Source organism: Cobetia sp. cqz5-12 (assembly GCF_016495405.1).
Lineage (GTDB): Bacteria > Pseudomonadota > Gammaproteobacteria > Pseudomonadales > Halomonadaceae > Cobetia.
In genome coordinates this window covers 229,250-286,323 of the sequence record NZ_CP044522.1, presented here as the reverse complement: position 1 = coordinate 286,323, position 57,074 = coordinate 229,250, and the positions used below count along the sequence as shown (strand labels likewise).

Below are 57,074 nucleotides of genomic sequence, written 5' to 3'. Positions count from 1 at the left end.
AGCACGCCTGCATGTCTGGCGATCAGACACGAAAACGCCCGGCGCGATGGCCGGGCGTTGGATATCACCACTATCCGGGGCGTCGCTTATTGCGCGGCGTCCTGGACAGCTTCGCCAGCATGCTCGACATCCTGGCCGGCACCGTCAACGGTGTTGCAGCCGGAAAGCGCGGCCAGAGTGAAGAAAGAGGCGAAGATGAGTGCAATGGTGCGGGACATGGTCATGCTCCTTGCGGTAGTGAATATCGGGAAATCTCATGAAGACGCCAGTTCCTGCGTCCCTACCCTCATACCTTGGGCCGCCCCATGAGCTTTCAAGGGGTGAGATTCATGTTTTGTTCACTCACCGCCCATGTCATGGACAATGCCATCAACTGGCCGATTCCTCGATGGAACCCCCAAGGTGTTCGAGATCTTCCCCGAAACCTTCCACGGTATTGCAGCCACCCAACAGCAGGCCGAACAGCAGCGCGGTGCCAGTCATCATCATGAATCGTCGCATGGGCATTCCTCTCTTTCAGGCAATCAGCTGGCGGCGTTGTCGATCGAACCGCCCAGATGCTCCAGGTCCTTGCCGAAACCGGCCACGGTATTGCAGCCGGCCAGACTCACACAGGCCACCAACAGGGCAGCCACCATCAAACGCGTCATTCTCATCACTTCTCTTCCTGATCAACGGCCAATGACGATAAGACACCCTCATTGGCCGAAGGTGCCAACACTCAGCGATTTACCAGCAGAACCTTGCCCAGCGCCTCGCCGGACTCCAGCAGCTCATGCGCCTTGGCGACGTCACGGAAGCTGAACTGGTGCTCGTCGAGCAGCGGACGTACCGCACCGGCCTCCAGCATTTCGCTCAAGGCATTGAGCAGCTCCGGCTGGTCGTCCATGCCGATACCGGTCAGCAGCGGTACCGAGCGGAAGATGACGTGCAGCGACAGGTTCTTGGCGTGCAGCTGGGTCAGGTCGTGGGTCGAGCGGGTATTGATCGAGCACAGACGGCCGGAGGTCGCGGTGGCCTCGATGGAGCGATCCAGATTGTCGCCACCGACGGTGTCGAAGACCAGATCGAAACCACGCCCGGAGGTCAGGCGCGTCACGTAGTCTGCGACCGCTTCCTCGCGGTAGTTGATGATCTCGTCGGCGCCCAGCTGGCGTGCCAGATCCGCCTTGGCTTCGCTGGACACGGTGGTGGTGACATGCGCGCCGAGATACTTGGCGATCTGTACCGCAACGTGGCCGACGCCGCCGGTACCAGCGTGGATCAGCACGTGCTCACCTTCCTTGATCTGACCGCGCGATACCAGCGCCGTCCAGGCCGTCAGGAACACCAGCGGCAAGGCCGCACACTCTTCCAGCGTCAGCGCCGCCAGGCTCGGGCGCTTCACGATCACCCGGGTGTCGGCGATCATGTAGTCCGCCAGAGCGCCCTGCCAGCCCTTGACGCCACCGGCACACCCCAGCACTTCATCCCCGACGGAAAAGTCCGTCACGCCTTCGCCGACGGCATCGATCACCCCGGAGACATCGCCATTGAGAATGGCCGGGAATTCAGGGTGCGACTTGACCAGCCCGCTGCGCAGCTTGGTCTCGATGGGATTGATGCTGGAAGCCGTCACCTTGATACGCACCTGCCCCCGCGCCGGTGTCGGGGTCTCCAGTTCGCGCTCGACGAACACTTCGGGACCGCCGTACTGCTCGATGACCATGGCTTGCATGAGGAAAGACTCCTGAACGATGAAGAAAGAGACGCCATAGCCGGGCTCGGCGCCATCATGAATAGGGGTGAGCGGCATGCCGGTGTGTCGACAGGACAGGCTGGCATTCCGTTCAGATTACCGCGAGCTTACTCCGTGTCTAACATAAGGTCAGCATCAGGCCAGTATCAGGTCAGCGCCAGCTTGAGCACGATGATGAAGATGACCGCGACCGTCAGCCACTTGACCCACCGCGCGCCCGCGGGACTCATGTTGACCCGCGCGCCGAGGAAGGCGCCGCTCATGTTGCCGACCGCCAGTACCAGCCCGTAGGCCCAGCGCACCTGACCATCGAACACGAACACCGCCAGCGCCGGCAGGGTATACATCAACACGATGAAGACCTTGAAGACGTTGACCTGGGTCAGGTCGATCTTGAGCAGCCGGTAGAGCACCACGATGAACAGCACGCCGACACCGACCTGGATGAAGCCACCATAGATGCCGATGCCGAACATCGCCAGCAACACCACGGGCGTGATGCGCTCCGGCGTCAGTTCACGGGTGTCGATGCGCGGCGTCGGCAGCAGCATCATGATCGAGCACACCACCATCACCACGATCAGGACGCTCTCGAAGGCCTCGGCACTGATGCGGGTCGCCAGCCAGGCGCCCAGCATGGCGCCTGCCACGGCGGGTACGGCCAGCCGCCAGGCCACCCCCATGTTGTGAGCGCCCGCCTTGAGGAAGGTGCTGGTCGCGGTCGCACTCTGCAGCGCGATCGCCACGCGGTTGGTGGCATTGGCCTGGGCCGCCGGCAGGCCGAGAAACATCAGCAATGGCAGCGTCAGCATCGAGCCACCCGCCGACAACACATTGATGAAACCGGCCACGCCACCCAGTGTGATCAGCGCCACTACGCTGATCAGATCAAGGCCGCTGGTCAGCCCTGCAACATCCGACATCATGCCGACATTCCTTGTCCCGCCATCCTGTTGAGTGAAGACGCCCTAGGCAGACATGCCCCAGAGCGCGCGATGCCCGACACACCACCCTCGCATGACTGAGCGGGGGCAAGTGATGCCGGGCATCGTTCATAGCATATCGCGTCACGTCACGCCTGCTTCAGCCACATCGGCTGACGCGTCTGGCGCTCATCCGACACGCCGGGCTCAGTGCGCCAGCGCTTGCTGCCGGCCACTCTGACGCACGCTGTAGGCCAGCACGCCCACGAAGATGACCAGACCCGCGAGGTCGTAGGTCAGCTGACCATGCGGCCACAGCATCAGCGCACCCAGCGGGAACATCGCCAGACGCAGCCACCAGGGCAGCTCGTGCTCCAGGTAGCCTTCCAGGCCCGCGACGATGGCGTAGATCCCGAACAGCGCGAACACGAACACCGTCAGCATCTCGCCGATGTCACCGGAGATCAGCGGGCTCCAGGCGAACAGCAGCGGCACGATGTAGAGGCCCTTGGCGATCTTCCACGCCATCAGGCCAGTCTTCATCGGCGGTGTGCGGGCGATCGCGGCTGCCGCGAAGGCGGTCAGGCAGACCGGCGGGGTGACGTTGGAATCCTGGGACAGCCAGAAGATGATCATGTGGGCACTCACCAGTGCCATGGTCAGCACGTGCGGCGACAGCGCCTGCTCATACAGCTGGCTCTGGAAGGTATCCGGCACCAGCGCCAGCAGTTCGCGGGCGGCGTCCATGCTCATCGGCGCGCCCAGCAGGTCCAGCTTGTCCGGTGCGGCCAGCATGAAGATGGCCTTGGCCTGCTCCGGCAGGTTGCCCGCCGCCAGCAGATCCACCAGCTGGGAATGGGCGATCAGGTTGTAGAGCGCCGGGGCGGACAGCGTGCCCAGCACGATATAGGACGCCGTCACCGGCAGGCCCATGCCCAGAATCAACGAGGCCAGCGCGATCAGGATGATGGTGATCAGCAGGCTGCCACCGGCCCAGTCGGTGATCATCAGCGAGAAGGTGTTGCCGATACCGGTGGTGGAGACGACGTTGACGATCAGGCCGACGGTGATCAGCAGGATCGCCGTGGTGGTCATGTTGCGCACCCCGGCCAGCATCGCCTCGAGGATGTCGCCGAGCTTCATAGGATTCTTCGACAGCCACGAGGCCGCGATGACGGACAGGATCGCGATGCCAGCGGCGTAGGTCGGCGTGAAGCCGTAGATCAGTGCACCGACCAGCACGAACAGCGGTGCCAGATAGTGCCAGCCATCCTTGAGCACGTCCTTGAGGCGCGGGCCCTGCGGGTCATCCAGCGCCGTGGCGTCGGAGCGCTTGGCTTCGATACGCACGAACATGGCGACCGACAGGAAGTAGAGCAGCGCCGGCAAGGCGGCCACGCCGACGATGGTCAGGTACGGCACCTGGGTGTAGGACGCCATGATGAAGGCACCTGCGCCCATCACCGGCGGCATCAGCTGGCCACCGGTCGAGGCGGCGGCCTCGACGCCTGCCGCGAAGCGCGCCGGGAAGCCGGCACGGCGCATCAGCGGAATCGTGATCACGCCGGTGGAGACGGTGTTGGCGACACTCGAGCCGGACACCGAGCCCATCAGGCCGGAGGCGAACACGGCCACGAAGCCCGGACCACCCTTGAAGCGTCCCGCCGCGCAGCGCGCCAGATCGATGATGAAGTCACCCGCACCGGACTTGACCAGAAAGGCCCCGAACAGGATGAACATGAATACGTAGGACCAGGAAATGCGCGCGATGGAGCCCAGCATCCCCTCACCGCCGATGAAGCTTCTGAACAGCACCGTCTCCCAGGTCAGGCCCGGGAAGTTGAACACGCCGCCGACATACTTGCCCCACCAGGCCACGTAGGTCAGCGCGATCAGACACAGCACCGGGATGAACCAGCCAGTGGTGCGACGCGCGAACTCGAGGATCAGACCGACCGCGACGATGGAGACCACCCAGTCCGCGGTGGAGAACACCACGCCACGGTCATAGAGCGCATCCTCGAAGCCGATCAGGTAGAGGCCGCAACCCAGTGCCGCCAGCCCCAGCAAGACATCCACGCCCAAAACCCAGCGCTTGGCACCATCACTGGCCGGCGTCAGCATCGGAATGGTCAGCGCACACAGCAGACCGAACAGGCCGTAGTGCAAGGCGCTCACCCACAGCTCCGACAGGGTCGAGACGGTGTTGAAGTACAGGTGCGCCAGACAGATGACGATGGAAATCACGAAGACGGCACGCCCCAACCAGGGCAGCTCCATGCGCCACGGCGCAGCTTCGGCGGATTCGTCGCGCACACCGGAGAGATCCGGCTCCTGCGCTTCGCTATCAGTGGGACGAGAGGGCTCTGGCGAGCGGGAATCATGCATGGCGTTGCCTCAAGACGGAATCAGACAGCGATGGCGCAGCGGCGACTTGCGTCACCATGCGCCCGGGCTTGCGAGGAGAATACGGGCTTCTACAGCAATCATTCGTGGGCACTGCTCTGGCCTGCGCCTCACCTTGCCCGCACGGGGCAGTGACAAGGCGCCGGACCGGCAGTGGTTTATTGGTCTGGGAAACTGCGCTGCCCTCACCGCCGCCAGAGGCGAGCGATAAGGGCAGCGGGAACATCAGGCGTGAATCACTCGGCGATCAGGCGCGCCGGAATCTCGATGCCCTGCTCCTTGAAATAACGTGCGGCACCCGGGTGCAGCGGCAGCGGCAGGCCCGCGATGGCCTTGTCGAGCGCCATGGCCTTGGTAGCCGGGTGGATGTTGTTCAGGAACGGCAGGTTCTCGTACATGGTCTTGGTGATCTGGTAGACGTCTTCTTCGGAGACGTCGTCACGCACCACCAGGATGTTCGGCTGGGCGATGGTGTTGATCGCCTTGTCCTGACCCGGGTAGGTGCCAGCGGCGATTTCATACGGGGTCCACAGCTCGAACTGGGAGTTGACCTTGGCCAGCTGCTCGTCGGTGAAGTCCAGCGTGGTGATCTCGCCGCCCAGGTTGGCGTAGGCGCGCGTCACGGCGGAGGCCGGTGCGCCTGCCGGGATGTTCATGCCGTCGATGTTGCCGTTCTGCATCGCGTCGGCGCTCGGGCCATAGCCCATGTAGGCCAGATCCATCTTGTCGGCATCGATGCCCAGCTGCTCGAGGATGAAGCGACCCGAGCCTTCGGTGCCGGAATTCTTCTTGCCGATGGAGAAGCTCTTGCCGTAGAAGTTGGTCATGTCCTCGATGGTGCCGGTCTTGACCTCATCGTTGCGGGCCACGAAGTGCTCGACGTTCTGCCACAGCATCGAGATGCTGCGCAGGTTCTTGTGCGCCTTGTTGACCGGTGGAGTGCCATTCCATGCCCAGGCACCGTACAGGCCCTGGATGATGCCGAACTGGGCCTGGTCCTCTTCCATCAGCTTGAGATTCTCACCGGAACCGGCAGAAGAGATCGCGGACACGGAGATGCCGGCGGTCGGCTCGAGCTTGACCTTGATCAGCGTGGAGAGTGCCACGCCGACCGGGTAGAAGGTGCCACCGGTGGTAGCGGTACCCATGATGTACTTGCCTTCCGCCTGAGCCACGGCACTGAGACCAAGAGAGGCTGCGATGGCGAGACCGAGACCGGCCTTGAGGAACTGGCGCTTTTGCATGGAGTAACTCCTTGGCGAACCTGCCGGGCGCAGGTTGAGCGTTCTTGTAATGTGGTTAGGCAGACGGACATTGCGGCTGAGCAGGCTCTGGCCCTGGGCGATGCTGGCCATGTCGCGACCGACAATGCGCAAGGTAGCCCTCTTTTGCGTGGGGCGTTCGTTGCGAGCCTTGGCTTCAGCGTAGGTAGAAGGTTAGCAACTGTCCGCGCGGCGCGGTATTTGGCGATGGGGGCATTGCGCAGCTTCCAGAGCGCGCACGGGCAATCCGCAAAGTGGCAGGATTCTGCCGATCTGGTCACACTGAGGGCATTCGCGAGCGTTCAAGTCAGGGAGTCCGTCACGATTCGGGTTACCCTTTGCCCTCGACACACGCCCGCCCTGCTCCATCCGATCAAGGAGAGACGATGACCCCCTTCAGCCTTCACCCGCAGCTGGATGCCGACACCCACTTCGTGGCCGACCTGCCGCTGTGCACCGTGCGCCTGATGAACGATGCGCGCTATCCGTGGCTGGTACTGATTCCGCGCCGCGATGCCATCCGCGAGATCTATGAGCTGGACAGCAGCGCCCAGCAGCAGCTGTGGCAGGAAACCACCCAACTGGGCGAGCTGCTGATGACGGTGAGCGGCGGCGAGAAGCTCAATATCGGCGCGCTGGGCAACATGGTGCCGCAGCTGCACATGCACGTGATCGCCCGCCGCAGCGATGATGAAGCCTGGCCGGGGCCGGTGTGGGGAGTCGGCACGGCCGAGCCCCACGACAACGAGACACTGACGGTGCTCATCGACACTCTGCGCATGAAGATCGCCGAGCTGCCGAGCTATTCCTACTGACGCCGTCACCTGCGTTTTCACTGACATCTACGCTCTCGCAGACACTGCCATCTACGCTCTCACATCTACGAAAACGGGGCCCGATGGGCCCCGTTTTCGTATCTTGCAGGTAGTCAGCAGCACGCCTGTTTTGGCGCCGCAGACCTCACTCGTCGCCGGATCTCACTTGTCGCCTGAGCTCTGCCCTGACGTCCTCGGGCCCAGCGGGCTCTGGAGGGTGGTGCCGGGCGCCGAGCGATCAAACGGCGAAGCACCGCGACCGGTGGGAGAGTCCAGCGCCTTGAGACTACTGGCGACCAGCAAGGCGCCAAAGACCGTGATGATGATGCCGCCGAGCAGACCAACCAGCGCCGTCCACGGCCACTGACGACGTGCGCGGCCGCCCGAGTGCGTCCCACCCAGGCGCGAGCCAGCCGCTGCCAGGCGTCCGCTGGCCTTCATGATCAAGGTGGCCATCGCCACGCTACCCACCGTCAGCGCGGTGCCCAATGACATTGCCAGCACCGCCAGTACCCCGCTGCCGACCATGTTCAGCGCCAGCGCGGCCAGCAAGACCAGAATCGCGCCGGAACACGGCCGCAGGCCGATCGCCAGCACCGCCATGCCCATGGTGCGCCAGTCGCCACTGGCCTGCTCCGCCGTCACGCCATGCGCATGGCCGCAACCACAGCCATGCCCGTGTGAATGAGCATGGCCGTGAGAGTGAGAATGTGAGTGGACGTGGCCAGGCGACGGCTCGAACGCCAGCCCCTGCATCGCTGGCGCCGGCGGCACTCCCGCGCTTGAGACAGGTTGTGCCCTGACAACACGCCATAACGCGCGCGCGGCGCGCCACAGCAGCAACAGCCCCAGCACCAGTACCCCGAGATGACTGAGCAGGGTGACCTTCTCGACCTGTCCGAGCACATCGCGCCCCGCCCAGTCGAGCAGCCCCGCCCCGAGGCCGACCAGCACCAGCGCACTGACGCCCTGCAGCAAGGCCGCCAGCAACGACAGCCACAGCGCACGGCGCCGAACGATGGGCTGACTGACCAGCAGCGTACTGATGACGACCTTGCCATGGCCGGGGCCCGCGGCATGCAGCACGCCATAGGCGAAGGACAGCCCGATCAGCGCCCAGGGCGTGCCGGGATGCGCGGCAAGCCCATTCATGGCGCGTCCCAGCGAGCGCTGGAAACGCGATTGCTCGGCGAAGATCCAGCCCAGCGCCTCGCCCCAGCCCTGCACCAGGCTCGGCCAGAGCGCAATGCCCAGCACGAGCAGCCCGCAGCCGACCGCCATCCAGCCAGCCAGACGCCGCCCCCGCGACGAGGCCGGCTTCAACAGTCCATCACGCATGCCCTTGAGGCTCTTGATATCGCCAAGCCCGCTGGTGTCCTTCGGTTCACTGCTCATCAGCCACCTCACAGCTGACACTGCCGACCTCGGCGAAGTACTGGCCGAGATCCATCGGTGCGGTGGCGTTGATATCCAGCATCGAGGCCTCGGCGACCTTGGACGGGTCCGGGTCGGCCGGCGTGATGCCCGGCGTGCAGCTGAGCGCCGAGTCCTGCCCTTCCAGCCCGCTCACCACCAGCCCTTGCTGCACGGCGATGGCGTCCGGGTCATGCAGAATCTCGATGTAATAGGTGGGGTCATAGATGCGATAACTGAGGGTATGGCCAGCCATCGCGACCGGCTCGGCCAGCGGCAGCTCCATCTGGAAGGCGACACGCTCACCCTTGAGCCAGGTGGTCTGGCGCGTCGCCTTGCCAAGCGCCACGGGTTCGCCGTCCAGCGTGACATGGGTGTAGTAATCGAACTGCGACAGATTGGCCAGAATCTCGCTGCCCAGCACATCGAGGCGCTGCTCCATGCTGGTATCGTCCTCAAGCGCGGCCAGCTCCTGACGCAGCGTCAGACTGTAGAAGGGGTCAAGCAGCCAATACTGACGCATCGCGACGGCCCGCCCCTGGTCATCGAGGCGCAGCGTCACCCGCAGGTCGACCCAGCCATGCGGGTGGGCTGCGGCAGGCTGACTGGCCACCAGGGTGCCCAGCATCAGTAGCGGCGTCAGCCAGGCTGCAGGGCGCAGGCCATGACGAGACGGGAAACGCGCCAGCGCGGACGACAGCGCCGCCACCAGGCGATGAACAGCAACAGACATCGAGAAACTCCGGCAGAACGTCACGGGGACGACAGGAAGGGGTCGGCAGGATGTTACTTCATAACAAAACGGGAGGCATCCCGACGCAGTCCAAGGATACTTTCGACAGGCTTTGATGACGGTCAGTTCGCCGAATCATCATGGCCATGGCGAAAGTCTTCTCGGCGCAGCCCGTATTTGTGCATCTTGAGATTGAGCGTACGCCGCGGCAATGCCAGTTCCTCCAGCACCTGAGCGATGTTGCCGCGTGCGCGAGTCAAGGCGGCGCGAATCAAGGTCGACTCGAACATCGCCACCTGTGCCGCCAGCCCATGCTCCTCGCTGCTCGCCAGCGCCTCGTCGCTCGCACCACTGGCGGCCTCGCAAGCCTCCTCCTCCGATGAGGCGCTACCCGGCACTGATGACCGTTGCACCGCGGGCAATTCTCCCAGCACCACACGGCGACTGGCGGCCTGACGCAGCTGCCACAGGTTGCCCGGCCAGTCCGCCGCCATCAACGCGGCCAGCTCACCGCGGCCGAAGGGTTGCGCCTCCACCTCATGCACCTCGGCGGCCTGACGGCTGAAATGCGCCATCAGCAACGGGATGTCCTCGCGCCGCTCGCGCAGAGCGGGGGTCGTCAGTTCGATCTCGGCCAGTGCATGCCCGAGGGTGCGAGTCAGCGGCCCGCTCGCCATCACGTCGCCCACGCTGCACAGCGCACTGCACACCAGCCGCGGTGCCTGGCGGGCACCCTCCTCACGCGCGGCGATCCAGCCTTCCAGCCACTGCCATTGCGCGCCACTCAGGTGGTCCACCTCATGCAGTAGCAAGGTATTGGCCGCAGGACATGCCGCGAGCGCATCCTCGATCGCTCTCGCCAGTGCATCCGCGCCCTCTGCCCTGGCTTGCGACAGGGGCGCGCATTCCACGCGTGCCAGCAAGACCGTCGCCGCCGTCGGCATGGCGGTAGATGAGGGCGGCGCGTCAGCAGACGGCGCATGCTCGGCCAGTGCCAGCGCCAGAGTGCTGCGTCCGCTGCCCGCCTCGCCGCTGATCCAGACCCGCGCCGGGTGCCCGCGCAATTCAAGCAGTCGCTCACGCAGCTGGCGAATCTGACGGCTCTCACCCCGCAGCAGACCACTGAGGCCGCGCACGCTCAAGCGCCGGCGCAGGCGTTGGTTTTCATCGCTCAGACGCCGCCCCGCCAGCGCCTGACGCAGCTTCAGCTCCAGTGCTTCGGGGTCAAACGGCTTCTCGATGAAATCGCGCGCGCCGCCCTGCATCGCGGCAACGGCCGTGGCGACATCGCCGTGACCGGTCATCATCAGCACCGGCAGCTCCGGTGCCTGCAGCGCGAGCTGCGCCAGCAGCGTCAGCCCATCCATGCCCGGCATGCGGATATCGCTGATCACCACGCTGACCGGCTCGGCGGCGGCCAGGGCTTCCAGCAAGGCCTCGGCGCGCGAGAAGCAGCGCAGGTGGATCTCGGCCAGCTCCAGCCATTGGGCGAGGGATTCGCGCACTGCCGGGTCGTCATCCACCAGCCATACCGGGGCCTCGCGGGTCAGATCGCTGTCCTGCTGCAGGCGCAGCTCTGCCGGGTCCAGGCCCGTGGCGGCAAACTCCTCTGCGCCCTCGAAGCCATCGCTGTCGTGCGTATAGCCTGTCATTCGTGCGTATACCCCGTCATGTCACGGATTGCTGCCCGCTGCCTTGTTGTTCGGTGCCGTCGGCTGCATGCGTTGCCTCCGGCGCCGGCGTGCGTAGCCACAATTCGAAGCAGGCGCCGCCCAGCGCAGCGCCCTCAGCCAGTGCAGCGCCCTCAGTCAGCGAGGAGCCCTCAGCCGGTTCAGACACTGAAGCGCCATCGGCCAGACGCAGCTGGCCACCGAGGTCGCGCGCCAGGCCATAACTCAGAAACAACCCCATCCCCATGCCCTCGCCGACCTCGCGTGTGGTGGTGAAAGGGTCGAACAGCGTGGCACGCAGCGCAGGGTCGATGCCGGGGCCATTGTCCTCGATGCGCAGACATCCGCCCGGCTGTCCCTCAAGACTGGTCACTGCCGGCCAGGCCTGCCAGCTGAGGCGCAATCGCGGGGCCGCGCGCTCGTCGTCCGGCGCATCGCTCTGCTGACCGGTCTGTTGATCGGCCTGCTGCGCTTTCTGCTCCCCTTCCAGCGCATCGAGTGCATTGCGGATCAGGTTGGTCAGCAACTGCTCGAGACGCACCTGTTCGCCCATCACGATGATGTCCCGGGGCAGCCCGCCCTGCTCCACCGTCAGGTCGAGGGCGGTGATTCGCTCGGCGAGCAGCTCCAGCGCGAAGTCGATGCGCGGTGCCAGCGCCAGGGCGACGGGCGCCTGCTGACTGGCCGGACGCACGAAGACCCGCAGCTGACGGATCATGTCGGCCAGGCGCTCGGACAGCTCACTGATACGCGTGAAGTTGCTGGCGGCGGACTCTGCGGCACGCGCGGTCAACTCGGGGCGCGTAGCGGCGGAGGCGACTCCCCGCGCCAGCAGCTTGCCGCCGCTGGCGGCGTAGGTGCGAATGCCGACCAGCGGCTGATTGAGCTCATGGGCGATACCGGCCGCCATGGTGCCCAGCGCGGCCAGCTTGCCGGCCTGCACCAGCTCGTCACGCGTGGCCTCGAGTTCGCGCGAGCGCTGGGCGACACGCTCCTCGAGGCGCTCGTTGATCTCGCGCATCATCACCGCTTCACGCCGAATCAGTCCCAGGCGTGCCTGACGTTCGCGCATCCACAACGCCATCATCGCCAGCCCCAGGATCACGGCGAGGCCGACCAGCACCACATTGCGCGCCTGGATATAGAGTGGCCGCAACGGCATCAGAAAATGCAGCTGCCAGCCTAGCGGTCCGCTGGCCAGCGACTCATCCAGATAACGCTGGCCCATCGCTGCCGTCGGCAACCGCACGATCTCCGACGCCGCCAGTTCGTGGTGGTCGCCCAGCACCAGGCTGCCGTCCTCCAGCTCCCGCGACAGCGGTGTCAGCGGCGCCCCGCGAAACTGCTGCTGTGCCCGAATGCTGTCCAGTGCCTGAGGTTCGATCGCCTCCAGCGCGCGATACTTCCAGTTACGCCGCGAGGCCAGCAGCACGATGCGATTGGCATCGGCGAGCAGCACCGTTTCTCCCGCCTGGCGCCAGGTATCTTCCAGCGCTTCCAGCGAGACCTTGACCACCATGACGCCCAGCGGCTGCCCCTCGGCCCCCAGCACCGGCGCCGAGACGAAGTAGCCCGGGCGCCCGGTGGTATTGCCGACGGCGAAGAACTCGCCGCGTCCGCGCGCCAGGGCATCGATGAAGTAGGGGCGGTAGTCATAGCGATAGCCGACGAAGCTGTCTGGCTGATCGAAGTTGCTCGCAGCCACGGTCATGCCGTCGCGATCGGTCAGGAAGATAGCCGCCGCGCCGGAGGCACTCGCGACTCGCCGCAGATGCTGATTGAGGTCACTGCTCGAACCGAGGGGAGCGGCGGCACTGGCGGCATCGGGCTGATCTGAGGGCATAACAGGCGCCGTTGCCGCAGTCGAGGTGCCTTGCTCGCCGAGGGCGATGCGCACACGGGCCTGACGCGCCAGCAATTCCGGCAGCCATTGGAAGCGCGACAATTCAGCATTCAGCGTGCTGGCGTAGAAATTCAGGCGAGTCGCGGCGTGCTGGCGGGCATCACGCTCGCCGCGCGCCAGCTCCCAGTGCCAGAGGGCAAACAAGGCCATCAGCCCGGCCAGCAGGCTGGCCGTGAGTGCCAGCCAGGCCAGACGCCGACGGCGCAGCGCACTCAGCGTCATGGGCTATCACACCGCGCTAGCGCGGGCTCGCCCGGGCTTCGGTACTGCCCGCCGGCGAAGTGGCGGGCAAGGCCAGAGAGGCGACGCTGAGGGCCGCCTCGTGGAGTTGCCATGCAGGTGACAGTCACGGCGCGCCGATCACCGGCACGGTGCGCGCATCCAGGGCCACGGCGACTTCCACCAGCAGGTTGTCGAGGCGACCCGGCGCGATATCGGCACCATTGCTGTCACCTGTCACGCTGAGACGAATCTGGCCGTTGACCTCGCTCACCCAGGCTTCCAGTGCCAGCGGCGGCCGGGCAGCGTAGCTGGCATCCAGGCGTTCGAGGTCCGGGTCTGCGCGCTCGATGATGAAGCCACGCTCCGCCAGGGTCGTCAGCAGGGTGACGAAGACCTGCCGGGAGGTCAGAGTGCCGCTGTTGGGGGCGATCACCGCGGTGCGTGAATCCGGCGCATGGGTCGGCTGATTTATGCAGCCCCCCAGCACCAGCAGGCCGGCGAGCAGCGTCGCGAGCCCCAGGCGTTGCCACAGCGAGCGTGGAGATGCCTTGCGCATGTTCATCAGCGAACCTCCCGTGGATCACGACCCGCCAGCACGGCCTGCAGCTGACGCTCGATCTGGCGGCAGCTGTCGCTGTCATTGTGAGGGCGGGCATCGATGACGTAGCCACCCTGGTTGATGACCTGCTCGTCGCGGATCACGCGCACGCGCTCATCCGGCGCGACCAGCGAGATGCGCTCGAAGCTGATCGGGTCATCGCGGAAGGTGTCGTTGCCGACGCCCACGCCGAAATCGTTGCCCGCCGCGACGCCGTAGCCCACCGAAAAGCCGATGCGCGAGCCGAAGGGCCCGTCAATCGCGCCCAGGCCAGGCTGGTCCACCTTGCGCTCACCCGTCACCACGCCCAGCGCCTGCTCGCTCTCGCGGATCTTGTAGCCACGGGCCTCCACGACCTGCGCCGCAGCACGCAACCACTGATTGGCATCGCCCTCACGCGGGAAGATGCAGGCCTCGGGCAGGCCAGCGCTGTCATTGGCGGCCAGCGGGTCCTTGCCGGACAGGGCCGAGCAACCGCTCAGCAGCACCAGCCCCACTGCGAGCAATGTCATGCGCGGCAGTCGCGAGCGCGCTGACGTGTCAGCCAGGTCCGGCCGCGCGGGAAATTCGGAAAGTCGATGGAGCATGCGAACGTCTCCGGTCAGCCACTTGAGCCGGCGCGACATCATGATTTTCACACCATGAGACACGCCAGAGGCACTAGACTGACACATAAGTCTTGTAGGGTTTCTGCATAATTATGGTATCAAGACAGCGGGATACCCTGGATGCAGGAAACCTCATCTTAGCCTCCAGCCATGCCAGCGCCTACCGTATCCAGCACCCGACAATGCATGACAAGGCCGCACTGGCATTGCCATTTCACACGACGATCACGCAACGCCAGCACTGCCGGTACCACTCGTTCGGTGCGCAAATCGCCCCTCAGCGCGCGCAACACTGGTTACATATGGAAACGATATCGCGCGGACAACTCACGACGCTACAGGTTCAATAAGTTACCATTATCGACGAATAGGCAATCAGGGAGAGAAATTTATGTCAGAAAATGCCGACCAGCCCACGGTCGCCAAGATCAATCCGCCAGTCTTCTTCGGCTCCGCCGTCGTGATTCTGGCGTTCGTGATCTTTACGGTCGCCATGCCGGAAACCGCACAGACCGCCTTCGGTCATGTCCAGACCTGGATCATCGACACCGTCGGCTGGTTCTACCTGCTGGCCATGGGCCTGTTCGTGATCTTCACGCTGGGTCTCGCCTTCTCGCGCTATGGCGACATCAAGCTGGGGCCAGACCATTCCGAGCCGGACTTCAGCTACGGCTCCTGGTTCGCGATGCTGTTCTCCGCGGGCATGGGCATCGGCCTGATGTTCTATGGCGTTGCCGAGCCTGTCTTCCACTTCACTGCGCCTCCGGTCGGCGATGCCGGCACCGTCGAGGCCGCCCGTGAGGCCATGAAGACCACTTTCTTCCACTGGGGCATCCACGCCTGGGGCGTCTATGCCGTCGTGGCGCTGGCGCTGGCCTACTTCAGCTTCCGCCACAACCTGCCGCTGCGCATCAGCTCCGCGCTGTATCCGCTGATCGGCAAGCGCATCCATGGCCCGATCGGCCATGCCGTGGATATCTTCGCCGTCTTCGGCACCATGTTCGGGGTCGCGACCTCACTGGGTCTTGGCGTGCTGCAGGTCAGCTCCGGTCTGCATTATCTGTTCGATATCGACAACGATCTGACCACCCAGATCATCCTGATCGCCATCATCACCTGTCTGGCGACCGTCTCCGTGGTCATGGGTCTGGATGGCGGCATCCGTCGTCTCTCCGAGCTGAACCTTGGCCTGGCACTGGCGCTGATGCTGTTCGTGCTGTGCGTGGGTCCGACCATCTTCCTGCTGCAGACGCTGATCCAGAACATCGGTGGCTACCTCAGCGAAGTGGTCGACAAGACCTTCAACATGTTCGCTTACATCCCGGAAGATGGCCCGTCCAAATGGCTGGGTGGCTGGACCCTGTTCTACTGGGGCTGGTGGATCGCGTGGTCCCCGTTCGTGGGCATGTTCATCGCGCGTGTCTCGCGTGGTCGCACCATCCGTGAATTCGTCTACGGCGTGCTGTTCGTACCGATGGGCTTCACCTTCCTGTGGCTGACCTTCTTCGGCGACAGCGCCCTGCACATGCTGCTGACCGATACCGCAGGCAACCTGGCGGAAGCGGTCTCCGCCGATGCGTCCGTGGCACTGTTCAAGTTCCTGGAGCTGTTCCCGTTCGGCAGCATCACCTCCATGCTGGCCACCGTGCTGGTGGTGACCTTCTTCGTCACCTCCTCGGATTCCGGCTCGCTGGTCATCGACATGCTGACCTCCAAGGAAGGTGACGAATCTCCGGTCTGGCAGCGTGTCTTCTGGGCCTTCTCCGAAGGTTTCGTCGCCGTGGCGCTGCTGATGGCGGGTGGCCTGGGCGCGCTGCAGACCGCCTCGCTGGCCTCTGCCCTGCCGTTCGCGATCATCCTGATGTTCGTCTGCTATGGCCTGCTCAAGGCACTGCGTCTCGAGGGCGTCAAGCAACGCTCCATGCAGCACCTGAGCAACACGCCGGGCCACACTGCCGGCGGCGCACGCAGCTGGCAGAAGCGCGTCCAGACCCTGGTCGAGACGCCGCGCCAGAAGAACGTCGAGCAGTACCTGATCAACACCGTCACGCCGGCACTGGCGGATGTCGCGAAGGAATTCGAGGCCCAGGGCCTGGATACTCGCGTCAATGACGAGGAAGACCGCAGTTATCTGCAGGTCAGCCACGGCGAGGAAGTCGACTTCGTCTACGGTGTGCGGGTGCGTGAATACGCAGCACCGGCCTTCGCGCTGCGCAACGTCAAGCGCAAGGGCACCAGCGACGTGGAACGCCAATACCGCGCCGAGGTCTTCCTGCGTGAGGGTGGCCAGACCTATGACGTCATGGGTTACACCAAGGAGCAGGTGATCGGCGACGTGCTGGACCAGTACGAGAAGCACATGCACTTCCTGCACATGGCGCGCAACTGACGCCTGAGCGTTGCAGAAGTGATGACAGCTGATGACATGGCTGTCGCAAAGGCCCCGCCCCGTGCGGGGCCTTTGCGTATGTGGCCGAAATCAGAATGTCCAAGCCGACGACATTGGCTGCAATATCCGTGTGCGACCTTGAAAACCGCATGCGCGCACCACATCTCTTGTCAGGCATTCATCTACGGCTTGAGGGTGGTGCGCCGGCGACGATAGGGGTGGCCGATGAGGGTGATACAGTGAATTCGTTACCCTGCATCCCGCCCAGCCTCTACACTGGTGGCATACTGGCAGCGCGGCTCGCCACCTGCATCTCCACTTTCCCCACAATGCCGTTCACTTCACATTTTTCAGGAGAGTCTTCATGTCCAACGATACCAATGCCATCGGCCTGCACACTGCCAGCGCCACTCAGCTGGCCGAGCACCTCAACATCCTGCTGGCCAACTACCAGACCTTCTACATGAATGCCCGTGGCTACCACTGGAACGTGAAGGGCAACCAGTTCTTCGAGCTGCACGTGAAGTTCGAGGAAACCTACACCGACCTGCTGACCAAGGTCGACGAGATCGCCGAGCGTATCCTGACCCTGGGTCACGAGCCGCTGCACGCCTACAGTGACTACGCGCGTGTCGCCACCATCAAGGAAGACACCCACGTCAGCGACGGCACGGCTTGCATCAAGGGTCTGCTGACCGGTTACAAGTCCCTGATCGAACTGCAGCGCGAAATCATGTCCGTCGCGTCTGACGCCGATGATGAAGGTACCGCCTCACTGGTCGGTGACTACATCCGCGAGCAGGAAAAGACCGTGTGGATGCTGTCCGCCTACCTGGGCGAGTAAGCGCTCAAGCCAGTGCAGTGCCAAGGCATGACAGCGCGGATCTCTGATGCGGCTCCTGCCTGACGCTGTACTTGACTGACACTGGGCCGCGAGGCATTCGCGCAGTGTGAACGCCGCCTTTCGACCCTGCACACGCGGGACTCGAAAGGCGGCGTTGTCATGTGGCCATGAAGGCCCGCCAAATACCGACCAGGAGGGTTGCATGTCACTGCCGCTGACACGTCTGCTACGCAAGCTGCTGCATGTGGCTGCCAAGCCCATGCGCCACGCCCAGGGCAAGGATGGCTACGTCATTCACGCCTACCGTGGCTATGGCTCGCACAGCGAAGCCTTTCTGATGGGGCGCATCTTCCGCCAGCCCGGCTCACGTAGCCAGCTGGCTCCCGGTGCCGGACGCGACCTGATGGATGTCGGTCGCCGCATGCTGCGCTGGGGCAAGAGCGGCGTCGAGGTAGAGGTCGCGCTGGGAGACAATCGCACCACCGCCATCACCGACCGCGATGGCTACTTCAGCGTGCATCTGCCGTTGGTCGAGCCGCTGGAGCATCAGGGCCAGTGGCATACCGCCCGCATCACCGCGTGTCCGCCGAAGCAGCCCCTGGTGGAGGGCGAGGCACAGGTCTATCTGCCGCCCATCAGCACGCGCCTCGGGGTGATCAGCGATATCGACGACACCGTGATGTACACCGGTGTCGCCAACAAGCTCAAGATGCTTTATCGCCTGTTCATCGAGTCCGCCGAGCGCCGCACCGCCTTTCCCGGCGTGGCCGCGCTCTATCAGGCACTGCATGAGGGAGATGACGGCCAGCAGCAGCGCCCGCTGCTCTATGTGTCGCGTGGCCCATGGAGCATCTACGAGATGCTGGAGGTCTTCTTCCAGCACAACCGCATTCCGGTCGGGCCGATCCTGTTCCTGCGCGAGTGGGGCCTGACGCTGCAACGCCCGCTGCCCAGACGCTCCGAAGACCACAAGCAGGCGCTGATCGAGAAGATGCTCGGCCTGTATGACGAGATGCAGTTCCTGCTCATCGGCGACAGCGGCCAGCATGACCCGGAAGTCTACGCCGAGGTCGTACGCCGCTATCCCGGCCGCATCTGCGCGATCTACATTCGCCAGATAGGCGATTCGGACTCGCGCAAGGCCGAACTGGACCGGCTCGGCGAGGAGCTGGCCGCTCTCGGCTGCGTGATGCTGTTGAGCACCGATAGCCTCGACATGGCGCACCACGCGCATGCCAACGGCTACATCGATGCCGCCAGTGTCGAGATGGTGCGTGCCGAGATCGAGCATCAACTCGCCGACGAGCCGGCCTGAGCGCCTCGATAGCCAGCGGATAGATAGCGACACTACAACGCAAGACGGAGACCCCGGGGTCTCCGTCTTGCGTTGTGTACGACTCACACCTCTCTCACCGGCCGCCACCATCAGATGACGACTTCAGGCGATGCGTGAGCGAATCAGCTGATCAAGCGACAGACGCCCCGGGCCTTGCAGTACCAGCACCAGCAGGCTGGACAGCCACAGGCCGTGGGTCACCCAGGCGTGGGGATAGACGAACAACTGGATGGTCAGTGTCATGAGGGCCAGCCCCAGCGCCGCGAAGCGCGTCCCCAGCCCCAGCCACAGCATCAGCGGGAAGAGGTGCTCGGCGATGGTCGCCAGCCACGCGGCCAGTATCGGTGAGACCAGTGGCAAGGCGTATTCGTGTTCAAACAGGAAGAAGGTGCTGTCCTTGATCGAGAAGCCGTCGACCTTGGTCTGCGCCGACATGAAGAACACGGCGCCCATCACGATGCGCATCAGGATCAGCACCGCATCCATGCGCAGATTTTCCAGCCAGACGAACACTTTCAGGACCTGCCCCGCCACACCGGAGCGAACCGCAGGCGTCGTTGATGATTCAAGGCTCATGATGAGGCCTCCTCAAGGGTGCGCCAGGGCGCGAAGGGTCGAGCAGAAAAGAAGCGAGCAGGATAGAGCAGAGCAAGAAACCATCGATCACGATCAGGTCGGCGCGCGAAAGACACCACTTGCCAGCAGGGGGGCCAGCAGCGGCCCCAGCTCCTGTTCAGGATGTGCGTCTGCGAGCCGCGCTGCCGCGTCCGCCAGCGTCTGCCCCGCCAGCAGCAGCTCAAGCAGACAGGCAGCGGCCTCGCACAGCACCGTGACCTGCACATCCAGCGCCGGGCGCGTGATCAACACCCGCTGGGGCCGCGCGATATCCAGCCCCTCAAGCGTCGCGCCTGCATGCTGATGGCGCTGCCAGATCTCGAGCACCGCATGCTCCAGGTGCAGCAGGCATGCCGCGGGGTGCGCCGAGAACCTGAGCTCCATCACCGCCTCGGGCGGCAAACCCGCCAGCCGGGTCGGCACCAGGGCTTCGGCGTCCGCCGCGTGATAGGCCACCAGACGAGCGGCCTCGAAGCGTGCCAGGTCCACCGCATAGAACGGTAGCTGAGCAGCCAACACCTGACGCGTCTCGACCAGCGTGGTCAGGGTCGCGTGCAGGGTTTCGGCAAGGCCAGCCCCATACTCCATCATCAGCGGTGATCGCGGCAGATGATGACGGGAATGATCATGGGCCAGGGCCGCAAAGAAGCGCTCACCTACCACCTGACGGGTCACCGGATAGGCCTCTTCCAGCGCACTGATCAAGCTGGCCCAGACATTGTTGCGATAGACATCGAGGCGCTGCTGATGGCCTGCCTCGATACCGGGCAGCGCAGCGTCGGGCTGGGTGAGCGCCTCGATGAAGGCGCCCTGCCAGTCGGGCTGGTGCCCAGCGCTGGCGTGCCGCTCGAGAGAGCTCATCGGTCGCCCTCCTCGCCGGAGCGTGCCAGTTGCTGCGCCCGCGTGCTGTGCAGCAAGGTCTGCGCGCGCGCGGTCTGTCCCAGCAATACCTCCAGCGCCGGCACCTGGGTATCCCACTCAATCAGCGTCGGGCGCGGCCCGATGCGATTGATGAAGTCGGCATACAGTGCCCAGACCTCATCGCAGACCGGCGCACCATGATTGTCGATCAACAGGCCTTCACGCGTGTCCTCACCATGCCCCGCCAGATGGACCTCCCCGACGGCGTGAGCCGGAATGGACTCCAGCCAGGCCGCGGGATCGATCCCGATGTTGTGCGCCGAGACGAAGACATTGTTGACGTCGATCAGCAGCCCACAGCCACTACGCTCGACCAGGCGAGTGAGGAAATGGGTCTCGGGAATCAGTTCCGCTCCCAGCTCGCGTGCATCGAAACGCAGATAGTGGGCGGGATTCTCGATCAATACCTGACGGCCCAGGGTGTCCTGCAACTGCATCAGGTTATCGCTGACCCGTGCCAGCATCGCGTCCGTCAGCGGTACCGGCAGCAGGTCGTTGTAGAAGTGGCCGCTATGGCCGGCCCAGGCCAGATGTTCTGACACGCTGGTGGGCGGGTGACGCTCGCAGAGCGTTCTGAGGCGCGCCAGATGCGTGGCATCCAGCGGGCGCTCCGATGCCAGCGACAGGCCGACACCATGAATCGAGAGCGGATACTCCTGCAGCGCATCAAGCCGAGCATGGGGTGCCCCGCCGGCGCCCATGTAGTTCTCGGCATGAATCTCGAGAAACCCCAGCGCCGGTCGCGACGACATCAGCTCACGCACATGCTGCGCCTTGAGACTGATGCCGACGGCCATCTCGTCGAGCGAGGAATAGGCCGTACCGAAATCCGGACTGCCGGGGGAAGGGGATGGCTGGTGCATGAAAACCTCTCGAGGCGGCGAACGTCCGGTGGCGGCGTGGCGACAGGCCACCGGACGTCAAGTTCGGGGGATGCCCGGGAAAGTCCGAGCCAGCCCCGACACGTGATGCTTACTTGATCTCTTCCAGGCTGCCGGTGCCATTCGGCGTCTCGATGGAGGTGCAGGTGCCTTCCGGAACCAGCTTCCAGGCATTGCCCTGATAATCGACGGTCGAGGTTCCGGCACACGAAGTGCCCGGACCAGCGGCGCAGTCATTCTCACCGGCCAGCGACACGCCGTAACACTTTTCCATGCCCGCCGCGTGAGCCGGAAGCGAGACGACAGCGGTAGACAGAGCGACAGCGGTTCCGAATGCGGAGGCCAGGGCAAAAGCGGTCTTGGCGGACGTGTTCGTCTTGGTAGACATGGGCATATCTCCTGAGAAAATGCTCTTTAATGAGCCAAACGTTATTTATCTATCACTTTCGCCCCTGCGCTGCGGGCTCAATCCAACTTACGGGGAGCCTGGAAAGATGGATGCAGAAAAAATCGAAAAATCCTGACTCACCGGCATCTCGACCATATCGCGCAACCCTCATTCCCCTCACCAGAAGTGGGAACGATACCCCGCGCTTGCGTTGACCTCGCCATGAAAACGCCAGCGACCCCATGCAGGGACCGCTGGCGTTGACTGTCATCTGCTGTCTGAACGTCTGTCGCAACGTCAGACGCAACGACTGCCTGCAATGCTGCAGGCGATGAGGGCGATCAGCTATCGCCCTGCCACTTGCGCTCCATGAGCTCCCAGCGCGAGAGCGACGCAGGCGCCTGCCCTGCCTCGGTATCCAGCGCCTCGGCGTCCGGCGTCTCGGCGTCCGGCGCTCCGATGCCATCCTGGCCTTCACTGGCCGCCGCTTCTTCACCGGCAGGCCGCTCGGATGTGGCCTGGCGATCAAGCACCGACGGCGCGGATGTCGGCGGCTGATCCAGCGCCTGCTCGGGCTGATGCAGGGTGTCGCGCGACTGGCGCACCAGTGATTCCGGCAATGGCTTCTTCATGCGCGCGCCGAGTTCCAGCAGCTCCTCGGCACGGCTGATCAGGTTGCCGCGCCCGCTGGCCAGCCGCTTCATGGCGGTATCATGCGCCTCGCGCGTGCGCCCCAGCTGAGTACCCAGCTCCTCGAGGGATTCGGCGAGGCCGCGGAACTTGTCGAGCAGCGCCCCGGCGCGCTCCCCGATCACGCGCGCATTGTCGTTCTGGCGTTCCAGACTCCACAGACTCGCCACGGTGCGCAGACTGGCCAGCAAGGTGGTCGGCGTCACCATCACCACGCCCTGGGTGAAGGCGTCCTGGAACAGGCTGTCATCGTGTTCGAAAGCCAGCGCGAAGGCCGGCTCCATCGGCAGGAAAAGGAACACGAAATCCGGCGAGCCCAGCCCCTCGATGGCGGGATAGTTGCGCCGCGCAAGCCCGGTGACATGGCCACGCACCGAGGTCAGATGCGCACGCAGCGCGCGGGCTCGCGTCACGTCATCCTCGGCGTTGACGTACTCGGTGTAGGCGGTCAGTGAAACCTTGGCATCGATGATCAGATGCTTGTTGTCGGGCAGGTAGACGATGGCATCCGGACGCTGGCGTCCGCCCTCGCCGGTGAACGACACCTCGCGCTTGAACTCGATGCCATCACGCAGACCGGAGCGCTCCAGCACGGTCTCCAGAATCATCTCGCCCCAGTTGCCCTGCATCTTGCTGTCGCCCTTGAGCGCCCGCGACAGATTGGCCGCCTCCTCGGTGATCTGGCGGTTGAGGCCCGCCAGCTGGTCGAGCTGACTCTTGAGGCTGGTGCGCTCACGCACCTCCTCGCCATGCAGCTGCTCGAGGCGCTGACGGAAGTCGCCGACCTGCTCACGAAACGGCTTGAGCAACTGCTCGAGCTGGGCGCCACTGGCGGCGGTGAAGCGCTGCTGGCGCTCCTCGAACACCTTGCCCGCCAGCTGCTCGAATTCCTGACTCAGGCGCTCGCGCGACTCGTTGAGCAATGCCAGCTGCTGCTCGTGATGGCTGGCCTCCTGACGCTGGCGCGTCACCAGCGAGGCATGTGTCTCGCGCAGCTCGGCGTAGCGCTCGCTCAGTGTCTCGAGACGCTCCTCGCGCTCCAGCAGCTGCGCCTCCAGCACTTCCTGCTGGCGGGTCAGGCTGCGCGCCAGCGTCTGCTGCTCACTCAGGGCGCGTGACTGTTCATCCAGGCGCCCCTGCAGCGATTCGCGCAGCGTGGCGAGCTGCTCCGTCAGCGCATCGCGCGCCTGGCGCGCCTCCTCCAGCGACTGGCTCAGATAGCGTTGCTGCTGCTCCGCCTGCTGCCCATCCAGTGCGCCACGTTGTTCGATCAAGGCCGTCCGCTGCTCGGCCTGTTGCTGTAGATCCCGCGCCTCTTCAAGCATCTGCTGCAACGTCTGCCGAGTTTCGTCACTGCTCTCTTCGAGAGCGTGAAACTGCTCGCGGGCTCGCCGCCAGCCCAGCCCCAGGATCAACGACAGCATCAACAGCACGCCGACCAGCAACCACATCACGGCGGAAGATTCAGAAAGCAGCGGCATCGGGCACTCCATGGCCTGTGAAAACGCAGTGGGGGTCACCCCTTGAAAGTCAGTATCGCGCATCCATGTCTTGAGTGTCAGGGCACGAAAGGACGGGAACTCCCTGCATCAACGTGGGGCGCTCACCTCAGTGAGTGACGCACGCCGAGAGCAGAACTTTCCCTTCTCTGCCCAGCACGCTCGCAAGAGCCGAAGCACGGAAAGGAGATTTGCATGACACAGCAGACCGATCAGCAGACACGTCAACAACTGCAAGGTAAGCGCGTGGCCATTCTCGCGACCCATGGCTTCGAGGAATCCGAGCTCGCGGTGCCGCGCGCCGCACTGCAGGAGGCGGGCGTCGAGGTACATATCGTCTCGCCGGAGAAAGACGGCATTCGCGCCTGGGCCGAAACCGATTGGGGCGAGAAGTATCATGTCGACACCCCGCTCAACGATGCCAGCGAACACGACTATCACGGCCTGGTGCTACCGGGTGGCCTGTTCAATCCGGACACCCTGCGCCAAGACGAGACCGCACTGAACTTCGTGCGCAGTTTCTTCCAGGCTCACAAGCCTGTGGCCGCCATCTGTCACGCGCCGTGGATCCTGATCGATGCCGGCGTCGTCGAAGGTCGTCAGATGACCTCCTTCCCCTCCATCGCACGGGACCTGAAGAACGCCGGTGCCGAGTGGCAGGACAGTGAAGTGGTGTGTGACAGCGCGCTGGTCACCAGCCGCAAGCCAGCAGACCTTGATGCGTTCAATGCCAAGCTGCTCGAGGAGCTGGCCGAAGGCAAGCACCAGCATCAGCACGCCTGAGGCCGCAAGCCAGAGAGCCGCAAGCTAGAGGGCCGCAAGCTCTGAAGCTTGAACAGACAGACGCCCCTGCCACTTCGGCAGGGGCGTTTTCGTTGCCCAAAGGGCGCAATCCGGTGCCTCGGCGGCAGAAGTGAAGTGTCCTCGCAGCACTGGCTGTATCCCTCACGCCCGAGGATCGTGAACCACTCTGCAGTCGTGCGCCGGATAACCTCATTGCGAGCAACCACTTACGCCATGGGCAACGCAAACTGGACAACTCGGCTTCACAACAGCACGCCAAGCGACTCATGGGGACATTAGCGAACGCCTTTCGTAAAAGGCGCCGCGACACGATATTCTGACGACAAGGATCCTCTTGGGTGACTGACCGACCATACGGGAGACCGCCCCATGCATATCTCGACCTTGACCACAGCCCTTCACTCTCCGTTGCCTTCCCTGTTGGGCTCCCTGCTGCTGGGACTGACGCTGATGCTCGCCACGCCGACGCTGGTCGCCGCAGATGATCGCCATCGCGCGCAGGGCCAGCACAGCGAGCGTCACAGCACGCCGCAGAGTCGCCACGAGGCGATCAAGCGCCGCCATCTCAGGATGTTCGACGAGCCGCGCGTGGAGCGCCATCACTCGCGCCAGCATTCTCGTCAGCACTTTCGTCAAGATATCCGCCGCCATGCCCCCAAGCGCCGCGTCTATCAGCATGGCCGCCATGAACACGACCGCTACCGCCCCTACTACTACCAGAACCATGACTCCGGTCGGCATGGCATCCGCCGCTACCATGACGGCGTGAGCATCGGCATCCCGGCGATCCGCATCAATATCAACTGAAGCCTCGAACTTTCATCAGGCCAGGCCAGCGCCTGATGCCCAGAGATGACGACACCCAGACATGACGACGCCCCCGCAGGCTGACCTGCGGGGGCGTCGTTCGTCTGCGTGACGAGTCCTGCCTGAGCGTTGCTCAAGCGGCCTTGGCAGGCTCGGCGAGTTCCGTGATCAGTCCCTTGAGCACCTGCCAGAATTCACCGACCGACTCGACCTCGACCCGCTCGCTGGGCGAGTGGGCGCCGCGAATCAACGGCCCGAAGGAGATCATCTCGAGCTGGGGATACTTGGCCCCCAGAATGCCGCACTCGAGCCCGGCATGGATGACCTTGATCTCCGGCGCGCGACCAGTGACGCGCTCGTGCAGGCTGCAGAAGCGCGCCAGCAGCTGCGCATCCGGCGCCGGCTGCCAGCCCGGATAGGCATTCTCGGCCACGGTGGTCGCGCCGATCAGCGCAAAGAGCCCACGGATGCGTTGCTCCATCATGGTCACGGCATCATCGCGCAGCGAACGCACCAGCGCACAGAGATGGAAACGCCCCTCGCGCAGCTGCACCACCCCGAGGTTGTTGGAGGTTTCCACCACGCCTTCCACCGCCGCGCTCATGCGCTCGACTCCGTAGGGCGCGGCATCCAGCACCGCGACCAGCCGCTGGGTGTCCTCCACGGACAGCGCATTCTCGGCATTGCCACGGGTCACGCTGAGCGAGACATCCGGGTCCGTCTCGCGCAGCTCGTCGCGAATCTGGGCTTCGAAGTCCTCGAGGCGCTGGCGTGCGGCGGCGACGCGCTCGTCATAGATCACCACACCGACCGTGGCCTCACGCGGCAAGGCATTGCGCAGTGTACCGCCAGACCAGCTGACCAGACGCGGCTTGAACTCGGCCAGCGCAACCAGCGCACGTGACATCAGGCGATTGGCATTGCCGCGCCCACGATGGATATCGAGCCCGGAATGGCCGCCGACCAGGCCACCGATGGTCAGCTCCAGCTCCGCTTCGGCATCCTTCAGAGAAGAGGTGGCAAACTCGTGGGCGACATTGATGTCCGCGCCACCGGCACAGCCGATATAGACCTGCCCGCGGTCTTCCGAATCCAGATTGAGCAGGTAGCGCCCTTCCAGCCAGTTCTCGGCCAGATTCAGCGCGCCGCCCATCGAGGTTTCCTCCTCGAGGGTGAACAGCGCTTCCAGCGGGCCGTGCACGAGGCTATCGTCTTCGAGTACCGCCAGCGCCGCCGCGACGCCGAGACCGTTGTCGGCCCCCAGAGTGGTGCCGCGCGCCTTGAGCCAGCCGTCTTCCAAATAGGTGTCGAGGGAATCACGGGTGAAGTCGTGATCACTGTCGCTGGCCGCCTGGGCGACCATGTCGAGATGGCCCTGCAGCACAATGCCCGGTGCGCTCTCGTGGCCGGGCGTGGCGGGCTTGCGCAGGCGCAGGTTGCCGAAAGCGTCACGATCATGCGCGAGACCACGCGCTTCGGCCCAGTCGATCAGATAGGCCACCAGCGCGGCTTCATGCCCGGACGGGCGCGGGATATTGCACAGAGTGCGGAAATGACGCCAGAGGATGGCGGGGTCCAACGTATCGATATGCTCATTCATGGCGAAGATTCCTGTTCTTGTCACCATCGAGCATACGGAACAGCAGACGGGCGTGGCTAGTGGTTGTCGACACCTATCGATCAGCGACTTCGAATATGCAAGGATGACAATCACGACCCTGCTGACAGATGCATGCCATTCCCCACCTTCATCGGAGCCCTTATGTCTCATCGACTACTGCTGCTGACCGCCATCTCCGCCACTGCCGGCCTGCTGATGCTGAGTGGCTGCTCGCCGATTCCTGACATGCCCGGCCCGATCGGAATTCCGGGCCTCTGAGCCGCGACCGGCCGCTCTGCTCTTGTCTGATGCTCATGTCAGACGGCCTTGTCATTCGCTCTGTTCGATCAGGCGCCCAGCGGCCGCACGGCACCAGCGATCGCGCGCCTTGCGGCCCACGAGGCCCTGCCCCTCGGCCCAGCTGATGAAGGCAGGCGCATCCTGTCCGCCTAGCACCAGCACCAGCCCGTGACGTGACGCCTCATCGAGTCGTGAAGGCTCACAGGCCTCGAGTGCTGTCTCGAGCCACGGCCGTACCAGCGCCAGTCCCCCGCCACCACGGCGATACCAGTCCAGTCGCTGCGCGCATGCGGCTGGCGTCAGCGTGGCCAGGCCAGCCTCACATCCTCGCTGCCGCAGCCTGTCGGCCAAGACGGGCGGCAAGCCGTGCAGCTCATGCTTGAGCAGGCTGGGCAGCAGGCGCTGGAAGTCCTGCTGCAGTGCACCGAGCAAGGCATCCTGCGCAAACTGCCCGCGCGGCGCTGATTGACCACTCCCGCTCTCGCCGATGGCCTTGCCCATCATCACCGCGTGCTCGCCACTGGCGGCATCGCGTTTGAGACCCATGCGCAGTGGCACGAAGCCCTGCGCCAGCCAGAAGGCGACCAGATCGGCCTCGGCCCCGAAGCTGGTGCCGAGTCGCGTGACGCCTGCCGCCAGCGCCTGCTGCTCGAGCGCCTGAAGCAAGCGCGCGCCCTGACCACGCCGCCACAGCGCGGGATGCACCGCGATGCGCAGCACCCGCCACCAGCGGGCCTCGGCGGCGCCCTGATGGCCTGCATGCGCCGCCAGCGACTGTGCCAGCAGGTGCCCGCGCGGACGCCGCTTGCCGCACCAGATGTCATGCGCCAGGGACGTCGGGAAGCCGCCCTCCTCGACGGCGGCCACCACCCCCAGCCAGGCATCACGCCCAGTCGTGGCATCATGCTGACGAATCGCCATCAACGTGAGCCCCGGTGTATCGAGCAGCTGGCGCAGGTCCGCCGGTGTAGTGCGGTAATGCGCCTGCACCAGCAGGCCGAACAACTGCCGCAACGCCGCCTCGTCACGCGCCAATGCATCACGCTCCAGTACGACAATGTCGCAGCCCTCCAACCACTGCTGAGCATTCTTCGCGCATGGCTCAGGCAGCTCAGGCGGCTGCGCCGAGAGCAGCAGCAGGTCATCGGTCAATGCTTCCAGCGGGTCGCCGGGCGCCCAGCGCACGGGCGTCGTCATCTCCAGCGCCTGCCAGCCGGGACACTGGCGCTCGAGATGATGACGAAACCGCAGCTGGAAGCCGCGCCCGGTGCCTTCGTAGCCATGCACGGTGGTGGCGAAGGCGATGCGCGGAAAATGCGTCAGATAACCTTTCAACAATGGCGTGGGAATGGCGGCGGCTTCATCGACGAACAGCCGCGGCAGCGTCGCATCGCGACAGGCGAGGCGAGCCGCCTCGATGGCATCCGGCGCCAGAAAGCGCAGTTCGCTGCCAAAAGCCGTGCCGTCCTCCGCCTGCCCAGCCGGCAAGCGAAAGACATTGCCCTCGCGCTGCCCCCGGGGCAGCAGGGCCGCCAGGCGTTCGAAGATCGCGCTGACCGCCGCAGGGCGTGGCGCCGTCAGCCAGACATCCTCCCCCGCCGCCAGACAGCGCGCCGCCGCGATGCCCAGCGCGCCACTCTTGCCACGCCCGCGATCGGCACTGATCACCACAGGCCGCGCAGGCGCCAATGCCTCCAGCGCAGCCACGCTGGCGGTCTGGTCCTGCGTCAGGCAGTCGCTGTCGGCGATGGCGTCTGATCGCGCCGCCTGATTGCCGCTATCCAGCGACGGCGCCGGCAAGTGTCCGCCCTGCGGCCAGTGCAGCACACTGGCATGCGACGTCAGTCGACGTGCCAGCCGCGCCAGATAGCGCGCCGTCAGCTGTTCCCGCTCGAAGGGCCAATGGGCCAGACGCGCGTGATCGCCATCCGGTACTGGCGCAGGGTCTGCCGCGGCCCAGGCGGCAGGCGTCATCAGTACCAGCAGGCCACCCGCCTGCAGGGTACCGGCCACGGCGCCGAAGGCATCCGGGTCGAAGCCAGACGCCGGCTGCGCCGCATCGAAGATGACCAGTGCCTGCTCACCCCCCAGCTGGGTGGCGGCCTTGGCCATCGCCAACGCACGTATGGGCGTCGCGCCCGGTGTCGACAAGGCTTCGCCTGTCCCCAGCCACAACGGGGCAGGCTCATGCGCCGGCCAACGCTCACAGATCGCCTGCGCGGCGCCAGAGGGGTCATCGCCACTGATCCACAGACAGGCACGCTGATGCCGCGCGAGCAGATGTTGATGCAGCGCTCGACACCACGCCTCAAGGCCGGGCAGGTCAATGCGAGAAGGGGAATCTGTAGGAGGAGTCATCATGTCGCGCAGCATGCCGCATGGCAGCGCGCCAGACCAGATGACCCGACCAGATGGCGCGAGAAATTCGTGAGCCAGTCGCGAGGCAGTTGCAAGAAAACCGTGATCTGCTCGGCGCCCCCGCCAGGTCAGTCACTCTCCCCCCTGTTACTTGAGAAGACGCTCGTGCTTACTTGAGAAGAAGCTCATGCTTATACAACATCCCGTTGCAAGATGAGCAACGCAAGCGGCGCAGGGATGAGAATGGTTATATTTAGGCTTATCGGGATAATGAAGCTCCACTTCCCATCATTGCGAGTCCCCCCGATGCCACAGCGTCACTCCTTCACCACTGCTCTGCCCCGCGCGCTCAAGCCTTCCCTGCTCGCCCTGAGCCTGGCGGCAACGTTCGTGGCGGGCCAGGCCTCGGCACTGGAATACCCGATCGGCACGCCGGTCAAGGAAGGCGGCATGGAAATCGCTGCGGTCTACCTGCAGCCGGTGGTGATGGCTCCGGCCGGCAAGCTGCCTGCCAATCAGGCCGATATCCACCTGGAAGCCGATATCCACGCGCTGATGGAAAACGACAACGGCTTCGCGCCGGGCGACTGGATCCCCTATCTCGGCATTCACTACACCCTGACCAAGCAGGGTGGCGAGGCGCCGATCGAAGGCGAGCTGGTACCGATGATCGCCAATGACGGCACCCACTACGGCAAGAACGTCAAGCTGGATGGCCCGGGCAAGTACCACCTGACCTTCGAGATCCAGCATCCGGACATGCCGCGTCATATCGACAAGGAAACCGGCGTCGCCGAGTGGCCGCAGACCATCACCACCGACTACGACTTCGTCTATGCCGGTGTCGGCAAGAAAGGCGGCTACTGAGCGCCGCTCTGCCCTTGCTGCATGACCCTGAATATCTGCATCCCGTGAGGCGGCCATTGCCGCTTGCTCCTTCGATGGCCGCCTGTGCTGACCTGCACTCGCGGCCATTGGTCGCTCTACCACCAGCGCCTTGTGCTGGTGTCAGTGTGCGCTTTTCCTCATCGTCCGGAGTGTCCCATGCGCCTGACCTCTCACTTGCCCTCCCTCTTGCCCTCTCGCCTGCCCCATCGAGCAAGCGCCCTGCTGCCCGCGCTCGCCCTGTTGCTCGTGGCCCTGCTGCCTCGGCCGGCGGCCGCCAGCGACATGCCGTCCTACGACCTGACCCTCGACAACGGCAAGCTCATCCCTGAGGTCCTTGAGGTGAAGGCGGGCGAGAAATTCGTCATCCAGTTGCATAACGCGGGCAATACGCCGGCCGAATTCGAGAGCAACTCCCTGCGCAAGGAGAAGGTGCTGGCGCCGGGCGTGAAGTCGTTCGTCGTCATTCATCCGCTGCGCGCGGGAAGCTATGACTTCTTCGATGATTTCCACCTGCCGGATGCGCGTGGCAAGGTCGTCGCCGAATAAGCTCGGCACAACCTGTGCCAAAGACGCCTTTTTCGTCATCGATGGCGCGCACCGAACGTCAGTAGAAGAGAGTCCGCATGTTTGATCAGATCCTGTTTATCGTCTGGCGTGAAAGCGTCGAAGCCATTCTCGTCATCGGCATCATGCACGCCTGGCTGGTGCAGTCCGGCACCCGCGCGGGCCTGCGCTACCTGTGGGGCGGGGTCGTCGCCGGCCTGGTGCTGGCCGGCCTGATGGGGGCGGCGCTGATGGGTGCCAACACCTGGCTGACCGGTACCGCGCAGGAGGTCTTCCAGGCCGTACTGGTGCTGACCGCCTGCCTGTTGATCACCCAGATGGTGCTGTGGATGCGCACCAAGGGCCGCACGCTCAAGGCAGAGCTGGAGAGCGGCCTGGCCAGCGCCGTCTCCTCCGGCAGCTACTGGGGTGTGGCGACACTGGTCGCCATCGCCGTGGCGCGTGAAGGCGCGGAAACCGTCGTCTTCCTCTACGGCATGGGCGCCGCCAGCCTGCAATCCGGCGGCATCGCCAGCTTCTCGCTCGCTGCGGGCCTCGGCTTCGCCCTCGCGGTGGCGACCTTCATGGCGCTGCAGCTCGGTTCACGCCTGTTCTCGTGGAAGCTGTTCTTCCGCGTGACCGAAATCCTTTTGTTGTTGCTGGCGGCGTCACTGTTGATGTCGGGTCTCGAACAGCTGATCGGCCTCGGCTATCTGCCGGCAGGCCTCGACCCGCTCTGGGATTCCAGCTGGCTGCTCGATGATGGCAGCGGCCTCGGCGGACTGCTGGCGACCTTCGCCGGCTATCGCGCCTGGCCTGCCACGACAATGGTGGTCGGCTATCTCGGCTACTGGGTCATCGTCGCAAGCCTCATGAAGCGTCAGCGCAAGATAGAGCGCGTGGACCAGCGCCGCCAGCTCACTGCCCGCGCGCGCAGCTGAGTCCTGTTCACGCGATCTGCCAGCCAGGAGAGACGACAGCCATGGCCAATTGCGGTTCCAGCCCCCACGGCGACATCGCCAACCTCATCGCCAGTGATGGCGGCACCTCGCCTGGCCGTCAGGCCACGCGCATCGCGCGCTTCGGTCAGGCAATGCAGCAGCGGCGTGGCCTGATCCAGCTGGTGCAATGGCTGGTGGTCGGTATCTATGCCTTTCTGCTGGTGGTACCGGCCCTGTTGCCGCTGCCGGATTACCAGGCGCATATCCTCACCAACCTGACGGTGTTCGCCGAGTTCGTGTTCTGGGGGCTGTGGTGGCCCTTCGTGCTGATCAGCATGGTGCTGATGGGCCGCGTGTGGTGTGGTGTCTTCTGTCCCGAAGGCACCCTGACCGAAGCCGCCAGCCGCATCGGCCTCGGTCGACCGATTCCCGGCTGGATGCGCTGGGGCGGCTGGCCCTTCGTGGCCTTCCTCGGCACCACGCTCTATGGCCAGCTGGCCAGCGTCTATCAGTACCCGCTGGGCGCACTGGTGGTACTGGGCGGCTCGACGGTGGCCGCGATCGTGGTCGGACTGATCTACGGCAAGGGCACCCGCGTCTGGTGCCGTCAGCTGTGTCCGGTGAATGGCGTATTCAATCTGCTGGCGCGCCTGTCACCGACCCACTTCCGTACCGACCAGGCGCGCTGGAACGCCCACAATCAGGCTGTCCGTCAGGGCAACGCCGTACGCATGCACGCCCCTGACTGCGCACCGCTGATTCCGCTCAAGCAGCTCGACAGTGCCGGTGACTGCCATGTCTGCGGACGCTGCAGCGGCTACAAGGACGCGATGCAGCTGGAGTGGCGTGCGCCGGGCGTGGAGCTGGTCGAGCCGCCGCAGCCGGTGCGCTTTACCCACTACTCGGTGCTGGTGTTCGGCCTGCTCGGCATCGCCATCGGCGCCTTCAGCTGGAGCGCCAGCCCGTGGTTCGTCGCCCTCAAGCAGCAGCTGGCGGTCTGGCTGATCGAGCACGATCTGATGTGGCCGCTGACCACCACCCTGCCGACCTGGATCCTGACCAACTATCCCGAGCACAACGATGTCTTCAATCTGCTCGATGGCAGCCTGATCACGCTGTGGATCGTGGTCGGTGGCGGTCTGCTGGGCGCGCTCACCAGTCTGCCGCTGCTGCTGGGCAACTGGCTGATGGGTGGCAAGGCGACGCTGTCACGCCTGTGGCACCTCTCGCTGAGCCTGATTCCGCTGGGCGGGCTGGGCGTGTTCCTCGGCCTCTCCGCCACCACCATGACGCTGCTGCGTGGTGACGGCATCAACCTCACCTGGGCCAATGATCTGCGCGCCACCCTGCTGGCGCTGGCCTGCCTATGGGGCCTGCGGCTGGCCTGGCGCATTACTGGCGAGCAGCACAGTGGCGAGCAGCACAGTAGCGAGCAGCGCAACGCCGCACGGCTGATCGGCACCGCGAGTGTCGCGCTGGCCTGCCTGCCCGCGCTGGGCATCTGGTACCTGATGTTCTGGGGCTGGTGAGACGCTGTCACCCGCATGCAGAAACGACAAGACCCGCCATCAAGGCGGGTCTTGTCGTTGGTCGGTGCGGCTGTGACGCCACGGGACGCCACGCTAGTGAGCCCCGCCTTCGTTACTGCCCTCGCTCTCCGGCCGACGGAAGGCGATCACCACGACACTGCCCACCACATAGACCGCGCCCAGCCACAGGAAGATATTGTCGAAGGCCAGCACCTCGGCCTGGATACTGATGCGCTGGGCGATCATCTGCACGCCGGCCTGCCACGGATCAGCCAGCCCCGCGAAGGTCGACTGATAGCTAGCCAGCTGGTCGATCACCACCTGACGGCTCTGGTCGATGGCCCCGATCATCTGATTCCAGTGATAGTCCTCACGCATCTCGCGGATGGTATCGATCAGCGCCAGCCCCACCGCGCCGCCCAGGTTGCGCATCACGTTGAACAGGCCACTGCCATTGCCTATCTCGTGGGACGCCAGACGCCCCATCGCCAGACGGGAGACCGACAGCAGCACCATGATCTGGCCCGCGCCGCGGATCACCTGCGGCCAGAAGAAGTCATCGAAGCCCGAGGCCGAGGTCAGGTGCACGTTCATGCCGGTGCCGAGACCGGTCAGCACCAGGCCGATGCACAGCATCAGGCGCAGGTCGATGCGGTCGGAAAGCTTGCCCGCCACCGGCGCCATCAGGAACATCACCACGCCGCTGACGAACATCACCTGCCCGATCTGCACGCTGGAGAAGCCGGAAATCGAGCCGAGAAACAGCGGCACCAGATAGACCAGCCCGTAGAGCACCACGCCGATCCAGAAGCCGATGATCGCCCCCAGCGCGAAGTTGCGGTTCTTGAACACCCGCAGGTCGACGATGGGATTCGGGGTTGTCAGCACGCGCCAGAAGAAGCCGACCGCCGCGATGGCACATACCACACTCCAGAACAGGATAAGCGAACTGGCGAACCAGTCATCGCCGGGCCCCTCCTCGAGCACGAATTCGAGGCTGCCGAGAAAGACCGCCATCAGCACCAGTCCCGGCGTATCCAGACGGCTGAGCAGGCCGCGGTCGCCGCTGTCGATCTCCAGATTGCGCCACACCAGCGCCGCCACGATGATGCCCGGCACCAGATTGACCAGAAACAGCCAATGCCAGCTCATGTATTCGGTGATGTAGCCGCCGACGGAGGGCCCGATGGAGGGCGCCATGGTTGCCACCAGGCCGATGACTGCCTGGATGCTGCCCATCATGCGGCGCGGGAAGATCGAGAAACTGGCCGCCTGGGTCAGCGGAATCATCGCCCCGCCCATGAAGCCCTGGACCGCACGCAGCACGATCAGGGCTTCCAGCGAGGTCGAGAGCGCACAGCCCAGACTCGCCAGCGTGAAGCCAAGCGCCGAGACGGTCAGCACCAGCCGCGTCGAGAAGATGCGCGCCAGCATGCCGGACAGCGGAATCATCACGATCTCGGCGATCAGATAGCTGGTCTGCACCCAGGAGATCTGGTCCTGGCTGGCGGCCAGGCCCGCCTGCAGCTCATTGAGCGAGCTGGACACGATCTGGATATCCAGAATCGCCATGAACATGCCGAACACCGCGGCCACGAAGCCGATCTGCTGGCGGCGCGTCGGCATGTCACTGGCGGTGCCCGCTGGTGCCTGCGTTGCTTCGGCCATGCTTACTGCGCTCCGCGATCAGCGCCAGCGACCTGTGCGGCAACGGGCGCGATGACGTGGTTGGCGATGACGTGGTCGGCGATGACACCGTCAGAGATGGCCTCCCTGGAGAGGGCATCGACGGCATAGGTGCCGGTGTCCGGCAGTTCACGCGTATCAACGCTGGGGATGACCGACAGGCCAGCGCGCAGACGCGGCAACGCATCCTCAGGGCCGGTCAGGCGAATGCGCACCGGCACACGCTGGACGATCTTGTTGAAGTTGCCGGTGGCGTTGTCGGTCGGCAGCAGGCTGAACTCGGTACCAGTCGCCGGCGCCAGGCTGTCCACCACACCCTCAAACTCGATGTCCGGGTAGGCATCCACCTCGAGACTGACCGGCTGGCCGACGCGCATGCGCTCGGTCTGGGTTTCCTTGTAGTTGGCCACCACATAGGCACTTTTCACCGGCACCAGCTGCATCAGGGTCAGCGACGCGCTGGCCATGGTGCCCACCTCGACACTGCGATTGCCGACCACGCCGTCCTGAGGCGCGTAGATCGAGGTCTTCTCCAACTGGTGGCGCGCGTAGGCAAGATCCGCCGCCGCTGACACCACCTGGGCACGCGCCGACTCCAGCTGCGCCTTGTAGACCTCCAGCTGCTGACGCGCGGACGCCAGTGCCGCGTTCTGCTGCGCCACCTTGGCCTCGGCGGTGCGCAGGGTGACCTGATCATCCTCATAGGACTGACGCGAGGCGTAGCTGCGGCTCTCCAGACTTCTGGAGCGCTTGAGATGCAGCGCCGCCTGATCGCGTTCAGCCTTGGCCGAGGCCAGCGCGGCCTTGGCCTCGTCGATCTTCGCGTCTTGCAGGTCCAGCTGACGCTCGGCCTGGACTTCCCCGGTACGCGCGTTGTCCAGCGCGGCACTGGCCTGGTCCAGATTGGCCCTGGCATCCTCGTCATCCAGCTGCACCAGCAACTGCCCCTTCTTCACCGGCTGGTTGTCATGCACCAGCATGCGCGTCACCCGCGCGGTGATCTCGGAGCGCACCGCGACGCTGTCGGTACGCACATAGGCGTTGTCGGTTTCCTGCATGAAGCGCCCGACCTGCCACCATTCGGCCCCCATCACTCCGCCAGCGATCACGCCCGCCACCACGATGAGTGCCACGACACCCTTGCCTGCCTTGTTCATTCGGCGACTCTCTCTTGCTGCCTGTCGATGACAGGCGTGTAATCTGTCTGACGCTGCGGATGAGGCGGCCACGGCACTTGCGAGCGCTCGGGCCGCGGCTGTCATCTTGCATCGCCACAAAGTGTAATGAATACTACACTTCATTGAGGCAACCCCAACAGTTTCGGCAGACAGCGTCTCTCGTTCGCAATATCGCAACCTTGCCTGTTTCAGGCGGTTTTCCGAATCACAGACAGGACACTCACATGACTGATTCACCCTCATCAGAGACCGGCCCTGACTCGGGAAGCACCGCGACTCGCGCCTCACCGCGCGGGGAGGCACGCCGTAAACGCCAGCTGGAAGTCGCGCGCGAACATTTCCTCGAACATGGCTTTGCCGCGACCAGCATCAATGAGATCGCCCGTCAGGCCGGCGGATCGCTGGCAACGCTGTATCGTAATTTCGGCAACAAGGACGGCCTGTTTCTGGCCGTGATGCAGCAGGAAGCGCAGACGGTGTGGTCGGTGATGGACCACGAAGCCAACGAGGCACGCAGCGTCGAGGAAGCGCTGGAAGACTTCGGCATGGCGATGCTGGCGCTGGCCCTCGCACCCGAACTGATCCGCCTGTTCCGTGGCCTCGCCTTCGAGAGCGGCCGCAATCCAGAGCTCGGCAAGCTGTTCCTCGACAACGGCCCCAAGCTGACCCGACAGCGCCTGGCAGGCTATCTGTCGCGTCAGGTCGCCCAGGGCCACCTGCCGTCCACCGGCCTCGGCCAGGAACCACTGGCCGCAGCCAACCTGCTTACCGGCATGCTGCTCAACCCGCTGCATGTCGACGCCCTGCTCGGCTGCCCACCCGACACCGCAAGTTCCGAACAACTCCGCCCCCATGTCAGGCGCTGCGTGCGCGTCTTCATCGCGGGTTTCGGGGCTTGATCACCGCCCCATGACGCAAAGACGTGAATAGCCTGTGCGAGGGGTACTTGGCAGGAGATCAGCGATGCCCGCCAGGTGAGTGGTCTCAGGCGGGCCTTGGCTGACGCAGACGCGAGAGCAGTCCACCACTGCGTGCCTGGGCACGGACACCCGGGAAGTTGAGCTCCACCTGGCGCAGGCACAGGGTCAGCAGGATGGTCAGCAGCAGGTAGACGGCACCGATGAACAGCAGCGGCTCATAGGTGAGGAAGTTCTCGTCACGAATGATGTTGGCGACCTGCAGCAGGTCCATCATGGCGATCGTCGAGACCAGCGGCACGGACTTGAGCAGCAGGATGATCTCGCCGGTCAGGGTCGGCAGACACAGCTGGATGGCACGCGGCAGCCACAGACGCGTGAAGACCTGGAACGGCCCCATGCCGAAGGCACGGCCGGCTTCACGCTCGCCCGGCGGCACGCTGAGAAGCGCTCCTCGCAGGACTTCGCCGGTATAGGCGCCTACCGACAGGGTGAAGGTCAAAGTGGCGTAGAAGAAGGGGTCACGCAGAACGCCCCAGAACATGCTTTCGCGAATGCCGGGTATCCCTTCCAGCAGGCGGCCGATGCCGTAATAGAAGAAGAACAGTTGCACCAGCAAGGGGGTGCCACGCATCACGATGGACACGCCACTGGCCAGCCAGGCCAATGGCCTGGGCCCCTTGATGCGCGCCAGCGCCATGCCGACGGCCAGCGTGAAGCCGAGTACCGCCGACACGACCAGCAGATACAGGGTGTTGACCAGCCCCTCCCACAGCGATTCCTGATAATAGGGATCTGATAACCAGCTGAAATCCATGTCACGCCTCCTGGGCTGAAATATCGGGTTCGCCGCGGCGCACGTAGCGCTCCAGCCGGCTGAAGGCGGCGCTTGAGGTCAAGGTCATCAGCAGATAGAGCAGACCGGCCACGCTGTAGAACAGGAAGTAGGCACGGGTACTGGCAGCCGCCTGTTGCACGGTGAAGAACAGCTCGCTGAAGCCGATGACGCTGATCAGGGCGGTGTCCTTGATCAGGATCAGCCACAGATTCGACATGCCTGGCAGCGCGTTGGGCAGCATGCCTGGCAGCGTGATGTAGCGGAAACGTGCCATGGGCGAGAAGCCATAGGCATCGGCCGCTTCCAGCTGGCCCTTGGGAATGGCCAGGATGGCGCCGCGGAAGACCTCGGTCATGTAGGCACCCTGCACGAAGGCCAGCACACCGACGGCAGTGACGAAGCCGCTGATCTCGATCTGGCCTTCGACACCCAGCGCGTTCATGAGCGCCGTGAGCGCCTGGGAGCCGCCGTAGTACAGCAGGATGATCAACAACAGCTCCGGTACGGCGCGAACAGCGGTGGAATAGCTGGTGGCCAGCGCGCGCAGCGGCGCCCAGGGGCTGAGCCTGGCCGCCGCCCCCACCAGCCCGATGGCATAGGCGGCAAAGGCGATCTGCAGAGTGGTGACGGCACCGGACAGGATCGGGCTCGCCCAGTCGGCGAGCCCTTCTTCAGGAAAAAAGGTCATGGTCATGGGCCTTGTCGGGTCAGGTAACGGGGCCTGAGCCCACGATCATGCATCCGACCGCGTGAGCGTGGGCAACCTTTTCAGGCAGGCAAGGCAGGTCTGCGAGACGTGCCGCGATCAGCCCAGGCAGACATCGGTATCGAAGTACTTGTTCGAGAGCGCCGTGCAGGTGCCGTCCGCGTAGACCTGCTTGATGGCCCCATCGAGCGCATCCTTCAGCGCGCCATCCTCCTTGCGTACCCCGATACCGGCACCGATCCCGTAGGCCTCATGTTGCGGTGTGGTGGCCTTGATCTCGAAGTTGCTGGCCTCGTCGCGCTTGATCAGCGCACTCATGGCGATCTCATCGGCCAGAATCGCGTCCACGCGCCCGGCCAGCAGATCACTGTTGACCTGCTCCTGCTGGTCATACAGACGCACATCGACGCCGGTGCTTCTCAGTGCCTTGCGGGCGAAGTTGGCGTGGGTGGTCGCGGCCTGGGTGCCGAGTATCTTGCCGTCGAGCCCTTCGGGAATCTCGATATCGAGATCCTTGGAAGCGACATAGGCGCCCGGCGAGTTGTAATAGGGGATGCTGAAATCGATGACCTTCTCGCGGGCCTTGGTGATGGTCATCGAATTCATGATCATGTCGATACGACCGGCCTTCAGCGAGGGAATGATGCCGCTCCAGCCTGTGGGGGTAATCTCGCACTCACGTTGCATGGCGTCACAGATCGCGTTGGCCAGCTCCACTTCGAAGCCGGTCCACTCGCCGCTGGCGGAGGTATAGGTAAAGGGCGGGTAAGGTTCGGCGGAAATACCGACCTTGAGCGTGTCGGCGGCGTGCACCTGGGCGGCGCCAAGCGTCAGGCCACCCAGTGCCAGTCCCCCCATCATCAGTGCACCGGCCAGCTTGCGCAGCGCAAATGTGGAAGTCGAGGCAGAACGCGTTCCACGCGCGGTCAGTGAAGGTGTCTTGGCAGCGAATCCAGCATCGTTCTTCAAGATCATCAGGCCATCTCCTGGCTATTGTTGTGGGTCCATCTGCGTCATGGCGAGGAGATCCATGACGGGGTGCGACAAGAGGGGAAGTGCTACGGGGAAGCTCAGGCCGCCGGGGCGATGAAGCGGCGGCAGCGCTCGTGCGTGGTTCGCTCGAAGACCTCCTCGGGACTTCCGGCCACGCCCACCCTGCCCTCATCGAGGAACACGATCTGATCGGAGACCTCTCTGGCGAAGGCCATCTCATGCGTCACCATCAGCATGGTGCGGCCTTCGTCGGCAAGGCTTCTGATGACGCTGAGCACTTCGCTGACGCGCTCCGGGTCCAGTGCCGAGGTCGGCTCATCGAAGAGCAGCACGCGCGGCTCCATCGCCAGGGCGCGAGCGATCGCGACCCGCTGCTGCTGACCACCGGAGAGAAATGCCGGATAGGTATCGGCGCGCTCCAGCATGCCGACGCGCTCCAGATAGTGCTCCGCGATGCGCGTCGCCTCGCGCCGCGACATGCCCTTCACGCGCATCGGTGCCTCGGTGACATTGCCGAGCACGGTCAGGTGAGGCCAGAGGTTGAACTGCTGAAAGACCATGGTGACCTTGGTACGCAGCCGCTGGATCTGACGACGATCCAGGCCCACGAGGCCGCCACGGCTGTCGCGCTGGAAGCGCACATGCTCATCGGCGATCGAGAGCTCTCCCCCGTCGGGGCGTTCGAGCAGATTCATGCAACGCAGCAAGGTGCTCTTGCCGGAGCCACTGGCGCCGATGATGGTGGTGACGGTGCCTTCCTTCACGCGCAAGGAGATGTCGTGCAGCACGGCCAGATCACCGTAATGCTTGACGATATGGTTGGCCTCCACGACGACACGTGAGGAAGCGGGAGCCATTGGCCGACCCGGGGCCATGTCATTCGTTGTCTGCGATGGGGAGATGCCTGTGCTGTCTACGGTCATCGAGCGGTTCATGGGAGATACCTTCGAGGAAGAGATAGTCATCAGCGACTCACGAGTGGGTGGCGATGGATGGGCGATCGTGCAGCCTGTATCGGCACGGGGCACCATCACGGTGCGCCCTGAGGCTCTCTGGTCAGGCCGGCGATGGCTGGAAGACGCCAGCCTCACCGCGTCAGGCTGCGAGTACAGCGATCACGCGAAAGCCTATTGATACAGTTGTATAGCAAGAGACGTTCCACTTTGCCTCATCCCGCGCCTGAGGTTGGGCAAATGGCGGACGCGCCATGGCGTGCGCGCCCCATGAGCGACGCAGCAACGCAACACGGGGCGGAGCCCTTGCAGCCCTCGCCCCGTGTTGTCATCGCGATAGTGTGGCGATATCAGTCCTGCAGGCTGGCCTTCACGGCAGCGACGGCATCCTCCCCCTCGCGCGTGGTCACGCCATCCAGAAACTCCGCCAGCCGATCCGGGTGGGCAGCCAGCCAGTCGTGCGCCACCTCATCGAGGTCACGCTCCTTCAGGCTGTATTCGAGGATGAAGTCGCTCTGCTCCTCGGAGCTGAAGACCAGCTGATCGAGAAAGCGTGTCAGGTTGGGATTGGCTTCGGCGTAGGCGGTGCGCACGACGGTCTTGACGTCACTGGCGCCATTGTCCGGGCCGAATACCGATTCCGGGTCTTCCAGGATATGGGTGTCGAATTCCGGCACCATCCAGTGCGGTGTCCAGCCGTAGAAGGCGATCCAGCGTTGCTCGCGCTGGGCGGCACGCACCTCGCTGAGCATGCCCGGCGTCGAGGATTCCATCGCATCCCAGTCACCCAGGCCATAGACATCATCGTCGATGGCGCCATTGAGCATGTCGCTGATGGTGGAGCCACTTTCGATGGAGTAGATGGTCTCATCGAATTCATCGGCATGGGCGGCCAGATCCGCCGCACTGTGGATACCCGCGTCATAGACATAGCCCGGCACCGCGAAGCCCATCCGGGCACCGGTGACGTTGTTGCCGAGATCCGTGATCGCCCCGGCCGCCATGGCCGCGTCGTAGCTGTCCTGCTGGGCTGGCAGCCAGCCGGCGAGGAAGGCATCGCTGTCGCCGGTGGTCAGGGTGTTGTAGCCGACGGTGGAGCTGACTTCCTGTCGCTCCACGTCATACCCCAGCGGGGCGAGAATCCGGGCGACGATCTCGCTCTTGACGGTGACGCCAGGCCAGGGCGGCACGATGAGTGTCAGGGTGTCGTCCTTGTCCTGGGCAGGGGCCGCCAGCGTTGCCGTGCTGAGCAGCAGTGCGCCGAGCGTGACGAGTCCACGGCGGGCACCGCGCATCGGAGAGGATGTCAGGCAGGTCAGGGGTCGCTTCATCTTGTCGTTCCTTGTCAGCACCGGTCGAGCCGGGCCTTGTTGTCGTGAGTGACAATGGTGAGTGCCAATGGGGAGTGCCAGGCGGGGTCTTACGTGTCTTGCGCGGGGGCTTCAGCCGGAAACGCAGACACCAGTTCCGGCAGGCCACCGAAAGGTTCGCGTGCCATCACGCGCGCAAGCATCGGGATGAAATGCTCAAGCGGCAGGGTGTCGTATTCGGGGTCGAAGCTGGTCTGGTCCCATTCGTCGCAGAAGCGCACGGTGCGTTCATAAGCGGGATGCCCGGCATGGGCCTCGCGGGCGTGGCGGTCCTGCCCGAAGAATTCGCGGTAGTGATAGCCCTGGAACAGCTCGTGATGACGAATCATCCAGGTATTGAGCGGGTCGATGAACGGTTCGAGGATACCGGCGGCGATCTCGGCATGATTGGCCGGCGCGAGGTCATCACCGATGTCATGCAGCAGCGCGCAGACCACCATCTCCTCATCGGCGCCGGCGCGCAGTGCGCGGGTGGCGGTCTGCAGGCAGTGTTCGTAGCGGTCCACCGGGTAGCCGTGATGATCGCCCTTGAGACGCCCCAGATGTTCGAGCACGCGCCGACAGGCGTCGGACTGGTAGTCCCGGAAGCGCGCATCGATCAGCGCCCACTCGGCATGCGTGCTTTCCTCGAAACTGCGGAAGCGAGCCTGTGTCATCGGAACATTATCTAGCTGACTCATGCGGTGGCCTCCTCCTTGATGTCCGGCTGACCGCTGAGCTGATCGGCCAGCAGCAGACGCCGGCTGGCGGTGGAATCGCGGTCCACGTAACCCTGACGCATATGCCGGACACCGCCTTCCAGCTGGAAGGCACTGCGACCATGGAACAAGCGGTAGTTGTCCATGATCAGCATCTGGCCCGGCGCCAGCTTGAGGTGCAGCGTGAAGTCGTCACCGGAAATCAGGCGGTAGAACGCCTGACGGGCCGCGTAGTAACGGCGCAGGGTCGCGCTCGGCAGCGCCGGCACCCGCTCGGTACGGTTGGAGAAACGTACTCGGGCCACCTGACCACGACTGTCCAGCTCGATCAGCGGGCCCTCGCTCTCCAGGCGCGTGGTCGCGTCGTGATAGCGGAAACCGGGCGTGACCTCGGTCAGGCAGGCGAAGGCCTCGGGGTCTTCGCGTCGCAGGTGCTCGGCGGCACTGAAGCCATCCACCAGCGTGCTGTCGCCGCCGATACCGGCATTGCACAGACAGTGCAGCCAGATATAGCCGGGAATCGGGTCGCGGTAGGGATTGTCGGTATGCGGTTCCAGCCCGCGCTGGGTCATGGTCAGGTCATAGGCATTGGCGACGGATTTCACGTCGGCGATACCGCCCCAGTTGGTGCGGCGCAACGGCCCGATGCGATGGATCAGGCTCTGCATGCCATCTTCCGTGTTCGGCACGCCACTGACCCGCACGAAGCCGAAGCGCTGCAACTGCGTGAGCATGTCCAGCAGAGCTGCGTCATCTTCCAGCGCCGCCCCGAAGTCCGTCTCGGGCAGCCGGGATAGATCCCCCTTCCAGAAGGTCATGTCCTCATAGGCCTGCGGCGCTCGACATTCCGCCAGCAGCGACGCCAGCGAGAAGCTCGTCGCATGACCGTCACTGAAGGCCAGCGACAGCGTATCGCCGTCCAGTTGCGCCTCGCTCAGGCTCAGCTCCAGCGGCAGGTCCGCCGCTTCGATCAGGCGCTGGCCGGTCAGGGAATCCAGCGTCGCGTCATCAGGACTCCGCTCGCGCAGCCAGAGCGCCTCGAGGGTCAGATCGCCCTCGGCATGACTCAGGTGCAGTTGTTGTCCATGATCTTGCAGACAGACGGAAGGCAGGGTGCTGGGCACTTGAGGGTCTCCACGGCGGGGGAGCGGCACGAGGGTAATGTCTGGCAGGTGCCCGCTCACAGAGGCTGGTCAGGTATATATCCCCTTTACCTTATGCCTCTATCGACCGTGTGGATTGATGATATTGGACGAATACTTGATGAAATTGGCCATATGTCAGACCAGCAGACGACAAGATGCGGCCGTGGCATTGATTGCCACGGCCGCGTCTTGTCGCATGACAGGCGATCAATCGCTCAGATGCAGCACCTGCCCGTTGAGCGCCCGCCCGGCACCACCGGCCAGAAAACGCGCGCACTCTGCCACGGCGTCCGGTCTGCTGCCCTCGGGGCACAGCAGATTGGCGCGCACCTTGTCAGGGGCACGTGATGCGAGACGCTGGATCAATTCCCCCAGTGCCGCCTGCGCCATGGCAGTGCCATGAGGCTCCTGCGAGGGAAGCGGCGAGGACAGCGGTGGCGCCACGGCCAGCAGACGGCCGCCGTGACGCAGCATGCGCGCACAGGCCGCCTTGAGCAGCGCGCCGGGCCCGGCGACCTGCGCGACCAGACAGGCTTCCAGCGACTGTCCGGCCACGGCCTGCGGCGGCATGCAGACCAGCACATCGAGACGCCCGAGACGCGCCACCAGTGTCTCGAAGCAGCCCTCGCCGACCACCTGGCCGAAACGGTCCGACTGCTCACCGCCCAGGGCATCCAGCACCCGTTCGAGATCCGCCTGGGCGATGCCCATCAGGGCGATGATGGCGCCATCTTCCAGGAAGGTGCGCGCCATGGCCTCCAGCCACTCCCCCTGCCCCGCGATCAATACCCTGCGTCGTGGCAGCATCTCGTTCTCCCTGATAGCTCGCTCCAGCGATCACGCACTCGCCGCACACGCTACTTCCCTGTCGTGGTAGACGGTATGGTAGACGGCACTCATGGCATCAGCCCCGGCAGCCACAGCACCAGCGCCGGGAACAGCATGCACAGCACCAGCCCCGCCAGCTGCAGGCCGACGAAGGGCAGAATCGAGCGATAGATGGTGCCGATGGACACCTGCCCGGCGGTGATGCCCTTGAGGTAGAACAGCGCATAGCCGAAGGGTGGCGTCAGGAAACTCGTCTGCAGGTTGATGGCGACCAGGATCGCGAACCACACCAGCAGCCCCTGGCCGGAAAGCCCGAGCCCGAAGTCCAGCGCCTCGACCACCGGCGCCACCAGCGGCAGCACCACGAAGCTGATCTCGATCCACTCGAGGAAGAAACCGAGCACGAAGATCAGCCCCATCAGCAGCAACAGCAGGCCGTAGGGGCCAAGGCCGGTGCCGGTGATGACATCCTCGATCAGGTAGTCACCGCCCAGGCGCTTGAAGACCACCGAGAAGCAGGTCGCGCCGATGACGACGAACAGGATCATCGCACTGGTGCGCGAGGTGTCCCTGAGCGTATTGCGCAGGGTGGAGAAGGACAGCCCGCCCATCACCAGCGCCAGCAGCAGACTGCCGCCCGCGCCGATGGCCGCGGCCTCGGTGGGCGTGGCGATACCGGTCATGATCGAGCCCAGCACCGCGACGATCAGCACCATCGGGCCGAGCAGGTCACGCAACAATGCCAGCGGCAGCGGTGTCTTGTCGGTGCCGAGCAGCGACTGGTCCGGCAGCGGTGCCCAGTCCGGACGCAGCTTGGCGGTGATCAACAGATAGGCCACGTAGAGCGCGCCGAGCATCAACCCCGGAATCAGCGCCGCCTTGAACAGCGCCCCCACCGAGATCTGCAGGATGGAGCCCATCAGCACCAGCATGATCGAGGGTGGAATCAGGATACCCAGGGTGCCGGAGGCCGCGATCACGCCACAGGCCATCTCGGCCTTGTAGCCCTGCCCCAGCATCACCGGCAGCGCCAGCAGACCCAGCATGACCACCGAGGCGCCGATGATGCCGGTACTGGCCGCCATCACCACGCCCAGCAGCGCCACCGAGACGGCCAGACCGCCATGCACGCGACCGAACAGGCGCTGAAGCGTCATCAACAGATTGCGCGCCACGCCGGAGCTTTCCAGCATCAGCCCCATGAACACGAACAGCGGGATCGCGATCAGCAGCCAGTTCTCGATCACGCCGCCGAAGATGCGCGAGCCGACGGTGCCGAGAAACGGCAGCGGAATATCACCGATGAAGGCGAACAGGATGCCCAACCCGCCGAGCAGGAAGGCTACCGGATAGCCGGAGAAGATACCGATCAGAAGTGCCACCACCATGGTGATGGGCAAGGCGTATTCAGCGAGCATCGTCATGGCTCCCGTCTGCAGGACTCTTGGGTGCCGTCGTGCCGGCCGTCTCGTGTGCTGCGGTGTCCTGCATCGCGCCTGACTGAGGTGCAAGGCCGGACAGACTGGCAATCTCGTGGTCCTTCAGGCGCTCAGGAGTGCGCGCCGGGTCGAACAGGCAGGCCAGGTTCTCGAAGATCTGCCCCAGCGCGCCGAGGGCGAGAAACACCAGCCCCGCCGGCAGCATCGCCTTGATCAGATAGCGGTCCACCAGCCCGCCGTAGTTGGACTTCTCGCCGGACATGTAGGACATGGTGACGAAGTGCTTGGACAGCCAGGCGATCAGCAGGCAGAAGGGAATCAGCATGATGAGGTGGCCGAGGATATCGACCACGGCGCGTCCGCGCGGCGAGAGACGCTGGTAGAACAGATCGACCCGCACATGCGTGTCGCTGTGCAGGGCGTAGGTGCCACCGAAGAGCGTGAGGATACCGAACAGGTGCCACTGCAACTCGGTGACGGAATTGATGGTGATCGCGGTGCCGAACAGCAGCACATCGGGCGACCCCCAGTTGGCGATTTCATTGATGCCCAGGGCGTTGAGCGTGACGGTGGTGAGCACGGCCAGGATGATCGCCAGACCCAACCAGCTGGTCCAGCGACCCACCCACAGCCCCAGGCCGACCAGCGGTCGGCCCAGGGCGCCACACACCGCCCCGCCCTGTGCCCGCCAGGGCGCAAGGCGGGGGTCGGTCATTGTGCGCTGCCCCCGTCATCCTTCATGGCCATCGGCTGCGGCATGGCCTGCAGTTTGTACCATTCATCGATCAGGGCCGCGTGCTTCATCAGCGAGTCGTAGGCCTTGGCGAAGTCCGGATTGGTCTGCTTTTCTTCTTCCAGCACTTCCCCCCATGCCTTCTGCAGCGCGGTCATCACCGGCTCCGGGAAGCGCTTGACCTCGACACCCTTCTCCTCGAGCTCATGGATTGCCCGCACCTGAGCCGGCGGCGCTTCGGCCATCGCCCACTGCAGGGTCGCGCGGCAGGCGGTCTGGAACTGCGCCTTGCGCTCATCGCTGTAGCTGTCCCATACCTGCTGGTTGATCAGCAGCGAGAACCAGCTGGCGCTCTGGTGCCAACCCGGGAAGTAGTAGTACTTGGCGACTTCATTGAAGCCCATCGCCTGATCGACCTGCGGCACCGAGAACTCGGTGGCATCGACACGGCCACGCTCCAGCGCGAGGTAGATCTCGCTGCCCGGCACCAGCTGGGTCGAGGCGCCCAGCTTGTTGAGCACCTTGGCGCCGAGGCCGGAGATGCGCATCGACAGGCCCTTGAAGTCCTCCGGCGAGTTGATTTCCTTGTTGTACCAGCCGCCCGTCTCCTGCGGAGAGATGAAGCACGGCAGCACCTTCACGCCGTAGGGGTCGTAGGCGGCCTGGACCAGCTCGGTGCCCTCACCGGCCCACATCCAGGACATGAAGGCTTCCGGGCTCGGGCCGAACGGCAGTGCGCCGTAGAGGTTGGTGATCGGCACCGTGCCGGCCCAGTAGCCCATCCAGTCCCAACCGGCCTGTACCGCACCGGAAGAGACGGAATTGAAGACTTCGAAGGCTGGCACGAGATCGCCTGGCTCGTGCACGCGCAGGCCGACTTCGCCACCGGTGGCGCTCTTGAGTTCCTCGGACAGGCGCACGGCACCGGCACCGAGGAAGTTCTTAGTCGAGAAGGTACTGGCGACGTCGAGCTGTTTCGGCCCTTCCGCCTGGGCTGGCGCGGCGGCCATCAAGGTAGTGGTGGCCACGGCCGCCGCAATGGCAGCTCCGAGGCGCAGGCGGCGGGTCGGCGTCGACAGGTGTGACGCTGAAGTATGTGGCGTGGCGTGTTGCGACATGGTGCGGCTCCCTGATTTGTTGTTGTGCTCGCTGGTCGTACGGCTTGTGGCTTTCTGGACATGAGCCACATTGCAAGATGACGCTTACGTCAACTTACCCATCGACAACGCAAGCGCCTGACCACGCCACAACAACGTCAATGATTTCAGAGAGCTACGAGAGCAAGGCCCGCGCGAAGCGACTCACCGCGCCCTGCGCGGCAGTGTCGGCTCGCGACAGCGTCCGGAAAGCCGGACGCTCAGATCGCCAAGGCTGCGACCAAGGTCTCGCGCTGACATGAATGCTGTCTACGACTCCTGTCGCATATGCCGATAGAGGAATGCAGGCCCCATGCGGGCAGGCACGGCGTGGGGTGGCGAGAAACGCAAAGCGTCCGGAATTCCGGTCACTGACCGAATTTCCGGACACTTTGACCACTCATTGGTGGTAGGAGGGTGACTTGCTCCTCGATCAGGGCGTTTCGGCCAACAGCCCATGCCGGTTGAGCTTCTCGTAGAGCGAGGACTTGGCGATGCCGAGCTGACGGGCGGCGCGGGTGCGATTGCCCTCGGCGGCGCGCAGCGCGTTCTCGATCAACTGGCGCTCCGCACGGGCCATCGCCTCACGCAGCGTGGCCGGCGTCGTGTGCGCTTCCCGAGCAGTTGTGGACGACTCGGACGCTGAAGCGGCTGTGGACAAGTCGCTTTGAGGGGTAGCGGCGTGCCGGGCATCGCCATGCCGGGAACCGATGGCATCCGGCAGATCGGTCGGCTGGATATGGCTGCCGCCGAGATAGAAAGCGGCTTCGAGGACGTTTTCCAGCTCGCGCACGTTGCCGGGCCAGTGATGCGCGCACAGGCGCTCGAGGGCGGCGGTAGAAAGCATCGGCGGACGACGGCCACTACGACGCGCCAGGCGTGACAGCAGATGCGTGGCCAGGGTCGGCAGATCATCGCGGCGCTCGCGCAGCGGCGGTACCTGCAGTGGCACCACGTTGATGCGATAGAAGAGATCTTCACGGAATTCGCCGCTCTCGACCAGCGCTTCCAGCGGGCGATGCGTGGCGGCGATGACTCGCACATCGACGCTGACCAGCCGTGTCGCGCCAACCGCCTCGACCTCGCGGTCCTGCAGCACGCGCAACAGCTTGGCCTGCATCGCCAGTGGCATGTCACCGACCTCATCGAGAAACAGGGTGCCGCCATCCGCGAGCTGGAACTTGCCCGGCTTGCCGCCGCGCCTGGCGCCGGTGAAGGCGCCTTCTTCATAGCCGAACAGCTCCGCTTCCAGCAGCGCTTCGGGAATCGCCGCGCAGTTGAGCTTGATGAAGGGCCCCTTGGCGCGCGCCGAGCTGCGATGCAGCGCATGGGCATACAGCTCCTTGCCGGTGCCGGACTCGCCACGGATCAACACCGAGGCACCGCCGGGGGCGATCTTGCGCACCTTGCAGGCCAGCTCACGCATGGCGGGTGAGTCGCCGATGATGTCACTCAGCTGCCAGCGGGCACCGTTGGGGGTTTCCAGCGCCTGACGGTAATAGTCCACCTCCGCTTCCAGCGCTTGAACCTGAGCATTCACCTGCCGCCATTCCCAGGTGTCGTGATAGAGCACCGAGCCGATGGCGCCGATCAGCTCGCCATCGCGGAAGATGGGGTAACGGTGGGCAATCATGTGGTGGCCACGAATCAACTGCAGCTGGGCCAGCTCTGCGCGGCCGCTTTCCAGCACCTCGTGCATGCGGGTGTTCTCGATCACCTCGCTGACATCGCGCCCCAGCACCTCGCTGGCCTCCACCCCGAGAAACTCGGCATAGGGCGCATTCAGAAACTGGATACCGCCCTGGGCATCCACCACCACCACCCACTCCTCCACCGCATCCATCGCGGCTCGCAACAACTCGCGACGCGCCCGCTCGACATGAATCGAGGTGGCAGGTGAATCGTTGCGCAGCGGGGCAGCCGCCTTCGCTCCACCCGCCGCGCCTGACACTGGCATCTGCTGAGCCATCACCGACTCTCCCTTGGCGTGTCCGGTCATCGTGGGTAGCCATCATGCCGCCACCGACACCCGCCGGATCTGATTGTTATGAGCCGCGCCATTCCGCAGCCAGCGTCCGGAAAACCGGACACCATCCACAGCATCGGCCTACCGCCGCCAAGGATCAACGTAGCCAGTGGTCGTAGGGGGCTCGGTCATCGTATTTTTAATACATATCAGCAATACTTATACCACCTTACTAATGCATCAATGCCTAATCGATCAAACAACAGAGGACGAATCAAAATATGCAAAAGAAACGAAGGTCACTAAATCAAGTGAAAGAAGATATCTCCATTAGAGTCCTTAGGGAAAAACTTCCCAAGGAATGGGTCGTTCATACATATGGAGCAGACTATGGGATAGACTGCGTAATAGAACTATTTGATTTCGTCGATGATGATCAGAAGACTACTGAAACTCTTGGTGAGAACTTTTTTGTTCAACTTAAATCTTCAGATTGCATAAGCTACACTACGAGAAGAGTCTATAGTCGTGGTAATGTTTCGAAGGGGGCCTTACATGAAAACAAAGATGACTACAAAGAAATAGAAGTTGCAAAGTTCCAGTTAGATATGTCAGATATATTGACAATTCAATCGATGGGCATCGCCATCCCAGTATTACTTATACTTGTTGACACTAATACTGAAAAGTCTTTCTTTGTATGCCTCAACGATTATATAGACAAAATTCTAATACCCGAAGATCCTTCTTATTTTAAAAAAACCTCAAAAACGATATATATCCCTACGGCAAATGAAATACTGGATAACGAAGATTCACTCGTAGCTTTTCGCGCATATGGTAAGCGCTCTAAAATGTACGGAGCCTTTTCATTATTTAACTATCAACTCAAAGAAATTTTACGCCTACAAGGCGTCGCTGCTTCACCACACTTAATCTCTTTCGAAGACACCATTAGCATGATTAAAACTTTCACCACAATTTCTTTGAAGCAAGACATATGGAGCGGTCATGAATTTTGGCAACCAATACAATGGTCTCACAAAGAGCTTATAGAACTGGAGAAAGCCATAAACGAAGGTATAGACCCAGCTGAGAAAGAGCAGTTTCTAGAATACTGCTCTCATTATATATGGCATCGACTAACCAACTTATCGAATATGTATGAAGAGTTAGTTAGAGAGTGGTTTATGCCATCGTACCTAGCACTGCTTACTTCATATCCTCCTGAAGAAAAAACCAGCACCTAGAGGGATAAATACAAGCAGCCCCCACATGAGGCTAGGCTCATATGGGGGTATAGCTCATGCATCTACTACATCAATAAACTTCTCCACATTAAGTTATAACTAAAACTTAGGCGTTAATGCGCTTCTTCCCAGTTGTCGCCTTGCTCGACTTCGACGAGCAGCGGGACGTCAAGGGAGGCGGCGTTCTGCATGCGCTGGGCGACGTCTTTCATGAAGTCTTCGACCTGCGCTTCGGCGACTTCGAAGACGAGTTCATCGTGTACCTGCATGACCATCATGGCGTCGTACGCCTTGTCACCGTCATTGCCCGCCAGCCAGGCGTCCACGTCTATCATGGCGCGCTTGATGATGTCGGCGGCGCTGCCTTGCATCGGGGCGTTGATGGCGGTGCGTTCGGCGGCGCTGCGGCGCGCGTGATTGCGCGAGCCGATTTCCGGCAGGTAGAGACGACGGCCGAAGATGGTCTCGACATAGCCCTGCTCGGCGGCGAGATGGCGAGTGTCTTCCATATAGGTGGCGACGCCCGGATAGCGCTCGAAGTAGCGCTCGATGTAGGTCTTGGCCTGGCCGGGGTCGATATCCAGCTGACGCGAGAGGCCCCAGGCGGACATGCCATAGATCAGTCCGAAGTTGATGGCCTTGGCGCTGCGACGCTGGTCACTGCTGACCTTCGCTTCCTCGGTGCCGAAGACTTCCGCCGCGGTGGCGGCGTGCACGTCGCGATTGTCGGCGAAGGCCGAGAGCAGGCCCTTGTCACCGGAGAGGTGCGCCATGATGCGCAGCTCGATCTGCGAGTAATCCGCCGCGACGATGCGATAGCCCGGGCGTGCGATGAAGGCCTGACGAATGCGACGCCCCTCTTCGCTGCGCACCGGGATGTTCTGCAGGTTCGGGTCTGACGAGGACAGACGCCCGGTGGCAGTGACGGCCTGATGGTAGCTGGTGTGCAGGCGACGCGTGGTCGGGTTGACCAGCTGCGGCAGCTTGTCGGTGTAGGTGCTCTTGAGCTTGGTCATGCCGCGATGGCGCATGATCAGCTTGGGCAGCGGGTAGTCCAGCGCCAGCTCCTCAAGCACGGCTTCGGCGGTGGACGGCGCACCCTTGGGGGTCTTCTTCTTGACCGGCAGCTTCTGCTCCTCGAAGAGGATCTCGCCCAGCTGCTTGGGCGAGGAGAGATTGAACTCGCGGCCCGCCAGCTCGAAGGCCTGCTTCTCGATGTCGTGGATCTGCTCGGTCAGCTCACGGGTCTGGACGTGCAGGCGCTCGGGGTCGATCGCGACGCCGTTGCGCTCGATGCGCGCCAGCACCGGAATCAGCGGGTATTCGTAATCACGTAGCACCTCACCCAGACGCCCCAGTTTCTCGATGCGCGGCATCAGCAGCGCGGCGAGGCGCAGGGTGATGTCGACATCCTCGCAGGCATACGGCATCGCCTCTTCCAGCGCGATCTGGTCAAACGTCAGCTGCTTGGCGCCCTTGCCGGCGATGTCGGTGAAGCTGATGGTGCTCTCGCCCAGATACTTGAGCGCCAGCGAGTCCATGTCGTGACGGGTCGCGGTGGAGTTGAGCACGTAGGACATCAGCATGGTGTCGGCCAGCGGGCCGGCCACCGCGATGTCATAGCGCGCCAGCACCTCGATGTCGTACTTGAGGTTCTGGCCGATCTTGGTGATGGCGGTATCGGCGAGAATCGGCGTCAGCGCCTCCAGCACGGCCTGGCGATCCAGCTGCGCGGGGGCATCCAGGTAGCTGTGGGCGACGGGGATGTAGACGGCCTCGCCGACCTCCAGCGCCATGCCGATGCCGACGATCTCGGCTTCCATGTAGTTGAGGCTGGTGGTCTCGAGGTCGAAGCACAGCGAGGTGGCGTTGCGCACGCGCTCCAGCCACGCGTCCAGCTCTGCCTGCTCGGTGATGGCGCGGTAGTTGCGCTCCTCACGCGGCGGCAGCGCCTCGGGCATCTCGTCCTCGTCACCCGCCGCATCCAGCTCAGGCGTCGGTGCAGCGGCGGCCTTGCCCTTGGCGGAGGCCTTGTCCGCGACCGGCGCGATGCTGTCGCCGAACAGATCACCACCGGCGACCCCGCTGTCCTTCTCGTCGGCGTGCGGCGTGGCCGCCATGTCGCCGCCTTCCAGCAGCTCCTTCAGCCAGGCCTTGAACTCCATCTCGCGGTAGAGCTCGACCAGCGCGGCGGTGTCCGGCGCGGCGATCGCGAGGTCATCCAGGCCATGCTCCAGCTCGCAGTCCAGCTTGATGGTGGCGAGACGATAGGAGAGATAGGCATCCTCGCGATGCGCTTCCATCTTCTTGGCCAGGGTCTTGGCGCCGCGGAAGCTGAGCGTCTTGATGCGATCGAGGTCACCGTAGATGGTGTCAAGACCGCCGCCCATGCCCTGCAGCAGGCCCAGTGCGGTCTTCTCGCCCACGCCCGGCACGCCGGGGATGTTGTCGACCTTGTCGCCCATCAGCGCGAGAAAATCGATGATCAGATTGGGCGGAATGCCGAACTTCTCGGTGACGCCGTCCACGTCCAGCGTCTCGTTCTTCATGGTGTTGACCAGCGTGATGTGCTCGTTCACCAGCTGGGCCATGTCCTTGTCGCCGGTGGAGATGACGGCGTCACGTCCGGCCTCGGTGGCCAGTCGCGCAAGAGTCCCGATGACGTCATCGGCCTCGACACCTTCCACGCACAATAGCGGCAGGCCCAGCGCGCGCACGCAGGCATGCAGCGGCTCGACCTGCAGGCGCAGGTCATCGGGCATCGGCGGACGCTGGGCCTTGTACTCGGGGTACATGTCATCGCGGAAGGTCTTGCCCTTGGCGTCGAACACCACCGCCATGGGACTGTCCGGATACTGGCGAATCAGGCTCTTGAGCATGTTGATCACGCCCTTCACCGCACCGGTGGGCAGGCCCTTGGAGGTGGTCAGCGGCGGCAGGGCGTGAAAGGCACGATAGAGGTAGGAAGATCCATCGACGAGAACGATCGGCGTGGCGGCCATGAGCAGTCGCATCCGTAGGCTGAAGGGTGAGCTTGGGGCAAGCAGAGTCGGGGCCGAAACTCTCTCGGCATCTATGGCTGTCATGATACGCAAGGGCTGCGGCGAGGCACAGTCACGACATGGCCTGCGCGCCTGGCTCGCGCTCAGCGAAATCGTGCATGCCACCGGCAAGAGTCGTAAACTGCGCCCATCAGGCAGGCATCGGGTATCACGCCGCATCGCCCGCCTTCAGCACTTCCGCGCACCGCACCTTGCGTCCAGGAGATTTCTCATGCGCACGACTGCTTCCCTTGTCCCGTCCTCCCTGCTGCGTCTGCCCACGCTGCTGGCTACCGGGCTGCTGCTGGCCATCACCGCCCTGAGTGCGCCGCTGGCCGTCGCCGAGAGCGAGGCCCCCAAGCCGCAGATCACCAGTCGTCAGCAGGATGATCGCCAGCTGCGCGAATACCGCGTCAATGGCCATCTGTACGCCATCGAGATCATCCCCCGGGGCGGCAAGCCGTTCTTCCTGCTCGACAGTGACGGCAACGGCAACTTCATCAAGTCCAGCGTCACCAGTGCCAGCCAGTTCAAGGTACCCGGCTGGGCACTGAAAAAGTGATAAGCTCGGCATCTGGTTCACGCGACAGCTGAGCCAGCAGTGACAGGCATCGCGCCCGCGGCATATCTCTTGCCCCCGGGCGTGACGGCATCCTTCCTGCATACCTACAACAACTCCTGTCAGCGCATTGCCGCCGCGTCGGTCCAGCGGCGTGCCACTGATGGGGCGGACACATTTCGGCGAGAAGAGTCACCCATGGCAGTCTTTACCCCCCTGAGCGAGGCTCAGGTCGCAGAATTTCTGGCAGAGTACGATGCAGGCACGCTGACATCGCTTGAAGATGTCGCCCACGGCACCGAGAACTCGACCTTCTTCGTCACCACCGACCGCCGTGAGATGGTGCTGACCCTGTTCGAGCAGGGCGAACATGCGGAACTGCCCTTCTTCGTCGAGCTGCTCGACTTCCTCGCCGGGCACCAGCTGCCGGTGCCCGGCCCGCTGCACGACCGCGACGGCCAGGCGCTCAAGGTACTGGCAGGCAAGCCGGCGTTGCTGTTCCCGCGTATGCCGGGCAACTGGCCCGTCTCGCCCAACGTGGCCCAGTGCCGCGAGATCGGCGCGGCGCTGGGGCGCATGCATGCCGTCTCTCAGCACTTCACCGGCCACCGCCCCAACACCCGTGACCTGCATTGGATCAAGCCGATGCACCACAAGGTGCTGGCCTATCTGAGCCCGGAAGACCAGGCGCTGATGGCCGACGAGATCGATGTCTGCGAAGACGTCTTCAGTGGTGTCGAGCTGCCGCAGGGCGCGCTGCATGGCGATCTGTTCCGCGACAATACCCTGTTCGACGGCGATCGCCTCGGCGGCATCATCGACTTCTACAACGGCTGCACCGGCGACCTGATCTTCGATCTGTCGATTCTGGTCAATGACTGGTGCTCCAACGACGATGGCCGTCTGGATCAGGCGCGTTATGACGCCCTGCTCGGCGCCTATCTGGCCGAGCGCCCGCTGAACGCTGACGAACGCCGTCTGTGGCCGAGCATGCTGCGCATGACCGCGCTGCGCTATTGGCTGTCGCGCCTGCTGGTGGTCTACGTGGACCCGCCCGCTCACAGCCTGACGCCGAAGGACCCGGCACAGTATCGCCAGTTGCTGGGCCGGCGCATCGAGGAAGGCGCCCTGCCACTGCCCGACGCCACCCAGCCGGCCTGAATGCCCACGCGAGTGGCAAAGCGATTGCCTGCGCCTCCCCAGCAGGCATAATGCGCCCCCTGAGCGCCCGCATCCGTGCGGGCGCCATTGTCTTCTCCGACGCTGCCCATACCGCTGAGCACCGCCGGGCTTGCCTTCACGCCGTCCATCTCCGGAGACCGCGATGACCTCCTTTGCAGCCGAAGCACGCCGCACCTACAACATTGACCAGTGGGGCAGCGGCTATTTCGACGTGGGCCAGGATGGCCTGACGCTGGTGCGCCCGCATGGCGAACCGGGTACGCCTGCACTGCCGCTGATCTCGCTGATCGACAAGGCCCGCGCCCAGGGCCTGCGCCTGCCGCTGCTGGTTCGCTTCGCCGATATCCTGCATGACCGTGTCGAGCAGCTGTGCGCCGCCTTCGATGCCGCCATCAGCTCGCGCGGCTATGGCGCCAGCTATACCGCCGTCTATCCGATCAAGGTCAACCAGCAGCGTCGCGTGGTCGAGGAACTGCTGGCGACCAGCGAGCGCTCGCGCGGGCGTGTCGGCCTGGAAGCGGGCAGCAAGCCGGAACTGCTCGCCGTGCTGGCACTGTCGGACAACGGCCCGTCGGTCATCGTCTGCAACGGCTACAAGGACCGCGAGTACGTGCGTCTGGCGCTGATGGGCGAGAAGCTCGGCCATCGCGTGCATCTGGTGGTCGAGAAGGCCAGCGAGCTGGAACTGGTGCTGGAAGAGGCCGAGCGTCTCGGCGTGCGGCCGCGCATCGGTCTGCGCGCGCGCCTGGCCACCATCGGCAAGGGCAACTGGCAGAACACCGGCGGCGAGAAGTCCAAGTTCGGCCTGACGGCGAGCCAGATCGTCGCGCTG

Annotated in this window: 51 protein-coding genes (1 of these 51 cut by a window edge); 16 read left to right on the top strand and 35 right to left on the bottom strand. The window is 64.1% G+C overall.

Annotated elements, in window-relative coordinates; translation table 11 throughout:
- Nucleotides 1–86 precede the first annotated feature (86 nt).
- The 7 genes from F8A90_RS01325 to F8A90_RS01295 form a co-directional block, all read right to left on the bottom strand.
- Entirely contained in the window at nt 87–218 is a 132-nt protein-coding gene (locus F8A90_RS01325) for an entericidin A/B family lipoprotein (protein ID WP_043333217.1), read from the bottom strand.
- A 151-nt stretch (nt 219–369) separates the two neighbouring features.
- On the bottom strand, nt 370–501 hold the full coding sequence (locus F8A90_RS01320) for an entericidin A/B family lipoprotein (RefSeq protein ID WP_107335644.1): 132 nt from the start codon (nt 499–501) through the stop codon (nt 370–372).
- A 23-nt stretch (nt 502–524) separates the two neighbouring features.
- A complete protein-coding gene (locus F8A90_RS01315; RefSeq protein ID WP_200018548.1) occupies nt 525–656 on the bottom strand; it encodes an entericidin A/B family lipoprotein in 132 nt (43 codons plus the stop codon).
- A gap of 65 nt (nt 657–721) precedes the next feature.
- The gene (locus F8A90_RS01310) at nt 722–1,717 is read right to left on the bottom strand and encodes a zinc-dependent alcohol dehydrogenase family protein (protein WP_200018545.1); all 996 of its coding nucleotides are present in this window, start codon (nt 1,715–1,717) and stop codon (nt 722–724) included.
- A gap of 167 nt (nt 1,718–1,884) precedes the next feature.
- Nucleotides 1,885–2,664, bottom strand: a complete 780-nt coding sequence (locus tag F8A90_RS01305; RefSeq protein WP_233593394.1) for a sulfite exporter TauE/SafE family protein — start codon at nt 2,662–2,664, stop codon at nt 1,885–1,887.
- A gap of 204 nt (nt 2,665–2,868) precedes the next feature.
- A complete protein-coding gene (locus F8A90_RS01300) occupies nt 2,869–4,941 on the bottom strand; it encodes a TRAP transporter permease (RefSeq protein WP_166019889.1) in 2,073 nt (690 codons plus the stop codon).
- Nucleotides 4,942–5,303: 362 nt separating this feature from the next.
- On the bottom strand, nt 5,304–6,311 hold the full coding sequence (locus F8A90_RS01295; RefSeq protein ID WP_166019665.1) for a TAXI family TRAP transporter solute-binding subunit: 1,008 nt from the start codon (nt 6,309–6,311) through the stop codon (nt 5,304–5,306).
- A gap of 404 nt (nt 6,312–6,715) precedes the next feature.
- Between F8A90_RS01295 and F8A90_RS01290 the strand changes: the two genes are divergently transcribed.
- Complete coding sequence (locus tag F8A90_RS01290; RefSeq protein WP_200018542.1) at nt 6,716–7,144, top strand: HIT domain-containing protein; 429 nt, start codon at nt 6,716–6,718, stop codon at nt 7,142–7,144.
- Nucleotides 7,145–7,306: 162 nt separating this feature from the next.
- Here F8A90_RS01290 and F8A90_RS01285 read toward each other — a convergent pair whose 3' ends face one another.
- The 6 genes from F8A90_RS01285 to F8A90_RS01260 all read right to left on the bottom strand — a co-directional run bounded on the left by F8A90_RS01285 (nt 7,307) and on the right by F8A90_RS01260 (nt 14,270).
- The gene (locus tag F8A90_RS01285; RefSeq protein ID WP_200018540.1) at nt 7,307–8,539 is read right to left on the bottom strand and encodes a nickel/cobalt transporter; all 1,233 of its coding nucleotides are present in this window, start codon (nt 8,537–8,539) and stop codon (nt 7,307–7,309) included.
- Entirely contained in the window at nt 8,529–9,290 is a 762-nt protein-coding gene (locus F8A90_RS01280) for a DUF1007 family protein (protein WP_200018539.1), read from the bottom strand. The genes F8A90_RS01285 and F8A90_RS01280 overlap by 11 nt, the downstream gene beginning before the upstream one ends.
- 122 nt (nt 9,291–9,412) lie before the next feature.
- A complete protein-coding gene (locus F8A90_RS01275; RefSeq protein WP_200018538.1) occupies nt 9,413–10,942 on the bottom strand; it encodes a sigma-54-dependent transcriptional regulator in 1,530 nt (509 codons plus the stop codon).
- Between the two features lie 16 nt (nt 10,943–10,958).
- Nucleotides 10,959–13,085: a sensor histidine kinase gene (locus F8A90_RS01270; protein WP_200018537.1), complete on the bottom strand. Its 2,127-nt coding sequence runs from the start codon at nt 13,083–13,085 to the stop codon at nt 10,959–10,961.
- A gap of 124 nt (nt 13,086–13,209) precedes the next feature.
- Complete coding sequence (locus tag F8A90_RS01265) at nt 13,210–13,647, bottom strand: hypothetical protein (RefSeq protein WP_200018536.1); 438 nt, start codon at nt 13,645–13,647, stop codon at nt 13,210–13,212.
- Nucleotides 13,647–14,270, bottom strand: coding sequence for a hypothetical protein (locus F8A90_RS01260; protein ID WP_200018535.1), 624 nt, complete (start codon nt 14,268–14,270; stop codon nt 13,647–13,649). The genes F8A90_RS01265 and F8A90_RS01260 overlap by 1 nt, the downstream gene beginning before the upstream one ends.
- Nucleotides 14,271–14,682: 412 nt before the next feature.
- Here F8A90_RS01260 and F8A90_RS01255 point away from each other — a divergent pair, with 412 nt between their 5' ends.
- The 3 genes from F8A90_RS01255 to F8A90_RS01245 all read left to right on the top strand — a co-directional run bounded on the left by F8A90_RS01255 (nt 14,683) and on the right by F8A90_RS01245 (nt 18,839).
- A complete protein-coding gene (locus F8A90_RS01255) occupies nt 14,683–16,680 on the top strand; it encodes a BCCT family transporter (protein WP_166019657.1) in 1,998 nt (665 codons plus the stop codon).
- A gap of 364 nt (nt 16,681–17,044) precedes the next feature.
- The gene (locus F8A90_RS01250; RefSeq protein ID WP_166019656.1) at nt 17,045–17,524 is read left to right on the top strand and encodes a Dps family protein; all 480 of its coding nucleotides are present in this window, start codon (nt 17,045–17,047) and stop codon (nt 17,522–17,524) included.
- Nucleotides 17,525–17,726: 202 nt separating this feature from the next.
- Nucleotides 17,727–18,839: an App1 family protein gene (locus F8A90_RS01245; RefSeq protein ID WP_200018534.1), complete on the top strand. Its 1,113-nt coding sequence runs from the start codon at nt 17,727–17,729 to the stop codon at nt 18,837–18,839.
- Between the two features lie 123 nt (nt 18,840–18,962).
- On the opposite strand, the gene F8A90_RS01240 is transcribed toward F8A90_RS01245, so the two are convergent.
- The 5 genes from F8A90_RS01240 to rmuC all read right to left on the bottom strand — a co-directional run bounded on the left by F8A90_RS01240 (nt 18,963) and on the right by rmuC (nt 23,836).
- Complete coding sequence (locus F8A90_RS01240) at nt 18,963–19,436, bottom strand: DoxX family protein (RefSeq protein ID WP_200018533.1); 474 nt, start codon at nt 19,434–19,436, stop codon at nt 18,963–18,965.
- Between the two features lie 93 nt (nt 19,437–19,529).
- Complete coding sequence (locus F8A90_RS01235; RefSeq protein WP_200018531.1) at nt 19,530–20,336, bottom strand: HvfC/BufC N-terminal domain-containing protein; 807 nt, start codon at nt 20,334–20,336, stop codon at nt 19,530–19,532.
- The gene (gene bufB / locus F8A90_RS01230; protein WP_200018529.1) at nt 20,333–21,259 is read right to left on the bottom strand and encodes an MNIO family bufferin maturase; all 927 of its coding nucleotides are present in this window, start codon (nt 21,257–21,259) and stop codon (nt 20,333–20,335) included. The genes F8A90_RS01235 and bufB overlap by 4 nt, the downstream gene beginning before the upstream one ends.
- A 109-nt stretch (nt 21,260–21,368) precedes the next feature.
- Nucleotides 21,369–21,665 carry a BufA1 family periplasmic bufferin-type metallophore gene (locus F8A90_RS01225; RefSeq protein WP_200018527.1) on the bottom strand — a complete coding sequence of 99 codons (297 nt, stop codon included), beginning with the start codon at nt 21,663–21,665 and terminating at the stop codon, nt 21,369–21,371.
- Nucleotides 21,666–22,006: 341 nt separating this feature from the next.
- Entirely contained in the window at nt 22,007–23,836 is a 1,830-nt protein-coding gene (gene rmuC / locus F8A90_RS01220; RefSeq protein WP_233593393.1) for a DNA recombination protein RmuC, read from the bottom strand.
- Nucleotides 23,837–24,049: 213 nt separating this feature from the next.
- On the opposite strand from rmuC, the gene F8A90_RS01215 reads away from it, so the two are divergent.
- Complete coding sequence (locus F8A90_RS01215; protein ID WP_200018526.1) at nt 24,050–24,637, top strand: type 1 glutamine amidotransferase domain-containing protein; 588 nt, start codon at nt 24,050–24,052, stop codon at nt 24,635–24,637.
- Nucleotides 24,638–25,027: 390 nt separating this feature from the next.
- On the top strand, nt 25,028–25,465 hold the full coding sequence (locus F8A90_RS01210; RefSeq protein ID WP_200018525.1) for a hypothetical protein: 438 nt from the start codon (nt 25,028–25,030) through the stop codon (nt 25,463–25,465).
- Between the two features lie 133 nt (nt 25,466–25,598).
- On the opposite strand, the gene F8A90_RS01205 is transcribed toward F8A90_RS01210, so the two are convergent.
- Together F8A90_RS01205 and F8A90_RS01200 are read right to left on the bottom strand one after the other, a co-directional pair.
- Nucleotides 25,599–27,065, bottom strand: coding sequence for an aminoacyl-histidine dipeptidase (locus F8A90_RS01205; protein ID WP_200018524.1), 1,467 nt, complete (start codon nt 27,063–27,065; stop codon nt 25,599–25,601).
- 330 nt (nt 27,066–27,395) lie between these two features.
- Nucleotides 27,396–29,726: a tRNA(Met) cytidine acetyltransferase TmcA gene (locus tag F8A90_RS01200; RefSeq protein ID WP_233593392.1), complete on the bottom strand. Its 2,331-nt coding sequence runs from the start codon at nt 29,724–29,726 to the stop codon at nt 27,396–27,398.
- A gap of 303 nt (nt 29,727–30,029) precedes the next feature.
- Between F8A90_RS01200 and F8A90_RS01195 the strand changes: the two genes are divergently transcribed.
- The 4 genes from F8A90_RS01195 (at nt 30,030) to F8A90_RS01180 (ending at nt 33,624) form a co-directional block, all read left to right on the top strand.
- Nucleotides 30,030–30,590, top strand: a complete 561-nt coding sequence (locus tag F8A90_RS01195) for an iron transporter (RefSeq protein ID WP_166019646.1) — start codon at nt 30,030–30,032, stop codon at nt 30,588–30,590.
- A gap of 177 nt (nt 30,591–30,767) precedes the next feature.
- Nucleotides 30,768–31,157, top strand: coding sequence for a cupredoxin domain-containing protein (locus F8A90_RS01190; RefSeq protein WP_166019645.1), 390 nt, complete (start codon nt 30,768–30,770; stop codon nt 31,155–31,157).
- A 77-nt stretch (nt 31,158–31,234) separates the two neighbouring features.
- On the top strand, nt 31,235–32,095 hold the full coding sequence (locus F8A90_RS01185) for an FTR1 family iron permease (protein WP_200018523.1): 861 nt from the start codon (nt 31,235–31,237) through the stop codon (nt 32,093–32,095).
- Between the two features lie 41 nt (nt 32,096–32,136).
- Nucleotides 32,137–33,624, top strand: coding sequence for a 4Fe-4S binding protein (locus F8A90_RS01180; protein WP_200018522.1), 1,488 nt, complete (start codon nt 32,137–32,139; stop codon nt 33,622–33,624).
- 93 nt (nt 33,625–33,717) lie between these two features.
- On the opposite strand, the gene F8A90_RS01175 is transcribed toward F8A90_RS01180, so the two are convergent.
- Both F8A90_RS01175 and F8A90_RS01170 read right to left on the bottom strand, forming a co-directional pair.
- Nucleotides 33,718–35,292 (bottom strand): DHA2 family efflux MFS transporter permease subunit, encoded by a 1,575-nt coding sequence (locus F8A90_RS01175; protein ID WP_200018521.1) that lies wholly within the window; start codon nt 35,290–35,292, stop codon nt 33,718–33,720.
- A gap of 2 nt (nt 35,293–35,294) precedes the next feature.
- Nucleotides 35,295–36,467, bottom strand: coding sequence for an HlyD family secretion protein (locus tag F8A90_RS01170; RefSeq protein ID WP_233593391.1), 1,173 nt, complete (start codon nt 36,465–36,467; stop codon nt 35,295–35,297).
- 245 nt (nt 36,468–36,712) lie between these two features.
- Between F8A90_RS01170 and F8A90_RS01165 the strand changes: the two genes are divergently transcribed.
- Nucleotides 36,713–37,387 carry a TetR/AcrR family transcriptional regulator gene (locus F8A90_RS01165; RefSeq protein WP_200018514.1) on the top strand — a complete coding sequence of 225 codons (675 nt, stop codon included), beginning with the start codon at nt 36,713–36,715 and terminating at the stop codon, nt 37,385–37,387.
- Between the two features lie 85 nt (nt 37,388–37,472).
- On the opposite strand, the gene F8A90_RS01160 is transcribed toward F8A90_RS01165, so the two are convergent.
- The 4 genes from F8A90_RS01160 to F8A90_RS01145 form a co-directional block, all read right to left on the bottom strand.
- Nucleotides 37,473–38,222 (bottom strand): ABC transporter permease, encoded by a 750-nt coding sequence (locus F8A90_RS01160; RefSeq protein WP_200018512.1) that lies wholly within the window; start codon nt 38,220–38,222, stop codon nt 37,473–37,475.
- Between the two features lies 1 nt (nt 38,223).
- Nucleotides 38,224–38,931, bottom strand: coding sequence for an ABC transporter permease (locus F8A90_RS01155; protein WP_200018509.1), 708 nt, complete (start codon nt 38,929–38,931; stop codon nt 38,224–38,226).
- A 117-nt stretch (nt 38,932–39,048) separates the two neighbouring features.
- The gene (locus F8A90_RS01150; protein ID WP_233593390.1) at nt 39,049–39,924 is read right to left on the bottom strand and encodes a transporter substrate-binding domain-containing protein; all 876 of its coding nucleotides are present in this window, start codon (nt 39,922–39,924) and stop codon (nt 39,049–39,051) included.
- 95 nt (nt 39,925–40,019) lie between these two features.
- Nucleotides 40,020–40,799, bottom strand: coding sequence for an amino acid ABC transporter ATP-binding protein (locus tag F8A90_RS01145; protein WP_166019634.1), 780 nt, complete (start codon nt 40,797–40,799; stop codon nt 40,020–40,022).
- Nucleotides 40,800–40,815: 16 nt separating this feature from the next.
- Here F8A90_RS01145 and F8A90_RS01140 point away from each other — a divergent pair, with 16 nt between their 5' ends.
- Complete coding sequence (locus F8A90_RS01140; RefSeq protein ID WP_200018507.1) at nt 40,816–41,076, top strand: hypothetical protein; 261 nt, start codon at nt 40,816–40,818, stop codon at nt 41,074–41,076.
- A 169-nt stretch (nt 41,077–41,245) separates the two neighbouring features.
- On the opposite strand, the gene F8A90_RS01135 is transcribed toward F8A90_RS01140, so the two are convergent.
- The 8 genes from F8A90_RS01135 to F8A90_RS01100 form a co-directional block, all read right to left on the bottom strand.
- A complete protein-coding gene (locus F8A90_RS01135; RefSeq protein ID WP_442778881.1) occupies nt 41,246–42,226 on the bottom strand; it encodes an ABC transporter substrate-binding protein in 981 nt (326 codons plus the stop codon).
- Nucleotides 42,227–42,315: 89 nt separating this feature from the next.
- On the bottom strand, nt 42,316–42,921 hold the full coding sequence (locus tag F8A90_RS01130; protein WP_200019821.1) for an HD domain-containing protein: 606 nt from the start codon (nt 42,919–42,921) through the stop codon (nt 42,316–42,318).
- 20 nt (nt 42,922–42,941) lie between these two features.
- Nucleotides 42,942–44,087: a 2-trimethylaminoethylphosphonate dioxygenase gene (tmpA, locus tag F8A90_RS01125; RefSeq protein WP_442778880.1), complete on the bottom strand. Its 1,146-nt coding sequence runs from the start codon at nt 44,085–44,087 to the stop codon at nt 42,942–42,944.
- Nucleotides 44,088–44,315: 228 nt separating this feature from the next.
- On the bottom strand, nt 44,316–44,915 hold the full coding sequence (locus F8A90_RS01120) for a hypothetical protein (RefSeq protein WP_200018505.1): 600 nt from the start codon (nt 44,913–44,915) through the stop codon (nt 44,316–44,318).
- Between the two features lie 89 nt (nt 44,916–45,004).
- On the bottom strand, nt 45,005–46,354 hold the full coding sequence (locus tag F8A90_RS01115) for a TRAP transporter large permease (RefSeq protein WP_166019632.1): 1,350 nt from the start codon (nt 46,352–46,354) through the stop codon (nt 45,005–45,007).
- Nucleotides 46,344–47,090: a TRAP transporter small permease subunit gene (locus F8A90_RS01110; protein WP_166019631.1), complete on the bottom strand. Its 747-nt coding sequence runs from the start codon at nt 47,088–47,090 to the stop codon at nt 46,344–46,346. The genes F8A90_RS01115 and F8A90_RS01110 overlap by 11 nt, the downstream gene beginning before the upstream one ends.
- Entirely contained in the window at nt 47,087–48,226 is a 1,140-nt protein-coding gene (locus F8A90_RS01105; protein ID WP_233593389.1) for a TRAP transporter substrate-binding protein, read from the bottom strand. The genes F8A90_RS01110 and F8A90_RS01105 overlap by 4 nt, the downstream gene beginning before the upstream one ends.
- 451 nt (nt 48,227–48,677) lie before the next feature.
- On the bottom strand, nt 48,678–50,213 hold the full coding sequence (locus tag F8A90_RS01100; RefSeq protein WP_233593388.1) for a sigma-54 interaction domain-containing protein: 1,536 nt from the start codon (nt 50,211–50,213) through the stop codon (nt 48,678–48,680).
- 278 nt (nt 50,214–50,491) lie between these two features.
- Here F8A90_RS01100 and F8A90_RS01095 point away from each other — a divergent pair, with 278 nt between their 5' ends.
- Nucleotides 50,492–51,460, top strand: coding sequence for a DUF4365 domain-containing protein (locus F8A90_RS01095; RefSeq protein ID WP_200018503.1), 969 nt, complete (start codon nt 50,492–50,494; stop codon nt 51,458–51,460).
- A 113-nt stretch (nt 51,461–51,573) separates the two neighbouring features.
- Here F8A90_RS01095 and polA read toward each other — a convergent pair whose 3' ends face one another.
- Nucleotides 51,574–54,462: a DNA polymerase I gene (polA, locus tag F8A90_RS01090; RefSeq protein ID WP_200018501.1), complete on the bottom strand. Its 2,889-nt coding sequence runs from the start codon at nt 54,460–54,462 to the stop codon at nt 51,574–51,576.
- A gap of 271 nt (nt 54,463–54,733) precedes the next feature.
- Between polA and F8A90_RS01085 the strand changes: the two genes are divergently transcribed.
- The 3 genes from F8A90_RS01085 to speA all read left to right on the top strand — a co-directional run.
- A complete protein-coding gene (locus F8A90_RS01085; protein ID WP_200018499.1) occupies nt 54,734–55,063 on the top strand; it encodes a DUF2782 domain-containing protein in 330 nt (109 codons plus the stop codon).
- A 195-nt stretch (nt 55,064–55,258) separates the two neighbouring features.
- Nucleotides 55,259–56,221: a homoserine kinase gene (locus tag F8A90_RS01080; RefSeq protein ID WP_166019627.1), complete on the top strand. Its 963-nt coding sequence runs from the start codon at nt 55,259–55,261 to the stop codon at nt 56,219–56,221.
- Between the two features lie 163 nt (nt 56,222–56,384).
- Nucleotides 56,385–57,074, top strand: the beginning of a protein-coding gene (speA, locus tag F8A90_RS01075) for a biosynthetic arginine decarboxylase (protein WP_200018496.1). It continues 1,209 nt past the right edge of the window; the window shows 690 of its 1,899 coding nt (coding positions 1–690); the start codon lies at nt 56,385–56,387; the stop codon falls past the right edge of the window.

Coding starts and splice junctions, on each gene's coding strand:
- F8A90_RS01325 (WP_043333217.1), bottom strand. CDS start 218: ATGTCCCGCACCATTGCACTCATCTTCGCCTCTTTCTTCACTCTGGCC.
- F8A90_RS01320 (WP_107335644.1), bottom strand. CDS start 501: ATGCGACGATTCATGATGATGACTGGCACCGCGCTGCTGTTCGGCCTG.
- F8A90_RS01315 (WP_200018548.1), bottom strand. CDS start 656: ATGAGAATGACGCGTTTGATGGTGGCTGCCCTGTTGGTGGCCTGTGTG.
- F8A90_RS01310 (WP_200018545.1), bottom strand. CDS start 1,717: ATGCAAGCCATGGTCATCGAGCAGTACGGCGGTCCCGAAGTGTTCGTC.
- F8A90_RS01305 (WP_233593394.1), bottom strand. CDS start 2,664: ATGATGTCGGATGTTGCAGGGCTGACCAGCGGCCTTGATCTGATCAGC.
- F8A90_RS01300 (WP_166019889.1), bottom strand. CDS start 4,941: ATGGAGCTGCCCTGGTTGGGGCGTGCCGTCTTCGTGATTTCCATCGTC.
- F8A90_RS01295 (WP_166019665.1), bottom strand. CDS start 6,311: ATGCAAAAGCGCCAGTTCCTCAAGGCCGGTCTCGGTCTCGCCATCGCA.
- F8A90_RS01290 (WP_200018542.1), top strand. CDS start 6,716: ATGACCCCCTTCAGCCTTCACCCGCAGCTGGATGCCGACACCCACTTC.
- F8A90_RS01285 (WP_200018540.1), bottom strand. CDS start 8,539: ATGAGCAGTGAACCGAAGGACACCAGCGGGCTTGGCGATATCAAGAGC.
- F8A90_RS01280 (WP_200018539.1), bottom strand. CDS start 9,290: ATGTCTGTTGCTGTTCATCGCCTGGTGGCGGCGCTGTCGTCCGCGCTG.
- F8A90_RS01275 (WP_200018538.1), bottom strand. CDS start 10,942: ATGACAGGCTATACGCACGACAGCGATGGCTTCGAGGGCGCAGAGGAG.
- F8A90_RS01270 (WP_200018537.1), bottom strand. CDS start 13,085: ATGACGCTGAGTGCGCTGCGCCGTCGGCGTCTGGCCTGGCTGGCACTC.
- F8A90_RS01265 (WP_200018536.1), bottom strand. CDS start 13,647: ATGAACATGCGCAAGGCATCTCCACGCTCGCTGTGGCAACGCCTGGGG.
- F8A90_RS01260 (WP_200018535.1), bottom strand. CDS start 14,270: ATGCTCCATCGACTTTCCGAATTTCCCGCGCGGCCGGACCTGGCTGAC.
- F8A90_RS01255 (WP_166019657.1), top strand. CDS start 14,683: ATGTCAGAAAATGCCGACCAGCCCACGGTCGCCAAGATCAATCCGCCA.
- F8A90_RS01250 (WP_166019656.1), top strand. CDS start 17,045: ATGTCCAACGATACCAATGCCATCGGCCTGCACACTGCCAGCGCCACT.
- F8A90_RS01245 (WP_200018534.1), top strand. CDS start 17,727: ATGTCACTGCCGCTGACACGTCTGCTACGCAAGCTGCTGCATGTGGCT.
- F8A90_RS01240 (WP_200018533.1), bottom strand. CDS start 19,436: ATGAGCCTTGAATCATCAACGACGCCTGCGGTTCGCTCCGGTGTGGCG.
- F8A90_RS01235 (WP_200018531.1), bottom strand. CDS start 20,336: ATGAGCTCTCTCGAGCGGCACGCCAGCGCTGGGCACCAGCCCGACTGG.
- bufB (WP_200018529.1), bottom strand. CDS start 21,259: ATGCACCAGCCATCCCCTTCCCCCGGCAGTCCGGATTTCGGTACGGCC.
- F8A90_RS01225 (WP_200018527.1), bottom strand. CDS start 21,665: ATGTCTACCAAGACGAACACGTCCGCCAAGACCGCTTTTGCCCTGGCC.
- rmuC (WP_233593393.1), bottom strand. CDS start 23,836: ATGCCGCTGCTTTCTGAATCTTCCGCCGTGATGTGGTTGCTGGTCGGC.
- F8A90_RS01215 (WP_200018526.1), top strand. CDS start 24,050: ATGACACAGCAGACCGATCAGCAGACACGTCAACAACTGCAAGGTAAG.
- F8A90_RS01210 (WP_200018525.1), top strand. CDS start 25,028: ATGCATATCTCGACCTTGACCACAGCCCTTCACTCTCCGTTGCCTTCC.
- F8A90_RS01205 (WP_200018524.1), bottom strand. CDS start 27,065: ATGAATGAGCATATCGATACGTTGGACCCCGCCATCCTCTGGCGTCAT.
- F8A90_RS01200 (WP_233593392.1), bottom strand. CDS start 29,726: ATGATGACTCCTCCTACAGATTCCCCTTCTCGCATTGACCTGCCCGGC.
- F8A90_RS01195 (WP_166019646.1), top strand. CDS start 30,030: ATGCCACAGCGTCACTCCTTCACCACTGCTCTGCCCCGCGCGCTCAAG.
- F8A90_RS01190 (WP_166019645.1), top strand. CDS start 30,768: ATGCGCCTGACCTCTCACTTGCCCTCCCTCTTGCCCTCTCGCCTGCCC.
- F8A90_RS01185 (WP_200018523.1), top strand. CDS start 31,235: ATGTTTGATCAGATCCTGTTTATCGTCTGGCGTGAAAGCGTCGAAGCC.
- F8A90_RS01180 (WP_200018522.1), top strand. CDS start 32,137: ATGGCCAATTGCGGTTCCAGCCCCCACGGCGACATCGCCAACCTCATC.
- F8A90_RS01175 (WP_200018521.1), bottom strand. CDS start 35,292: ATGGCCGAAGCAACGCAGGCACCAGCGGGCACCGCCAGTGACATGCCG.
- F8A90_RS01170 (WP_233593391.1), bottom strand. CDS start 36,467: ATGAACAAGGCAGGCAAGGGTGTCGTGGCACTCATCGTGGTGGCGGGC.
- F8A90_RS01165 (WP_200018514.1), top strand. CDS start 36,713: ATGACTGATTCACCCTCATCAGAGACCGGCCCTGACTCGGGAAGCACC.
- F8A90_RS01160 (WP_200018512.1), bottom strand. CDS start 38,222: ATGGATTTCAGCTGGTTATCAGATCCCTATTATCAGGAATCGCTGTGG.
- F8A90_RS01155 (WP_200018509.1), bottom strand. CDS start 38,931: ATGACCTTTTTTCCTGAAGAAGGGCTCGCCGACTGGGCGAGCCCGATC.
- F8A90_RS01150 (WP_233593390.1), bottom strand. CDS start 39,924: ATGATCTTGAAGAACGATGCTGGATTCGCTGCCAAGACACCTTCACTG.
- F8A90_RS01145 (WP_166019634.1), bottom strand. CDS start 40,799: ATGGCTCCCGCTTCCTCACGTGTCGTCGTGGAGGCCAACCATATCGTC.
- F8A90_RS01140 (WP_200018507.1), top strand. CDS start 40,816: ATGTCATTCGTTGTCTGCGATGGGGAGATGCCTGTGCTGTCTACGGTC.
- F8A90_RS01135 (WP_442778881.1), bottom strand. CDS start 42,226: ATGAAGCGACCCCTGACCTGCCTGACATCCTCTCCGATGCGCGGTGCC.
- F8A90_RS01130 (WP_200019821.1), bottom strand. CDS start 42,921: ATGACACAGGCTCGCTTCCGCAGTTTCGAGGAAAGCACGCATGCCGAG.
- F8A90_RS01120 (WP_200018505.1), bottom strand. CDS start 44,915: ATGCTGCCACGACGCAGGGTATTGATCGCGGGGCAGGGGGAGTGGCTG.
- F8A90_RS01115 (WP_166019632.1), bottom strand. CDS start 46,354: ATGCTCGCTGAATACGCCTTGCCCATCACCATGGTGGTGGCACTTCTG.
- F8A90_RS01110 (WP_166019631.1), bottom strand. CDS start 47,090: ATGACCGACCCCCGCCTTGCGCCCTGGCGGGCACAGGGCGGGGCGGTG.
- F8A90_RS01105 (WP_233593389.1), bottom strand. CDS start 48,226: ATGTCGCAACACGCCACGCCACATACTTCAGCGTCACACCTGTCGACG.
- F8A90_RS01100 (WP_233593388.1), bottom strand. CDS start 50,213: ATGGCTCAGCAGATGCCAGTGTCAGGCGCGGCGGGTGGAGCGAAGGCG.
- F8A90_RS01095 (WP_200018503.1), top strand. CDS start 50,492: ATGCAAAAGAAACGAAGGTCACTAAATCAAGTGAAAGAAGATATCTCC.
- polA (WP_200018501.1), bottom strand. CDS start 54,462: ATGGCCGCCACGCCGATCGTTCTCGTCGATGGATCTTCCTACCTCTAT.
- F8A90_RS01085 (WP_200018499.1), top strand. CDS start 54,734: ATGCGCACGACTGCTTCCCTTGTCCCGTCCTCCCTGCTGCGTCTGCCC.
- F8A90_RS01080 (WP_166019627.1), top strand. CDS start 55,259: ATGGCAGTCTTTACCCCCCTGAGCGAGGCTCAGGTCGCAGAATTTCTG.